This is a genomic window from Gammaproteobacteria bacterium, assembly GCA_013816845.1.
Lineage (GTDB): Bacteria > Pseudomonadota > Gammaproteobacteria > DSM-16500 > DSM-16500 > Aquicella.
This window is the reverse complement of record JACDDU010000002.1, coordinates 229055-286070: the sequence shown is the minus strand read 5'-3', so window position 1 is coordinate 286070 and position 57016 is coordinate 229055. Positions and strand designations below refer to the sequence as shown.

Annotated in this window: 67 protein-coding genes, 4 tRNA genes and 1 pseudogene (2 of these 72 cut by a window edge); 31 read left to right on the top strand and 41 right to left on the bottom strand. The window is 35.8% G+C overall.

The window, feature by feature from the left end; all coding sequences use genetic code 11:
* On the bottom strand, nt 1-661 hold the 5' portion of the coding sequence (locus H0W64_05015; GenBank protein MBA3661061.1) for a hypothetical protein. 554 nt of this gene lie to the left of the window's left edge; 661 of the gene's 1215 nt are visible here — the first part of the coding sequence; the start codon lies at nt 659-661; the stop codon falls past the left edge of the window.
* Nucleotides 662-905: 244 nt separating this feature from the next.
* Between H0W64_05015 and H0W64_05010 the strand changes: the two genes are divergently transcribed.
* On the top strand, nt 906-2534 hold the full coding sequence (locus H0W64_05010; protein MBA3661060.1) for an ankyrin repeat domain-containing protein: 1629 nt from the start codon (nt 906-908) through the stop codon (nt 2532-2534).
* 269 nt (nt 2535-2803) lie between these two features.
* Here H0W64_05010 and H0W64_05005 read toward each other — a convergent pair whose 3' ends face one another.
* Nucleotides 2804-3559 (bottom strand): HAD-IIB family hydrolase, encoded by a 756-nt coding sequence (locus H0W64_05005; protein ID MBA3661059.1) that lies wholly within the window; start codon nt 3557-3559, stop codon nt 2804-2806.
* A gap of 740 nt (nt 3560-4299) precedes the next feature.
* Here H0W64_05005 and H0W64_05000 point away from each other — a divergent pair.
* Nucleotides 4300-5301 (top strand): Rieske 2Fe-2S domain-containing protein, encoded by a 1002-nt coding sequence (locus H0W64_05000; protein ID MBA3661058.1) that lies wholly within the window; start codon nt 4300-4302, stop codon nt 5299-5301.
* Here H0W64_05000 and H0W64_04995 read toward each other — a convergent pair.
* Genes H0W64_04995 through H0W64_04975 form a run of 5 tightly spaced genes read right to left on the bottom strand, consistent with a single transcriptional unit; the run spans nt 5280 to nt 9121 of the window.
* Nucleotides 5280-5786, bottom strand: coding sequence for a hypothetical protein (locus tag H0W64_04995; GenBank protein ID MBA3661057.1), 507 nt, complete (start codon nt 5784-5786; stop codon nt 5280-5282). The genes H0W64_05000 and H0W64_04995 overlap by 22 nt on opposite strands.
* A 34-nt stretch (nt 5787-5820) precedes the next feature.
* Nucleotides 5821-6798 (bottom strand): Rieske 2Fe-2S domain-containing protein, encoded by a 978-nt coding sequence (locus tag H0W64_04990; GenBank protein MBA3661056.1) that lies wholly within the window; start codon nt 6796-6798, stop codon nt 5821-5823.
* 9 nt (nt 6799-6807) lie between these two features.
* A complete protein-coding gene (locus tag H0W64_04985) occupies nt 6808-7623 on the bottom strand; it encodes a hypothetical protein (GenBank protein ID MBA3661055.1) in 816 nt (271 codons plus the stop codon).
* Nucleotides 7620-8414 carry a hypothetical protein gene (locus H0W64_04980; protein ID MBA3661054.1) on the bottom strand — a complete coding sequence of 265 codons (795 nt, stop codon included), beginning with the start codon at nt 8412-8414 and terminating at the stop codon, nt 7620-7622. Before H0W64_04980 ends, H0W64_04985 begins: the two co-directional genes overlap by 4 nt.
* Nucleotides 8411-9121 carry a Rieske (2Fe-2S) protein gene (locus H0W64_04975; GenBank protein ID MBA3661053.1) on the bottom strand — a complete coding sequence of 237 codons (711 nt, stop codon included), beginning with the start codon at nt 9119-9121 and terminating at the stop codon, nt 8411-8413. Before H0W64_04975 ends, H0W64_04980 begins: the two co-directional genes overlap by 4 nt.
* A 1057-nt stretch (nt 9122-10178) precedes the next feature.
* Between H0W64_04975 and H0W64_04970 the strand changes: the two genes are divergently transcribed.
* On the top strand, nt 10179-10409 hold the full coding sequence (locus H0W64_04970) for a hypothetical protein (GenBank protein MBA3661052.1): 231 nt from the start codon (nt 10179-10181) through the stop codon (nt 10407-10409).
* A gap of 246 nt (nt 10410-10655) precedes the next feature.
* The gene (locus H0W64_04965; GenBank protein MBA3661051.1) at nt 10656-11186 is read left to right on the top strand and encodes a hypothetical protein; all 531 of its coding nucleotides are present in this window, start codon (nt 10656-10658) and stop codon (nt 11184-11186) included.
* An 834-nt stretch (nt 11187-12020) separates the two neighbouring features.
* On the opposite strand, the gene H0W64_04960 is transcribed toward H0W64_04965, so the two are convergent.
* Complete coding sequence (locus H0W64_04960) at nt 12021-12449, bottom strand: hypothetical protein (GenBank protein ID MBA3661050.1); 429 nt, start codon at nt 12447-12449, stop codon at nt 12021-12023.
* Between the two features lie 238 nt (nt 12450-12687).
* Here H0W64_04960 and H0W64_04955 point away from each other — a divergent pair, with 238 nt between their 5' ends.
* The gene (locus tag H0W64_04955; protein MBA3661049.1) at nt 12688-13326 is read left to right on the top strand and encodes a LexA family transcriptional regulator; all 639 of its coding nucleotides are present in this window, start codon (nt 12688-12690) and stop codon (nt 13324-13326) included.
* A 5-nt stretch (nt 13327-13331) separates the two neighbouring features.
* Here the strand turns inward: H0W64_04955 and H0W64_04950 are convergent, their stop codons facing one another.
* Genes H0W64_04950 through H0W64_04940 form a run of 3 tightly spaced genes read right to left on the bottom strand, consistent with a single transcriptional unit; the run spans nt 13332 to nt 15853 of the window.
* Nucleotides 13332-14087, bottom strand: coding sequence for a queuosine precursor transporter (locus H0W64_04950; GenBank protein MBA3661048.1), 756 nt, complete (start codon nt 14085-14087; stop codon nt 13332-13334).
* Nucleotides 14087-14590, bottom strand: coding sequence for a hypothetical protein (locus tag H0W64_04945; protein MBA3661047.1), 504 nt, complete (start codon nt 14588-14590; stop codon nt 14087-14089). The genes H0W64_04950 and H0W64_04945 overlap by 1 nt, the downstream gene beginning before the upstream one ends.
* Nucleotides 14591-14605: 15 nt before the next feature.
* Entirely contained in the window at nt 14606-15853 is a 1248-nt protein-coding gene (locus H0W64_04940; protein MBA3661046.1) for a methyltransferase, read from the bottom strand.
* Nucleotides 15854-16289: 436 nt separating this feature from the next.
* Here H0W64_04940 and H0W64_04935 point away from each other — a divergent pair, with 436 nt between their 5' ends.
* The 3 genes from H0W64_04935 (at nt 16290) to H0W64_04925 (ending at nt 17429) form a co-directional block, all read left to right on the top strand.
* The gene (locus H0W64_04935; GenBank protein ID MBA3661045.1) at nt 16290-16574 is read left to right on the top strand and encodes a transposase; all 285 of its coding nucleotides are present in this window, start codon (nt 16290-16292) and stop codon (nt 16572-16574) included.
* Nucleotides 16575-16717: 143 nt separating this feature from the next.
* On the top strand, nt 16718-16912 hold the full coding sequence (locus H0W64_04930; protein MBA3661044.1) for a transposase: 195 nt from the start codon (nt 16718-16720) through the stop codon (nt 16910-16912).
* Entirely contained in the window at nt 16881-17429 is a 549-nt protein-coding gene (locus H0W64_04925; protein MBA3661043.1) for an IS3 family transposase, read from the top strand. The genes H0W64_04930 and H0W64_04925 overlap by 32 nt, the downstream gene beginning before the upstream one ends.
* Before the next feature lie 967 nt (nt 17430-18396).
* Here the strand turns inward: H0W64_04925 and H0W64_04920 are convergent.
* From H0W64_04920 to H0W64_04910, 3 genes are read right to left on the bottom strand one after another with little or no spacing between them, the layout of a single operon-like run.
* Nucleotides 18397-18714 carry a hypothetical protein gene (locus tag H0W64_04920; GenBank protein MBA3661042.1) on the bottom strand — a complete coding sequence of 106 codons (318 nt, stop codon included), beginning with the start codon at nt 18712-18714 and terminating at the stop codon, nt 18397-18399.
* A 39-nt stretch (nt 18715-18753) separates the two neighbouring features.
* Entirely contained in the window at nt 18754-19278 is a 525-nt protein-coding gene (locus H0W64_04915) for a hypothetical protein (protein MBA3661041.1), read from the bottom strand.
* Entirely contained in the window at nt 19275-19547 is a 273-nt protein-coding gene (locus tag H0W64_04910; protein MBA3661040.1) for a hypothetical protein, read from the bottom strand. The genes H0W64_04915 and H0W64_04910 overlap by 4 nt, the downstream gene beginning before the upstream one ends.
* A 215-nt stretch (nt 19548-19762) precedes the next feature.
* Between H0W64_04910 and H0W64_04905 the strand changes: the two genes are divergently transcribed.
* The 3 genes from H0W64_04905 to H0W64_04895 all read left to right on the top strand — a co-directional run bounded on the left by H0W64_04905 (nt 19763) and on the right by H0W64_04895 (nt 21474).
* Nucleotides 19763-20113, top strand: coding sequence for a type II toxin-antitoxin system RelE/ParE family toxin (locus H0W64_04905; GenBank protein ID MBA3661039.1), 351 nt, complete (start codon nt 19763-19765; stop codon nt 20111-20113).
* On the top strand, nt 20106-20462 hold the full coding sequence (locus tag H0W64_04900) for a helix-turn-helix domain-containing protein (GenBank protein MBA3661038.1): 357 nt from the start codon (nt 20106-20108) through the stop codon (nt 20460-20462). The genes H0W64_04905 and H0W64_04900 overlap by 8 nt, the downstream gene beginning before the upstream one ends.
* A gap of 631 nt (nt 20463-21093) precedes the next feature.
* Entirely contained in the window at nt 21094-21474 is a 381-nt protein-coding gene (locus H0W64_04895; GenBank protein MBA3661037.1) for a hypothetical protein, read from the top strand.
* Here H0W64_04895 and H0W64_04890 read toward each other — a convergent pair.
* The 4 genes from H0W64_04890 to H0W64_04875 form a co-directional block, all read right to left on the bottom strand.
* Nucleotides 21463-21792, bottom strand: a complete 330-nt coding sequence (locus tag H0W64_04890) for a hypothetical protein (GenBank protein MBA3661036.1) — start codon at nt 21790-21792, stop codon at nt 21463-21465. The two genes, H0W64_04895 and H0W64_04890, sit on opposite strands and share 12 nt — an antisense overlap.
* A gap of 140 nt (nt 21793-21932) precedes the next feature.
* A complete protein-coding gene (locus tag H0W64_04885; protein MBA3661035.1) occupies nt 21933-22469 on the bottom strand; it encodes a hypothetical protein in 537 nt (178 codons plus the stop codon).
* 359 nt (nt 22470-22828) lie between these two features.
* Complete coding sequence (locus H0W64_04880) at nt 22829-23425, bottom strand: hypothetical protein (protein ID MBA3661034.1); 597 nt, start codon at nt 23423-23425, stop codon at nt 22829-22831.
* Nucleotides 23344-23757, bottom strand: a complete 414-nt coding sequence (locus H0W64_04875; GenBank protein MBA3661033.1) for a hypothetical protein — start codon at nt 23755-23757, stop codon at nt 23344-23346. The genes H0W64_04880 and H0W64_04875 overlap by 82 nt, the downstream gene beginning before the upstream one ends.
* Nucleotides 23758-23800: 43 nt before the next feature.
* Here H0W64_04875 and H0W64_04870 point away from each other — a divergent pair, with 43 nt between their 5' ends.
* Nucleotides 23801-24298: a transposase gene (locus H0W64_04870; GenBank protein ID MBA3661032.1), complete on the top strand. Its 498-nt coding sequence runs from the start codon at nt 23801-23803 to the stop codon at nt 24296-24298.
* Between the two features lie 171 nt (nt 24299-24469).
* Here the strand turns inward: H0W64_04870 and H0W64_04865 are convergent, their stop codons facing one another.
* From H0W64_04865 to H0W64_04850, 4 genes are all read right to left on the bottom strand, one after another.
* Nucleotides 24470-25030, bottom strand: a complete 561-nt coding sequence (locus tag H0W64_04865; GenBank protein MBA3661031.1) for a hypothetical protein — start codon at nt 25028-25030, stop codon at nt 24470-24472.
* Nucleotides 25031-25227: 197 nt separating this feature from the next.
* On the bottom strand, nt 25228-25506 hold the full coding sequence (locus H0W64_04860) for a hypothetical protein (GenBank protein MBA3661030.1): 279 nt from the start codon (nt 25504-25506) through the stop codon (nt 25228-25230).
* 85 nt (nt 25507-25591) lie between these two features.
* Nucleotides 25592-25798: an AlpA family phage regulatory protein gene (locus tag H0W64_04855; protein ID MBA3661029.1), complete on the bottom strand. Its 207-nt coding sequence runs from the start codon at nt 25796-25798 to the stop codon at nt 25592-25594.
* Nucleotides 25799-25912: 114 nt separating this feature from the next.
* Complete coding sequence (locus H0W64_04850; protein ID MBA3661028.1) at nt 25913-26617, bottom strand: hypothetical protein; 705 nt, start codon at nt 26615-26617, stop codon at nt 25913-25915.
* Nucleotides 26618-26948: 331 nt separating this feature from the next.
* Between H0W64_04850 and H0W64_04845 the strand changes: the two genes are divergently transcribed.
* On the top strand, nt 26949-27191 hold the full coding sequence (locus H0W64_04845; GenBank protein ID MBA3661027.1) for a hypothetical protein: 243 nt from the start codon (nt 26949-26951) through the stop codon (nt 27189-27191).
* Nucleotides 27184-27546 carry a type II toxin-antitoxin system HicB family antitoxin gene (locus H0W64_04840; GenBank protein MBA3661026.1) on the top strand — a complete coding sequence of 121 codons (363 nt, stop codon included), beginning with the start codon at nt 27184-27186 and terminating at the stop codon, nt 27544-27546. Before H0W64_04845 ends, H0W64_04840 begins: the two co-directional genes overlap by 8 nt.
* Before the next feature lie 167 nt (nt 27547-27713).
* On the opposite strand, the gene H0W64_04835 is transcribed toward H0W64_04840, so the two are convergent.
* Complete coding sequence (locus tag H0W64_04835) at nt 27714-27938, bottom strand: hypothetical protein (protein MBA3661025.1); 225 nt, start codon at nt 27936-27938, stop codon at nt 27714-27716.
* 168 nt (nt 27939-28106) lie between these two features.
* Here H0W64_04835 and H0W64_04830 point away from each other — a divergent pair, with 168 nt between their 5' ends.
* A complete protein-coding gene (locus tag H0W64_04830; protein MBA3661024.1) occupies nt 28107-28316 on the top strand; it encodes a hypothetical protein in 210 nt (69 codons plus the stop codon).
* A gap of 152 nt (nt 28317-28468) precedes the next feature.
* Here the strand turns inward: H0W64_04830 and H0W64_04825 are convergent, their stop codons facing one another.
* From H0W64_04825 to H0W64_04810, 4 genes are all read right to left on the bottom strand, one after another.
* Complete coding sequence (locus H0W64_04825) at nt 28469-28954, bottom strand: hypothetical protein (GenBank protein MBA3661023.1); 486 nt, start codon at nt 28952-28954, stop codon at nt 28469-28471.
* 136 nt (nt 28955-29090) lie between these two features.
* Nucleotides 29091-30554, bottom strand: coding sequence for a cytochrome P450 (locus H0W64_04820; protein MBA3661022.1), 1464 nt, complete (start codon nt 30552-30554; stop codon nt 29091-29093).
* A 772-nt stretch (nt 30555-31326) separates the two neighbouring features.
* Entirely contained in the window at nt 31327-32013 is a 687-nt protein-coding gene (locus tag H0W64_04815) for an alpha/beta hydrolase (protein ID MBA3661021.1), read from the bottom strand.
* A 32-nt stretch (nt 32014-32045) separates the two neighbouring features.
* Nucleotides 32046-32780 (bottom strand): class I SAM-dependent methyltransferase, encoded by a 735-nt coding sequence (locus H0W64_04810; protein ID MBA3661020.1) that lies wholly within the window; start codon nt 32778-32780, stop codon nt 32046-32048.
* Nucleotides 32781-33523: 743 nt separating this feature from the next.
* Between H0W64_04810 and H0W64_04805 the strand changes: the two genes are divergently transcribed.
* The 4 genes and pseudogenes from H0W64_04805 to H0W64_04790 all read left to right on the top strand — a co-directional run bounded on the left by H0W64_04805 (nt 33524) and on the right by H0W64_04790 (nt 38195).
* Nucleotides 33524-34594: a DUF1016 domain-containing protein gene (locus H0W64_04805; GenBank protein ID MBA3661019.1), complete on the top strand. Its 1071-nt coding sequence runs from the start codon at nt 33524-33526 to the stop codon at nt 34592-34594.
* A 372-nt stretch (nt 34595-34966) separates the two neighbouring features.
* Nucleotides 34967-35399 (top strand): annotated as a pseudogene (locus H0W64_04800) (DUF1016 family protein).
* Nucleotides 35400-35713: 314 nt separating this feature from the next.
* Nucleotides 35714-37054 (top strand): adenylate cyclase, encoded by a 1341-nt coding sequence (locus H0W64_04795; GenBank protein ID MBA3661018.1) that lies wholly within the window; start codon nt 35714-35716, stop codon nt 37052-37054.
* On the top strand, nt 37047-38195 hold the full coding sequence (locus H0W64_04790; GenBank protein ID MBA3661017.1) for a hypothetical protein: 1149 nt from the start codon (nt 37047-37049) through the stop codon (nt 38193-38195). The genes H0W64_04795 and H0W64_04790 overlap by 8 nt, the downstream gene beginning before the upstream one ends.
* A 105-nt stretch (nt 38196-38300) precedes the next feature.
* Here the strand turns inward: H0W64_04790 and H0W64_04785 are convergent, their stop codons facing one another.
* From H0W64_04785 to H0W64_04765, 5 genes are all read right to left on the bottom strand, one after another.
* The gene (locus H0W64_04785; protein ID MBA3661016.1) at nt 38301-39098 is read right to left on the bottom strand and encodes an MBL fold metallo-hydrolase; all 798 of its coding nucleotides are present in this window, start codon (nt 39096-39098) and stop codon (nt 38301-38303) included.
* A gap of 34 nt (nt 39099-39132) precedes the next feature.
* Nucleotides 39133-40137, bottom strand: a complete 1005-nt coding sequence (locus H0W64_04780; protein ID MBA3661015.1) for an NAD-dependent epimerase/dehydratase family protein — start codon at nt 40135-40137, stop codon at nt 39133-39135.
* Nucleotides 40137-41300, bottom strand: coding sequence for a hypothetical protein (locus H0W64_04775; protein MBA3661014.1), 1164 nt, complete (start codon nt 41298-41300; stop codon nt 40137-40139). The genes H0W64_04780 and H0W64_04775 overlap by 1 nt, the downstream gene beginning before the upstream one ends.
* The gene (locus H0W64_04770; protein ID MBA3661013.1) at nt 41290-42282 is read right to left on the bottom strand and encodes a beta-ketoacyl-ACP synthase III; all 993 of its coding nucleotides are present in this window, start codon (nt 42280-42282) and stop codon (nt 41290-41292) included. The genes H0W64_04775 and H0W64_04770 overlap by 11 nt, the downstream gene beginning before the upstream one ends.
* A 120-nt stretch (nt 42283-42402) precedes the next feature.
* Complete coding sequence (locus H0W64_04765) at nt 42403-43014, bottom strand: hypothetical protein (GenBank protein MBA3661012.1); 612 nt, start codon at nt 43012-43014, stop codon at nt 42403-42405.
* 543 nt (nt 43015-43557) lie between these two features.
* On the opposite strand from H0W64_04765, the gene H0W64_04760 reads away from it, so the two are divergent.
* Together H0W64_04760 and H0W64_04755 are read left to right on the top strand one after the other, a co-directional pair.
* Entirely contained in the window at nt 43558-43665 is a 108-nt protein-coding gene (locus H0W64_04760) for a hypothetical protein (protein MBA3661011.1), read from the top strand.
* A 22-nt stretch (nt 43666-43687) separates the two neighbouring features.
* The gene (locus H0W64_04755) at nt 43688-43957 is read left to right on the top strand and encodes a hypothetical protein (GenBank protein MBA3661010.1); all 270 of its coding nucleotides are present in this window, start codon (nt 43688-43690) and stop codon (nt 43955-43957) included.
* Here the strand turns inward: H0W64_04755 and H0W64_04750 are convergent, their stop codons facing one another.
* Nucleotides 43958-44623 carry a hypothetical protein gene (locus H0W64_04750; protein MBA3661009.1) on the bottom strand — a complete coding sequence of 222 codons (666 nt, stop codon included), beginning with the start codon at nt 44621-44623 and terminating at the stop codon, nt 43958-43960.
* Nucleotides 44624-44785: 162 nt separating this feature from the next.
* Here H0W64_04750 and H0W64_04745 point away from each other — a divergent pair, with 162 nt between their 5' ends.
* Both H0W64_04745 and H0W64_04740 read left to right on the top strand, forming a co-directional pair.
* On the top strand, nt 44786-45118 hold the full coding sequence (locus H0W64_04745; protein MBA3661008.1) for a hypothetical protein: 333 nt from the start codon (nt 44786-44788) through the stop codon (nt 45116-45118).
* A gap of 219 nt (nt 45119-45337) precedes the next feature.
* Nucleotides 45338-46465, top strand: a complete 1128-nt coding sequence (locus tag H0W64_04740; GenBank protein MBA3661007.1) for a site-specific integrase — start codon at nt 45338-45340, stop codon at nt 46463-46465.
* A 43-nt stretch (nt 46466-46508) separates the two neighbouring features.
* On the opposite strand, the gene H0W64_04735 is transcribed toward H0W64_04740, so the two are convergent.
* The 4 genes from H0W64_04735 to H0W64_04720 all read right to left on the bottom strand — a co-directional run bounded on the left by H0W64_04735 (nt 46509) and on the right by H0W64_04720 (nt 47020).
* Nucleotides 46509-46581: transfer RNA gene (locus H0W64_04735), tRNA-Lys, on the bottom strand.
* Nucleotides 46582-46728: 147 nt separating this feature from the next.
* Nucleotides 46729-46804 (bottom strand) — tRNA-His (locus H0W64_04730).
* A gap of 32 nt (nt 46805-46836) precedes the next feature.
* A tRNA-Arg gene (locus H0W64_04725) sits at nt 46837-46910 on the bottom strand.
* 36 nt (nt 46911-46946) lie between these two features.
* Nucleotides 46947-47020, bottom strand: a tRNA-Pro gene (locus tag H0W64_04720).
* A 235-nt stretch (nt 47021-47255) separates the two neighbouring features.
* Between H0W64_04720 and folD the strand changes: the two genes are divergently transcribed.
* The 3 genes from folD to H0W64_04705 all read left to right on the top strand — a co-directional run bounded on the left by folD (nt 47256) and on the right by H0W64_04705 (nt 49014).
* Nucleotides 47256-48104 (top strand): bifunctional methylenetetrahydrofolate dehydrogenase/methenyltetrahydrofolate cyclohydrolase FolD, encoded by an 849-nt coding sequence (folD, locus tag H0W64_04715; GenBank protein ID MBA3661006.1) that lies wholly within the window; start codon nt 47256-47258, stop codon nt 48102-48104.
* A gap of 182 nt (nt 48105-48286) precedes the next feature.
* A complete protein-coding gene (locus H0W64_04710; GenBank protein MBA3661005.1) occupies nt 48287-48517 on the top strand; it encodes a hypothetical protein in 231 nt (76 codons plus the stop codon).
* Between the two features lie 104 nt (nt 48518-48621).
* A complete protein-coding gene (locus tag H0W64_04705; protein ID MBA3661004.1) occupies nt 48622-49014 on the top strand; it encodes a hypothetical protein in 393 nt (130 codons plus the stop codon).
* On the opposite strand, the gene rocD is transcribed toward H0W64_04705, so the two are convergent.
* Complete coding sequence (gene rocD / locus H0W64_04700) at nt 49006-50235, bottom strand: ornithine--oxo-acid transaminase (GenBank protein ID MBA3661003.1); 1230 nt, start codon at nt 50233-50235, stop codon at nt 49006-49008. The two genes, H0W64_04705 and rocD, sit on opposite strands and share 9 nt — an antisense overlap.
* A gap of 381 nt (nt 50236-50616) precedes the next feature.
* Between rocD and rlmD the strand changes: the two genes are divergently transcribed.
* The 5 genes from rlmD (at nt 50617) to H0W64_04675 (ending at nt 54904) form a co-directional block, all read left to right on the top strand.
* Nucleotides 50617-51945: a 23S rRNA (uracil(1939)-C(5))-methyltransferase RlmD gene (gene rlmD, locus H0W64_04695; GenBank protein ID MBA3661002.1), complete on the top strand. Its 1329-nt coding sequence runs from the start codon at nt 50617-50619 to the stop codon at nt 51943-51945.
* 10 nt (nt 51946-51955) lie between these two features.
* A complete protein-coding gene (locus tag H0W64_04690; protein MBA3661001.1) occupies nt 51956-52318 on the top strand; it encodes an Hpt domain-containing protein in 363 nt (120 codons plus the stop codon).
* A gap of 101 nt (nt 52319-52419) precedes the next feature.
* Nucleotides 52420-53895 (top strand): MFS transporter, encoded by a 1476-nt coding sequence (locus H0W64_04685; GenBank protein ID MBA3661000.1) that lies wholly within the window; start codon nt 52420-52422, stop codon nt 53893-53895.
* Nucleotides 53896-53913: 18 nt separating this feature from the next.
* Complete coding sequence (locus H0W64_04680) at nt 53914-54060, top strand: hypothetical protein (GenBank protein MBA3660999.1); 147 nt, start codon at nt 53914-53916, stop codon at nt 54058-54060.
* A 52-nt stretch (nt 54061-54112) separates the two neighbouring features.
* Nucleotides 54113-54904: a DUF4239 domain-containing protein gene (locus H0W64_04675; GenBank protein ID MBA3660998.1), complete on the top strand. Its 792-nt coding sequence runs from the start codon at nt 54113-54115 to the stop codon at nt 54902-54904.
* A gap of 24 nt (nt 54905-54928) precedes the next feature.
* On the opposite strand, the gene H0W64_04670 is transcribed toward H0W64_04675, so the two are convergent.
* The 3 genes in view from H0W64_04670 to H0W64_04660 are tightly spaced (at most 23 nt apart) and all read right to left on the bottom strand, a layout consistent with a single transcriptional unit that may run on beyond the window.
* Nucleotides 54929-55516, bottom strand: a complete 588-nt coding sequence (locus H0W64_04670) for a hypothetical protein (protein MBA3660997.1) — start codon at nt 55514-55516, stop codon at nt 54929-54931.
* Nucleotides 55479-56312 (bottom strand): tRNA 2-thiocytidine(32) synthetase TtcA, encoded by an 834-nt coding sequence (ttcA, locus tag H0W64_04665; GenBank protein ID MBA3660996.1) that lies wholly within the window; start codon nt 56310-56312, stop codon nt 55479-55481. Before ttcA ends, H0W64_04670 begins: the two co-directional genes overlap by 38 nt.
* 23 nt (nt 56313-56335) lie before the next feature.
* Nucleotides 56336-57016, bottom strand: partial view of a hypothetical protein gene (locus H0W64_04660; GenBank protein MBA3660995.1) — the final stretch only. It continues 819 nt past the right edge of the window; only the last 681 of its 1500 coding nucleotides appear in the window; the start codon falls outside the window, past its right edge; its stop codon occupies nt 56336-56338.

The window sequence follows — 57016 nt, the reverse complement described above, 5'->3', positions numbered from 1 at the left end:
CTTTCTCGCCATCTTCATCAGTCTTCGATTCACTGATATCTTCAAACACTTTTCTAAGTGCTATAGAATCATTTTTAATTCGTTCTTCTTCTTGCTTTTCATAGCCTTCAGGAAATTGCTCGACGTGCTGTTTAGCTAACGCTTCTTCGCCATTTTTTAACAAATTCATATAACTTTTTAGCATTTCAACCATTTCCTTATATTCGCCTACACTTGTGTCTTTTGCACCGGCGGCGATTTGATAAGCGGTGCCATAAATTTTTCGACCTGCATCATCAACCACAGTTCCTTTTATCAATAGTAAACGAGGATCACCTTTTATAATGGACTCCGCCTCCAATTTTTCACCCCGTACTACATGGGTTAAAAATTGATTTACACATTGCATAAATTGACTTGCAGGTTGTTGTTTAAAAAATAAATTCAGATCATAGCTTACACGAGATATAAAATATTGATCAGCCTCAGAAATGTATTCACCTATTTGCAGAAGAATCTCATCAGGAAGTTTTAGCAAGTAGCCATTTTCAGGTTGAGATACACGCGGTATGAGTTCTTGTTTCGCAGTGTTATTGTTATTGTTATTGTTATTGTTATTGTTATTGTTATTGTTATTGTTATTGTTATTGTTATTGTTCATTTCAACTCTTCTCGATTCCACCTCACACCTCGTTATTGTATTGATTATCTAGCTTGTGCAAAGTATACCAGTCAAGACTTAAGGATAGCTTAAATTTAAGCAATATGAAATGGAATCAATTTCGGATTAATTAACGGAAATATAGGTTAATTCAAGGCTAATGACTTAACCGGATCAGTTTTGAATAACTAATTACAACATAATAAAATGTTAAGTTTTACCTTGTATGATCTTAAAAACTTTCGCTAAAAAAGAGTATAGAATCATGTTGCATAACGAAAATTTTTTGAGCGTCACTCAAGAAGAAGAAATACGTTCAGCGATAATGAAAAATGATGTAGATTACATCACAACTAAAATTGACAAGGAATGGAAAACTGCAAATATATTATTGCGACCCTTTAACTCTTCACTATTAATTATAGCTGCTAATGAAGGCCAGGTTGCCATGGTCGAGGCTTTAATTCAAAATGGGGCCGATGCTAATCACTTTGATCGTATGGGAAGCTATGCCATCGATTACGCATCTTTAAAGGGACATTTAGAAATTGTCAAAATTCTTTTACCTCTCACTGACCCCTCCAACCTGGATTATGCACTAGCTTATGCTTCAAGTCAGAGTCAAAATCAAATTACTAACTTAATTAAACAAAAAGCTTTACCTAACTCTCATTGGATAGTACAAAGGGTCATAGAACTTCGTCCCAATCTAGCAAAAACAAACATCATGAAAGGTATCTGCAACGGTGTAGCCGAGGCTTCAGCATTAATTAGCGATATCGATCGTTTCAACAAAAACTTTGAACTGATGCGCTTAATTTTACCTAAAGATTTTAAAAGAAAAGCTACTGAGGACCACAAGAAATTGATTGATAGCTTACTAGCATTTCAAGATCCCGAATCATACTTACAAAAAAACTTAACGATAGATTTTAAGGGAATAAAAAATCTTATATTGAGAGTATGTGATTCCACTATCAATCAAATTGCACTTGTTCCAAAAATTAGTCCAGACTTTTCGGATGAAGATTTAAAAGAGAAAGGAGGTTCCACCGCTATTGCATTGTTGTCAGGTATATATACGAAGAATGAATTAGTGAGTCGTTATTTACGACCACTTCGGGAATTTTTTGATACACTTTCAGCTAACCAACAACCGGCCTATTTCCATATAAGTCTGGCAGCGGTTACCGCTTCTCACGACAGTCATGCAATTGCTATTCGGTATGACTTCAAATCAAAAGATTGGATATTAGTCGATTTCAACCAATACCCCATCGCAAATCGTATAGGAAAAGATGATGACGAAATGGCAAATAAAATTTTTATACATTTAGTTCAATGTAGCGATGAATCAATTGTAAATCCGAGAATTGCATTTTCTTCTAAGGTGTCCGTTGAGAAAAATTTAGTTGATTTCATAAGCCCTCACATAGTCAAATGGGAAAAAGATATGAATGATCTTCACAACGTGAATGAACGAGCAAATATAGAAAGCAGCACAAAAGAATTCTGGATTAACGTTGCTGTAAGAGGTGGCAATATAGAAACAAGTAGAGCATTGATGAAACATACTACTTTTTTTAATCATCATAAATATCAAGCGAGAGATGCGGCAACAGTTACTGTAAAAGTTGCACTACCATTTATAATTGCCCAACTTTTGCAAGGATCATCTTTAACTGAAACCCTGAGATATTCAATGTGTTTCGTATTAATATTTGTTCTTGCCCTTTCATTACGCGATCGAAATGAAATTCGGTGCGCTGGAAAACTAAGTGAGGCATTTCCTGAAGTTTTAAAAAATAGACAAAATTTTACTGTTAACAATAATCATGGAATTGAATTTCAGGAAGATCAAGAAGACTTGATACGGATGAAAAAATTTGCATAGCGAAAAAACATTTATTAGCTACCGAGTCCCCACGAATTTTTCGCCAATTATATTTATACGAAATTATTTTTATTGTTATAAAGTAACTTTGCTCTTTGGAATTTCACTTTCTTAATCGTGAAAGAATCATATCTATTAACTCATCAATTAGTTAAGGCCCCTTTTTATTTTAATTTTCATAACCAAATCCTAGAAAATTGGGCATAAAGCTCCGCGAGATAAAATGGATTATATCTTGTGGCAAAAAAAAGCCTACAGAGACAAGTCAACTATGCCGCTACATTTAAATCTAATAATTGCATTTTTTCAAAAAAACCTAATCCGTCGATAATCCCTAATAATCCTGGGAATTGACTATGGTAAACATTATTTAGTTTTTTAATAACATCAATAAGTTTTGGCTCAGAGTTACCTACAGCAATGCTTTTTAATCCTGTTTGAAAAAGTGATAAGTCATTTAATGAATCCCCACAAGTAACTGCGAGTTCATTATCTATTCCTAAGTAATCGAGTAGATTTAATAATGTGGAACCTTTATTGACTCCTCGTGGCAAAATATCTAAATACATATCGCACGATAAAATGACATCAAAACCAGCATTCTGGATTTTTTCCAAAGTTTTATGCTGCAAATGATTTTCATCATAATAATAAGCAACTCGGTAAGGCGGGTTTAAAGGTTGTAACTGAAGGCCAATTTCATCACGTAATAGCGCTTTGATTAAGTCATTACCATTATTCCATTTTTGTATGATTGGATTTTGTAAATAATCAACCGTATGAAAATGATCACCATCAACAATATGTGTCCCATGATCGCCAATAATAAAGTGTGGACTTGGTAAATATCCCTCTTTACAAAATTGTTTTACGGTCTCAACAGGCCTGCCAGTAACATAAATTAAGAGAATACGTTCACGTAAACGGAATAATTGGTTATATAAAATGTTTTTTGTCTGATGATCTCCTTCTAATAAAGTACCATCAAGATCGGTGGCTAATATTAACTCATGATTATTATACATATCGTACTTCCTTCATATTTTATTATTGTATTAAATTAAATCAGGAGGTTGGCTATGTTACGATTCCATTATGATTAAACAGCGGAGTCTATCAAAAATTAATTTTTTTAAAAAGACTAGCGTAAAAACCCTAACTATAAATTGTAAATTTCATCTTATCCCATTCAAATTAGGTCTATTTTTCAATAAGGAATTCTATTTCCACTAAATCAACCAAGCTCTCTTTAGTATAGAAATATTTTGTTTGTCAGTTGGTGAAATATTTGTCTCCTTAAGGCACTACAAACATTTGGAGGAAAAAAATAAAGTTATTGACAAAACGCTAATAAATTATTTACAGGATATATTAATGCGTTTCCGCCGTATCAAACATGGAGTAAGCATTAACACTGTAAGTCCTTCGCCAAATACACAGCTTTTGACCATCATGCAAAACATTCAAGGCTTCATTAACTAAAGCAAATTGGTGAAGATGACTTACAACGACCACCTTCGGTGCTACTAAATGAACGGCAAAGTACCTAAGTCTCATCTGTAAGTAAAAACAAATTTTTTATAGTGTATCTTTGCTGAATGACATATAAAAACGTTGAGAACATTTACAAATAATTATTACATTCATTGTTATGAGACAATTTAGTAGTGAGAATATCTAAATAATTTAAATTGATTTTTTCTATCTATTATTTAGATAATGCTAAACTTCAATATTTCTTTAAATATAATATAAAGACAAAATTATGAAACGTTTCAGATTTCCCTTTACCCCCTATCCGGATGGTATTTTTGCCGTATTATTTTCTCATGAGCTTAAGCTTAAACAAGTCTTATCGGTTATATTTATGAACCAAAAGCTTGTACTTTTTAGGACAGAAACAGGCGAAGTAGGAGCAGTTGATGGATTTTGTCCGCATCTCGGTGCTGATTTGGCTTTTGGTTCGGTTAAAAAAGATGCTTTGCAATGCCCCTTCCACGGTATGAGATTTAAAACTGACGGTACTTGTGCGACAAAAAATCGAGACAACGAAATAGGGAAGTATCAACTTAAGCACTGGGGCGTTTTTGAGAAATATGGGTTAATTTTTTTAACTCATAATCCTACGTTGCGAGATTTACATTTGACTTTTCCAGAATGGAACTTCGCCGAATGGGGCAAGCCTATTCAATATCAGTTTAAAATTAAATCTCATCCGCAAGAAATTCTAGAAAATAGCGTCGATCAATTGCATTTTTTCCAAGTACATAAATATCTAAGTGCAAAAACTATTGAACCGATAAATATTTTTGGCCATGAGTTCATTATTAATTATCGACTTGAAAGAAAAGGAGGAATTTTTGGTGAAAAAAAGAAAATTAAGTTGTATTTAAATATTCATGCGTATGGTTTAGGAATGTCACATGCTACTATTTCAATCCCCCAATATAATATGCAATTGAAACAAATTGTGTTTCCGACACCCATTGATGGTGAATTTATTCACATCAGGTCACTAACTAGCGTCAAGATCATAGAGAAGATTGCATTTCTTCCGCGGGGATTGACACCTTATTTTTTACGTAAGCAAATTGCTAATTTCTTAACGCGTCTTGCATCGAGACAATTTTTAAAAGATTTTATACCCGATTTAGAAATATGGGAAAATAAAAAATACGTTGAACGTCCAGAGTATCATTCCCAAGATGGCGAATTTGAAAAATATCGCGCATGGGCTAGGCAATTTTATCGGGATGATATTAAGTAGCGGCCTAAAATAAAAACGCCAGCAAATGGAAAAATTAACCAGAGTGAGTTGGGCATGATGTAAAATAATAATAGGTCGTAACCACTATTATGTCCTATATTTTTAAAACCACTCACGGCCTCTAGTAAAAAGACTAAAATTGTTTTAGTGCCAGTTAATAGCAGTGCACTGAAAGCAAATAGGATGGCACGATTACCTTTGCATCTGTAATTGTAATATAGTGCTATTATCCCAATTGCTATTTCCAACAAACTCATAATTTGTTGTGCGACGAGAAAATCGTTATGAAGATCAGTATAACTAGGATCAATGGTGATGTATTTGGCATAGGGTAGCCATACCCAGGCAAGGCTACCACCGGGCAAAGAGGCCGGTCGTGAAAAAAGAAAGCCGGAATCCCAAAGAATAATCATCATACTGAGAATTAGCCAGACAACAATCCAGCTTGGGAGTTGAAGCGATCTTTGTTGTTTTTGTGTATTCATATTTTTCCAAAAAAATGCATATTTACCCAAAAATTTATACAAATTGTCCGCACCAGGTACGATACGGAATAATCAATTTACGCTCAGCCTCCGTCAAAATTGGATTGTCTATGCGAGTCTGTTGCTCCCAGAATCCATGCCCTTCATGTTTATGCTCCTGACGTAATCGCCAAACACAACCCACAAAAATTAGCCGTCGCATTAATCTCCGCCACATGCTTAGTTTTTCACTGGGCTCTAACAGTCTTACAAATGTCGTATATAAAGTTCGCGTTGCCGTAATGGGCGTACACCAAATTAAATCATGCAATCTTATCTGTAAATTAAAAATATCGATAAATGAATTTGTCAAACCATGGCCATGCAAAGTTGAACTATATCGACTGTTGATTTCCTGCGAAAGCAAACTAAACGGATAAGGTAGCGACTTTTTAAACAAAATAGAATGACGTTTGAATGCATGCGAAATGGATATCATCGGTCCTTTTTGTTCAACCGGCGTTGTTTTGACATCATAGACATGATGCCATTTATATAAATGGCCCACGTCGAAATTATCTTCGTTAATAGTTTCAATCGATACATTGAATTCAAACGTACTGCGCACATAGTTTTTGCTCATTACTGAGAATACTTCGATGGGAATAGACCAATCAGGCTCTTTAAGTTCCGGATCGTACCAAGCAATAACAAAGCCATTCAATTCTTGTAATGGAAAATAACGTAAAACTTTCTTATGGCAAGTCGGAAGTACCTTTTGCCCTGTAGCAACGCAATCACCTTCGCCATTGTAAGTATAATCATGCGAAAAACATTGCAGATTTTCACCCCTCACTTTCCCTAGTTTAGCTAAATTACTTCCTAAATGCGGACAAACGGCAGTGCTCATGTTGAGTACGCCCGACTCAGTTCGCCACAAAATTACTTGTTGATCAAAAATTTTCTTCTCTACAATCTGTCGCGATTTTATTTCAGAAGACTCAGCACAAAAATACCATCCTTTGGGAATCATTGTTTATCCTTAATATTTGAATTGCTGGCACCAATGACGGAATTTCATAATGGGACCGTCGCCTTTTACCAGCAAAGGAGTAAAGTGAAAACATTTATTTTCCCAAATGGGGATATCTTGGCAAAAATCACGAACAATATTTTTATGAATCGCCCAATGTAGAATAGGAAGAAATAAAAATTTTAAAGGAAGTTTGAGGTGATTTGAAATAGCTACGCCTAAACGAATTTTTACATGGCCAGTATGGATAGGAGTAGTTACAACCACCATACGCACCTGCATTTTTAATACCGAAACATTAATATGCGTATGTGCGCATCCTAGACCATGTAAACGTACTTCAAACTCAGCAGATAATGCTTTTCCTCTCGGAATAAATGGATTTTTACGACGAATGCGGTGTCTAACCGTCATGCAATGTTTATCAAAAACTGGCGATTGTTCTAAGGTAATTTGTTTAAAACCATGTACGATGGGAAAATGCGACAGATCTATACTATTTTCGTATACTTCTTGTGGGTGTGTGCGCGCAGTTAGTTGGTAATATCGAAAAGCTGACCAATTTGTTTCATCCAATATAGGCACTTGCCAGCTGGGTGGTATTCCTTGTGGGTGATGCCAGGCATAAATGATTCCATTTCTTTCTACAATGGTATCGGTTTTATTATTGAATTGAACCATGCCCACTTCTGAGCGTGACAAACAGTAGGGGGTATCGGCAAGAACACCGTGCATGACTTGATTTCGTTTCAATTCTTTACTCAAGGCAACAGCAAACCAGCCCATCAATCTATGATTTAAGCTATCAGGCAGCTCTGCATTCATTTGTTAGTTTCTACATAAAATTGCTTAGCCCATTTCCTGATGCGAACAATATTACCTTCATTTTGGCAAAGCAATGGTTTACTGCGATAAATTTTGCTTTCCCAAACGGGAATATCCCGAGTAAATTCAATTTTGACATCTTTAGGAATAACTTTGCGAAGGATAAAATCTTTAAGAAAATTGCCTGTCTTTTTAATCGCAACGCCCATGGTAATATCAACATATTCTTGTTCAATCGGTGTTGTCATGAGCAAGACTTTTAAATCAATGCCGCTTTCAGTTGCTACATTTGCAACCACAATCCCCAGACCATGATAAGTAATATCCATAGAAATGTTACTGACCATACCCATGGTTTTTTTTCTTGAATGCATAACAACATTAAATTGATGATCGCTTATCTTAAAATGACTGAGTGTGGGAACATCCTTGTAAGTATGAACTGTACAAAAATGTGATAAATCTAAGGCGTTTTCTGCAATTTCTTGGGCGTGTACTCGGGCACGCCAGGAAAGATAAAATGGCGCTTGCCATTCCTGACTGTTGAATTCCAGGATCTCAGGAACTTCAAAATAGGGGGCATGATGGTTTTCATCATAAAAACAAAAAAAATTGCTATTCTTTTCCACGGCTGGAAAAGTATATTCAGGATTATGTATATCATAAAAAACTAAGCCATTATTCCTACGATTTAATTTTAATTCTCGATCGAAGGCATATATTTTTTTCTCCTGCATTCCAATTCGATACCAACCTTTTGGAAAGGGTGTGAAGGGGTAACGGTAACTCATGACTCTACTGCAGTATTAAACAAAACTTCAAAACGTCGTTTTGCTTTTTTTCTAATAAAAAATGATCGGAAGATATTAATAAAATTCTTTTCAATTGAAGCTGAAAATGAAACAGAAAATTCATTACTATTGACGGGTGTGGCAGTTACAAAAAGTGAAATGTGGTTGTGTTTTGATTTCACTATAAATATTCCTGAACCAATAGGTTTAAAGCTAAAAAGTGTTTTTGCTTTTTCTATTATTTTTTGCAATTCATGATTTTTCATACGTGTTGTTAAAAAATCTTTAATAGAAAATTTTTTAAGACTCAATAAATCGATATCTCTTGATTCTAGTTTTGCCTTAGCATTAACATCCTCGCGATCCAGATAAACAAAGACAAGTGAATTCATTTCTTGCACTGGGTAACTTTGCAGCTTAGCCCGTTTAGGAATTTTTTTACAATACGATATTTCTACGCATTGACCCGTGGCATTGTACTTCCAACCGTGAAAAGGACAAACGAGTAAGTCATTGACTATTTTACCCCCAACACCAAGATGAGCTCCTAAATGTGGACAATATGCATCAAACACGTTGATTGAATTTTTTGAGTCTCGATAACAGACAAATGAAGTGTCAAAGTAGTTAAATGTATATACTTTGTTTTTTTTAATTTGTGCTGATGCAGTGAAATAGTACCACCCTTGAAGAAAATTTTTATTCATTTTCAAAATCCATTGATTGATTGCTAAAAATTTGGGTAAATTATAAAGTTATTGCGTGCAAAAAACAATAATACTTCGTGTCATCTCAAGTATGAAAAATGTATTTACTGAATGTAATGAAATCAGAGTAAAATTTTTAGCGTGACTCGGAAGATACATTAGGCTAGGTTAAAAAAATAGGAAGCATGAAGTCGTTCTAAAAGTGAAAATTTTGAATTATATTGATGCTCTGTTAGCCTTACAGATCAATTGATTACCACTAAGCCAACACATTACTAGATATCAGCCAAACAGATAAGCAAAAAAAAACCCTTCGAGCAACCGTAACCTGGGTGAGCGCAGGGAAACTAGGATAACCCATAACAACTAAACCCACTATCAAACCTATCCTCCTTATAGCTCACGTGCCCAATCGCAAGATAGCATTTCCTTTTTTACATAACGATGAAATGAAAATACCGCCAATCAACGACATTCTTAACCAAAGCATGTTTAACATAGGGTGTAACGAACATAATTTATATATATTTTTCTAAACCAGCATCATCCTCAATTGTGTACTCCCAAAATCTCCGCTGCCATAAGTTATATTCACCACGATAATCTATTAAAAATTTAACTCTCTTTAACAATAATGGTGCTGGTTAATAATCTCTTGATACGTAGTCATCTTACAAAAATAATTATCATCTTCCAGTGGAAGCTCCCAGATGCTTGATTGCTTTCGCTTAATGTAGCAGTAAAAAAATATGATCCGACTTTGATGCGGTTTCTACGGAAATAGACCATGGGGATTTTCGGGTTTAAGATTTTTATAATAAAAGAGTTTCCTGGGTTACGCGCTTTGCGCTCCACCAGGCTACGGCTGCCCACCCAGGCTACGACTCACACGGTTTGCTACCAAGCCATAAGGGCGTTCGGTGGCTCACGGAATAAATAAACTATGAGGACTCCTGTTGGATCCATCTTGACCATAATATATCTTTAATGTATAGTGTTGGCACAATTCTTTTTCTAATCCTGGCTTATAATAATATTTAAAAAAATTAGCCTAATTTTGCAATTCGCAACATTTTATCATTTTGAAGAAGCAATCACAGGTCCACTTGAGCAAGCCGAGAAGAAAAACCATGTTGTAAAGCCCCATGCTTTTGCCAAACTTCTTCAAGACATTGAAAAAGGAAATCCAAATGCGCAATCTGCGCTTGGACAAGAATATTTACATGACGGTCGAGTCAAACATAGTGATCAAGATGTACTACAAGGGTTAACAAAACTGCTGAGCTAGGCAACATCGTAGCACAAAAAGCATTGCAAATTTTTAAACAATTGCGAGATCAAAATGGAAGTAATCATATTTTATTCTGTAATTTTATTGATGATATCAATTACTGCAGTTGTAATAACCATCCCGATAATTACAGCATATTATTCTCTGCGCCCTATTTATCTTAAAATAATTTTTATATTCTATCTTTTGTTCACTATATTCATTGCAAGTCATATATCTTATTGGACATATATGGCTGTAACAATGAACTCTTCAGCTGAAATACCGGTATCAAATACCCAGGGGAATGGAATTGAATTACATTTTGTTGCCAACCAACCCGGTAACTACGCCATTAAGCTTCATGTTATGGATGGAAACGTGTTAAAGGAAATTAATGATTGCACTTTTGGCAGGATGAGCGACAGTAGAAATAAACAAGCTGTGAAATATTGCGAAGAAAATTATGGCAAAAAAAATATAACAATTTCAATTAACGGTGTTAAGAAAACTTCGAATGGATTATTTGGAATTATTTTCTTCGCTGGATCAAACCAAGCCGTTCTAAATTCATTTGATGCTCATCAAGATAAAACATACTATATTAAAGTTACTTTTGATAAAAAGATGCAGAAACTATTAAATGCTGGTTCGTCTATTACCATCCAACCATCTGGCCTCGATGCAGCTACTTTACTCTACGCATCCATTTGCATTTATCTACCCTTCATTTTACCAGCAATCTTTATGTTATTTTATATCAGAAAGAAATTAAAAAACTCACTAAATAAATAAGACTATGGGTCTAGCAAGGTATGATGAGCGCAGTGCCCAACTGGAAAGTTGTTATGGGATGTAAAGATGGCATTCTACGTATGTTAAAAGTTTGGTAAAGCAAGCGTACCTTAGGTGTAGCGCAGCGAAACCCAACCTTGGCGGCCATTTGCAGGCAGCGTAACCCATTAACACCCAAACCCATTATTCGCCCTTATTCTCTTCAGGATCCCACTTGCCATTTACGAGACAGCATTCCTTTTTTTACCTATCAATGAAATGAAGAATTACGCCAATCAACGGTTTCCTTAACTAGCCCAAGGTTAACAGGATTGTAATGAATATTATTTATAGTTTTCTAATATAATGATAGGATTTCCTGGGTTACCCGCTTTGCGCTCCACCCAGGCTACGAGTTGTTATCATGTTTAGTAAGCTAGCTGTCAGTGAAATTGTTGCATTATGTTGGGATCAAATGGATTGAAAGAATTGAGTATTAGAAATTAGCTTATATCGTTTAAATTAATTATTTAAGCTTGGATGCTAAGGAACTTTAACGGCACAGTTATGTTTGAAATGATTTTCTTAGTTTTTGTTTTTTTAAGAGGTAACTTGGTGAAACTATTCATTGTAAATAGAAAAGACTTTTACAACTGAATGGGATGCATCGATTTTAATAGGAGCTGTCCCGATCCAAGCATAACCTTCTCTCCCTTATTAATAATCTTCTACTGAATGGCTTGTGGTTTATTTGCTACAAAGAAAAATTTGCAAACTGAAACTACAGCAAGAAATATATTTCTTGCTGTAGAGAAGAGAACAACAGCGATACTGTAATTCAAAGCTTCATTAATTTTAAGGTAGGTATTCAGCAATAATTTTTTTCATAATTTCTTGATATAGATTTGGTCTGACTGATTTATGTAAATTAATAATTTTTCTAGATAACGGCAATGATGGTTCGATGTTTGTTCCAGAAACTACATCACAAATTACTTCTTCTGGTGACTGGGTGTAGTAAGCAACTCCTTCCAAAGAATATTCTCCGGATAATAAAATATCACTAATAACAAAACGTAAAAAATTAGCATCAAGCATCGTATTCTCCATTTCTTCATTAAATTTCATTAAACAAAAATAATTTTTGTATTCCGCTTTAAGGATTTTTTTGATTTCATCACAAACCAGCGTGAAAAGGCCTGCTTCGGCAATGAATTTTTCTTCTCTTGAAAGTTTAGCTTTGTAAGTCCCTATTGAATTACATAAAAGTGGAATTGCTGACATGATGATTCTACTAGCTCCTATTTCATTCCGATAAAATATTACTTTCCATTTTTTTTACAATTGCATTTTACCCAAATTTCATTTGGATTAAGTCATGCACATGCTATTATTGGTAAAAATTATTCTTAAGAGATAGAATGAATAACTAAATATGAATAATTTTATTCAATTAGACCCTTGCGAGGATCGCTTGTCAAGTTACAAATGAATATTATTATTAATAATTACTAGGAAAGATATGAGTAAGCAAACGCTTAGCGAAAATTTAAAATATCTTATAAAGCTTCATAATGGGGTTTCTATCCTTGAGCTAGCAAAACGTACGCAAATACCCCAGCCGACGTTGCATCATATTTTAAATGGGGAAACCAAGAAACCCCGAAACCATGCTTTGGAAGCGCTTGCTAATTTTTTTTCAATATCCGTTGATCAACTTATCGGTATTACGCCCTTACCAATTATTCCCAATGCACTCAAAAATAGTCTGAAAATTTCCACAGTGCCAATTATTGAGTGGGAAATGATAAAACATTGGCCGCAAAAAAATATGCATTCACACCACTATAAAGAAATTATTTTGGATAAAAAAGTGGATCGGAATTCTTTTGCGATAATAATGAAAGACTCTCAAATGGAACCTATGTTTCCTGAAAAATCGGTATTATTGTTCGATCCAAGCAAAACACCGAGAGATCGAGATTATGCAATTGTTTGCTTAGCTAAAAATAATCTCATTATTCTGAACAGACTATTTATAGATGGTTCAATATACTACATAAAACAAGATCAAGAAGACGGAAACGCGCAACTTACCAAGCTAAAACAGGACCAGGACAAAGTGATTGCCATACTTTTTGAAGTAAGATTACAATTTTGACATTTTTATTTTGTAGAAGAAAAGCTAAATTGTTTATTGGGTAAGGATATCTGTTTTTCATCCAGCCTAAATATAAATGGATTGAAATTTGTATTGATATCGTAGTGATCAACCTCTTCAACTTTCTTAAGATATTTCACCAGTAACCATGCGGGAAAAACAAGAATCAGTGCGCCACACATTTTCCATAAATACCCGGATATCATCATCCATACCAAATTACTAGAAGATATCTTTCCATAGTAATTTAAAATATCTACAATGATTGTAAGAGTTGCTTGTCCAAGCCCTGCTGATACCAGACTTCTTCCTATAAAAAACTTACCACGCCAAGCTATCTTCCATTTTGCTAAAAGGTAGACATTTACAAATTCACCCACCATCAATCCTACTAGACTTGACACCACATATCTTAGCGTGGGATCAAAAACGAGCCAGTATGCTTCTTGATGTTTGAAATACTCTGGTGAAGAAAGGTGAGATATTCCCGTAACTACTAGAGCAAAAATAATTTCTGCTAGAACACCTGTCCAAATAAATAAACGAGGATATGAATATCCATACACCTCCCCTACTATTTCACAAATGCTAAAAGTAAACCCAAATACGAAAATCCCGCCAGGCACTAACAAATTACCTATTAACGCCAGCTTCCCCGCTAAACAAACAGTAGCTAACAAAAATGTTAAATAAATCCCTAAGAAAAGAAATGGGTATTTATATTGCGATTGATTCGACAAAGTACCAATTGTATTTGACATTATTTAATACAATTTATTGTTGATTTAATCTTGAATTCTTTAACCGTATCTCGTATACCAGCTAAATATCCAATTCGGCTTGCATCAACAGGACTAAATTTTGCAAGTAATGCTTTGTCTTTAGATATTTCTGAGGGTGTTTTTTTAATAATATTTTTGTCACTTTTTGATTTTATTCCTAAAATATACTCATCAACTTCATCTTGCAACTGTTGTACTACGACAGAATAATCCGGCTTCATTCTTTCAATTGTAGCCATGTATGTTAAAGTTCTTATAGTTTTTTTATCAAAACATTGTATCAGCATATTATCTGTAACAATATCACTTATATTTTTTTCAATCACATGTCTGGTTGAAAGCTGAATTACTGCTCTAATATATCCACTTTTTTTACATTCATAAATATCAACTATTTTAGCTTGCTCTTTTACTGCTACATCATTAATAAATTCTTTTAACATTGACCCCAGCCTATCCATTAAGCTAACTTTCATTGTCATAATTATCCGTCCAAATTAAAATCGATGTTTTGCTCGACGTGCTTCAACACCTACGCTTTCTTTTCCATCCAACAACAAATCATCAGGAAATTGGCCTTTTCGATCAATATATGAAGAATTAACAATATCAAAACTATTTCTTTTAAGCGCCATCTCAATAACATCTTTACTAATCCAGTGGACAAATTTTGGAAGAAGGGCTACTCGTCCACTACTTTCAAAACTACTTGCATCAGTAATTTCGCCAGGCCACTCAATTTCAGCCGAAACTCTTTTTTCATACTCAGGAATAAAAGTTTTCCAATTTTTTAAATACGGAGTTTCACAAATGATATAAACCCTGCCACTAGGTTTTAATAGTGGCTCTATTAGTGATAATGCCTGATCTATCTTTTTACCAGGAAAAAAATGTAACACTCGACAAATCAAAATTGCGTCAAATGAATCGTTAGGCAGTCCGGCCAATTCTTCTGGGAAGGAACCCGGGAGAAGTATTAAATTTTCTTCATCGCCCGTCACAGAACTTGCGCTTTTTTTTATTCCTTGTAAATATCTATTTCTGATTACTGCAAGGTTTTTTGCTTCAATGTCATTACAAAATACTTTAACTACCGATGAGGTCACCTGTAAAGAAGCAGCTCCAAATGCAGCACCAATTTCGAGTACACTACCTCCTTTCTTTTTCAATGATTTTGCGTGTTTGATAAATTGCTGAGAATAGGAGTCACACGGAGTAGTAGTAAATCCACCAGATGAATTATGAGTTTTAAGAAATTTGCCGGTCTCTTCTTTTAGTTCTGGCATAAGAACTGCATTCATTTTATGTTCATCAATAACTACATCGTTACTTTTATCAATAGCTGATTTCAATGTTGCAGTAACATGCCAAGGCATTGGGCTACTTAATTCTATTCCCAGGCCAATTGAATCATGCACTTTTATAAAATGATCTTTAGTTTGTTCGATTTGTGACATATAAGAAAGTAGAAATGCTATCGTAGGTGTACCAAAATGAAGTACCCAGCGCTGCATTTTAATAGTTAGGAGATCTTTTTTTAATTCGGACTCTGATGGAAGAAACTGGTAAAAGCCCTCAAAAAGAATAGTCATTCTAGTCATTTTTAAGGAACTTTCACTTTTGTTATCATTAAAGATAATTGATAGATTATTTGCGAAGTTTTGAATTGCGTCTTGGGATATATTATTTTCAAATTTTCTGCTTATTACCGAAATAATCGAATTATAAAATTGTTCGAATTTCATACTGATCCTTAGCAAATACCACCCTTTTATTTTTGGGAATTGTATATCTCGTAATAACGGTTTTCAATAAAGTTATTCATTCTTTAGCTTTTTTAAGTGTAATTTTGAAAAAATAAAAGCTTTAGAAGCTCAATAATCGGCCAAAAAGATGTGCCAATAACAAATGATTGGCCCGTACGGTGCAAGACTAACACAATAAATTTCTTAATTTTAACTGCCTTGCCCTCCTTATTTAAGTAAAGTAACGTCCTATAAATTCTAAAGTATTGAATTCATTTTTCTTATTTATTAGACATAAATATTTATCCGATAAAATTTCTTATGTTGTAAGAAAATTTATATATTCCTGAGTATGAGTGGGTACGTAGATTTGAACTGACCCCGATTCAGTAGACACCAAATTTGATAGAATCAACCATCAAAAGAGGTGTAACCAATGAGTAAGTACGACAAAGAATTCAAAGATGAAGCAATACGATTAGCATTATCATCCGCACAACCAATAGCCAAGACAGCTCAAGATTTGGGAATAAAAGAATCAGCACTTTACAGTTGGATTAGTGAAGAAAAAAATAAAAATCAAACCATTACTGATGAAAGCGGTAATCAAACCAATCTCATTGCAGAGTTAAACCGTTTGCGTAAGGAAAATGTCCGCCTCAAGGAGGAGCGGGAAATATTAAAAAAGGCGACGGCATTCTTTGCAAAAGAAGCGAAATAAAATTCCGCTTTATTGACGAGAATAAAAAAATATTTCGTATTCAAACGATGTGCAGGGTGCTGTCGGTGTCTCGTGCAGGGTTTTATGCATAGTGCAAGAGGCCAGAATCGCAACGTAAATGCAACGATAAACGCTTTCTAACCATCATTAAGGATAGATTTAAAAAGAGCCGTAAAACCTACGGTTATCGTCGTATACACGATGATTTTGTCGATTTAAATGAACTCTGTGACAAACATCGCATCGCGCGAATAATGAATGAAAATAATATTCGCCCAAAAACAAAAAGGAAATTCAAAGTGACAACTGATTCAAAGCACAATAAACCTATTAGGTAATCATCTTAATCGACAATTTAATGCTGATAAGCCAAATCAGCGATGGACTACAGATATTACCTATATTCCGACTGTTGAAGGCTGGCTTTATCTTTCGGTGGTGATGGACTTATATTCTCGCAAAATTATAGGTTGGTCGATGTCTGATAGAATGAAAGAATCACTGGTAATTGATGCGCTCAAAATGGCTTTATTTAGGCGTAAAATTAACTCCGATGCATTACTTCACTCGGATCGTGGCAGTCAGTACGCATCGGATAATTTCCAGCAAATGCTGCGTCATAATCGTATTAAATGCAGCATGAGCCGCAAGGGCGACTGCTGGGATAATGCCGCAATGGAAAGTTTCTTTCATACATTAAAAACAGAATGCGTTTATCATGAAAAATATTTAACTCGTGATGAAGCAAAGAAATCTATTTTTGATTACATCGAAGTATTTTATAATCGGCAACGCAAGCATTCATTTATTGGATATAAATCGCCCGAACAATATGAGCTTGCAAGTGGACTTTAGAAATTAGTGTCTACTAAACTCGGGGCAGATCACCCTTCTTGATTTTTATTGGATACGATCCTTACGTCAAAATTTTCTAATACAAAAGAAATAAGCTCGTTAAAACTCTTCCAATCGTCAAACCACAATGGCTGCATTTGCAGTTTGGTATTTCTATTTCTGCAATAAGAAGTATTGCTTTTCATAAAAATCTAAATTACTGATTGCGAAACCGTTTCTCTATGTCTTTAGCATTTCACGAACAAGCGGCTCAGCTTCTTTATTTCTTGCTAAGAAATAGTTGCCATAGCCATCATCGTGTACCAATTCATATTGGATACCGCGACTTTCCAATATCCATTTCCTAGCACCAGGACCGTCATTTTTTTTTTAAAATTTTTGTATCGTAATATTTTTCCATAAAATGAATTAATTTATCGAAACCGTCCCAATCAGGTACATCCAAATGGTGGCGGAAAGACGGCCATTTTCATCTTGATCAAATAAAATATAATTTTTCAAACTATTCCTTATTTGTTATCACTGAATCGACCATTATTTTTAAATCGGGATAGTATTATCGCTAACCTCTTTTTCTTCATCTTCTTAACGTAAACGCATTTCTATATCTTTTGTGATTTCTCGTATTAATGGTTCACTCTCCTCAGTTCGAGCAATAAAATAATTACCGTAACCATCATCATGGATTAGTTCATACTGCATTCCATTAGTTTCAAAAATCCAACGCCTCGCATCAGGGCCGTCAATCCTTCGGATTATTTTTGCATCATAGATTTCAACTAAAAATTCTACTATATGATCAAAGCCCTCCCAAGATTCAATATCTAATATTAAGGCTTTTAATCCACGCTTTTTCCTTGGAGTACAGGATATAATTTTTCATATTGTGTTTCTTATTTACATTGAAGTCCTTTTTATAAGTCTACCAGTTTAATTACGTAGATCTATTTTAAGTTAAACGAATTAATTATTTATTCCAGCAAATAAATTGTTGATTTTGCGAAGACGACATTGCTTGAGTTAAAATATCAAAATTGAAATTAGGAAAATGTTGAAATAATTTTTCAGCTTTATCTGAAGCGACTTTACTCTGTGGAATTATAATCTTATCTGTATTCGTTTGCAAAATTAAAAAGACATCTTCCTCAAAAGGGCCGCGATCATTTGTTTCAATTACAAATTGCTGAAATTCGCTCCATGCATAAGTTTTACCAGTAGATTTGTTATCTACAACTTCTAATTTAGAATCATATATATTAATATCTAACGCGATGATATTATTCATCAAACCTATCTCCTATCTAATCTTATCAATTTATATTTATTATCTTATCCATTTCTTAGGCCATTTGTTAAAACGGAATTGTTCTTCGCCATTAATTAATAATGTATACAAAAACATTTTAACTGGTTTATTAATTCTAACTTGAAAATTTTTATTTTCATAAATAGTTTCATAACGATATTCTTCATCAACACCCAAGTCATCCCAAACAAGATGATATTGGAAGTAATCAGGATTATTACTTCCAATTGGCTCAGGTTGTATATCTTTCAATCTTTCTTTTAAATCTTCGCCAATTTTAATAATTAATGGATCACTATCTACTCCAAGCGAACGCAATGAATTCCCAAACCAATCATCGAAAATCAATTGATATCTAACACCATCAGTTTCTAACGTACATTTTCTATTAAAAAGCCCATCATAACTATCGACAATCTGGGCTGAATAATAAATTTTCAAAAAACTAATTAATTTATCAAATCCTTCCCAATCAGGTATTGGGTCAATATCGACTTCTATGGGTTGATTTTTATTTTTTAGAATTGTGACTTCTCTTTTCATAATTTTGGCCCATGATTTATACGAGTTAGCTCTAATGCCGCATCCACCTCCTTCCTAGTTCTTTGTGCGCTTTCTATAACATACTCCCATGTATTATCACCGACGAAATTTCGGTTATAAGCCTTTTGGATTAAGCTTCTTAAGCTTTTAGGGGGTTCATTCATATCTAACCATTCGGCAGCTGTTTGGTCCTTCATTAAAAGTCTTGCAGCCTCTTTCAGTTCATTCCGAATTTGATACGCAGCTAAACCTTTATCTTTTATGGTCATATTATCCTTAATATTATCAGGAATTTTGTCCAACTGATTAATATACCAAATCCTTGCGACTACGATATCAAGGTAAGAAACTTAAGCAGTTAATTAATAATGAAAATATTGCAAATATTATTGAGTTTCATGCGAAAAAAGCATAACTTAACTATACCCCAATGGGGTTGACAATATACCCCGCTGAGGTATACTTATGAAAAGGATGATTGATCATGTACCAAACGGTTGCCGAAATGCCAGAATATATCAAACAAGCAAGCAACTCTATGGATGAAGCTTCAAGAGAAAGCTTTATTAATTACATTGCACAAAACCCTCTTGATGGCGACTTGATACCTGAAACTGGTGGCGCACGTAAAATACGATGGACAAGCAATCAATATCAAGGAAAGCGCGGAGGCGCCAGAATTATTTATTACTATTATAACCAGCATATGCCCATTTTTTTATTTACTGCATATGCTAAAAACGAAAGAGCTAACTTAACAAAAGAAGAAAAAAAGATGCTAAAGACGATAATAAAATCTATCGTAAAAATATACGGAGGAACACATCATGAGTAAAATTGGCGAAAGCTTATTAAGGGGCGCTCAAGAAGCTTTAGAATATGCTAAAGGCAATAAAAAACTATCTAAGACTCATCGAATAAACATACCTGAGAAAATAGATGTGAGTGCCATTCGCGAAGAATTAGATATGTCACAAGATGTATTTGCAGCAAATTTTGGCCTTAAAAAAAGAACCGTTGAAAAATGGGAACAAAGCCAACGCAAACCAACAGATGCAGCAAGAGCGTATTTAACTGTTATTGCTCGTGATCCCCAAGCTGTTAGAGCGGCTCTAAGTAGAAGCTCAGCTTCAGTGCATTCCCGCGCTTCGACTAAAAGAACTCATCATAAGGCGAAAACATAATGATCAAGATAGGCAAAGAAGTAATTAGCACATTAAAAGAAGCAAAAAGAACAGGATTAGTGATTCTGCCTACTTTTCTTAATCTAAGAAAAAGCTACAAAAAAAATTATACCTTTCACAAAACAAGCTTTCCTCTAGTAAAAATAAAGATAATTGATTAATGGTAGTGGATGTAAGCCAAAATGAATTTCAATAATGGAAGTGCACACAAATTGAAAGATTAAAAAAATAAAGCGATCTGAAACTATTTAACGAACACAAACACCACCATCTATCGAACCACTACTTTTTAAGCAAGTTGATCCTGGACCACAATCAGTATTGAAGGAGCAAGTATTACCACTTGTGCCGTTAGGATCAGTTGGAGAATAAACTGGTTGCTGGTCATTACTATTCCTGGACTTATTCCACCAGCACACACACCATACATACTGCCTGAAGACTTAAGGCACTTACTCCCAGGGTTACAATCAGTATCAAACTCGCAACCCCAGCATGTATTTAAGCTCATGATTATTAGCAAGAAAAAAGATAATTTTTTCATATTATATCTCTGTCATTTATTATTATATCATTAAGTATCTATCTCATTTATTAATTCTAATTTTTGGATTTTAATGGAAGTTAGCATATGACTAATGAAGAACAAGAATCAACTTTTCATGATGAACTTGAAGGCATCTACAATACGACATTTAATATTTGCAAAACAGATAAGTTGCTTTATCACTACACTAATTATAAAAGTTTACTTGGAATATTATCATCAAAACAAATTTGGTTAACTGATTATCGATATTTAAACGATAGTTCAGAAATTCAATATTCTTATCAAGAAATCGCGCCCATCGTTTTCAACAATCTAAACCTTCTAACTATTATGCCACCAGAAGTTATGACCGGACTAAGCACGTTTTTAATAAACCACTTTTATAGGCATTATAATTTTTACGTATTTTCAATGTGTGCTCGCGATCATAATGGTTTAAACGAATTGACATCATTTAGTTAATGGACAAGTTAGTTTCTGTTCTTCAGTATCTAATTCAAGTTTTATCCAAAACCCTCTTACATCCTTAGTATAAGATTCATCTTCGACTTTCATTTTGGTAATTTCTGGCACTTGTAGGAAAGATGAAAATAGTTTAGTACCAAGAAACCTTGTATGCTGGCATGCGTATTTATAAATTGCATTCACTAATTCAGGATTTTTTGCGTTACAATCTTGATAATATTTCTCCGTCAAATTCCAGGCTTTCGCAGTTCTGCTTTTTTGATTTTTTTCAGCATGCATTTTTATTTCGTTAATTAGCTCAACTGCTGAAAGCATCTCCTTGCCTGCTAAAAAATTAGATTTAAATCCTACAGCATTACGTTGAGCAGAAATGCTTTATATATTTTCTTAAATGCACCAGCTTTAAGCACTTCTTAATCATCTTTTCTATCTTGCATCAAAAATTCCAATTGACATTAAACCTTACTGTTTATAATTTGCTTGTCATGGTACATATCTGCATAATATGATTTCACTGATTCTCGCATTGCATCTGATAATGGATATGTATATATAAATCTAGCATTCCAATTTTCAGCCAATCTATCGACTACGCCCTTTCGCAAATTATAAGGATCAAATTTATCGCCAAAAGCCCAAAGATGCAGGATTAAAATTGTATTGGCAAGCTTTCCAGAAGTTTTTGGCAGATAAGAAATAGCATTGCTTAAACTCAGCCAACGGCCGTAAGCATCCGCACCATTTAAATGAACGAGCTTTTGAGCAAGATCATGATTGGTGTGCCAACTAAACAATTTATCAACATATCCTGTTTTTTTAGGATATCTCTCAAGATAAGCTTGTCCTATGAGATGTATATGCTCATTCGTAAGAAGTTCAGGATTTTGCAAAATGCAATAGAATTTTTTTAATAAATCCTCTGTGAGCAACCCATATGGTAGGGCTTCACGCATCCATTCCAAAGTTTTTTTATCCATTTCTTGTTCCAACACATAATACTCCATTATATTCATGAATAGGGAGATTGTATTAATAATTCGTTAAATTGCAATAAAAAAGATATTATATTAAATTCACAATGGCCGGCATTTGCTTCAAACCACCGTATCTTCCGCCCCTTCCGGCATTAGTATCAAAAGCAGCGAATCGTTATACCAGCTTATTACAGGTAATATTAGACCCAGTGCGAGCCATGGCCATGTCAACTTAAATTCTATGGATCCAGTAAAAGTTGTTAATGCAAAGCCAATGAGAAACATAATACTAAAAATTTTGCATGGCACCTTAACAATTGGTCGGCATGAGTATAAAAAATGAAAAAGAATTATTTTAATTAAATGCATGCTACTTCCTATGTAAATTTTACTTTTATTTTATCATATTCAAATTGTTTTACCTTACTCACATAAAAAGCTTCACCTGTTTTTAGTTGCTGTTTAATCTCATCTGGATGCACGATAAATTGTTTATTGACGCGCACGCTACCCATGCTATCCTCTTTATCTTTCAAATTAAGCTGAGCAGTGAGTGTGAATTTATCTTGTGTACCCACCCAATTGGCAACATCTTCTGCGCTTAAATCATTAATAACTAATTTACCCAATACTTTTGAAAAGCTAGGAAAGCGTAAAGCAGGTAGTGCAAAATATACAACGCCATTATTTTCTATGCCTCGCACTAGTTCTTGTAAATCGATATAATTTAGACAAGCTACTACCTTTTTTAAATCAATATCTACATTCTTTTTTAATAATACCTTGAATGTGGTTTGTAAATAATCCTCAGCGATAGAACGATAATAATCACTAGACCATTCGTGTTTTAAGCTAATAATTTTATCTTTTAACTCGGTAAAGCCACCTTCGGTCAAAGGGTCGTAATGGTTATACTTTCCACAGTTGAATCCATAAAATTGACGGTTATTTGCTCTGCTAACGCCATAATCCAATCGATATTTGCAGAATCTGGTTTTGCATCGACAATAAGTGGATAGCCTTTTTGGATAGCACGTTTATAAAATCGACGGAGGGTAATAGTTTTTCCAGATCCTGTGGTGCCTAGAATCAGTGCAACTTGATTTAAATATTCATCAAATATAACTAATGCTCTACCTGTATACTTTGACACACCTATTACGGTGCCGTTAGCGCTATCGGTTGCAGAATTTAAAAAGGATGAAATCTTTTCATCCGACAACTCTTGTTTTTCCTGCCCTAAAATACCCTCTTGTAATTCTTTTAATTTCTCAGCATGAACACGCTTTGGAATCAAATCAATCACGCCCAATAATCCGCTGATAAATAATGGCAAAGACAAGTTATACGTGATGAGGTTATTAGAAAAAACGAGCAAGGCATTTGTATACCGCCCTGCAATTACATTAAATATTCTTATTTTATTCGCAAGAAACCTGCCCTATAAAGACATGAAAGCTGTTGCGACTAATTTAAAATCAATTTATCGAGCAGTCAACGTTGAGCAAGCTGAAAATGCTTTATTAGAATTTGGGGAAAAATGGGATAAAAAATATCCTGCAATTTCCCGCTCTTGGAATAAGCATGGGCACAACATGATTACTTTGTTTTCTTTTCCAGAGGAAATTCGCAAAATAATTTATACCACCAATGCTATTGAATCATTAAATAGTGTTATTCGAAAATCAATTAACAATCGTAAAATTTTTCCGAGTGACCAATCGGCTATGAAAGTGATATATTTAGCCATCCAAAAAGCATCGCGCAAATGGACCATGGCTTTGCACGATTGGAGAGCTGCTATGAATAGATTTGCTATTGAGTTCGAAGGCAGATTACCAGAGTAACAAAATGGCAGTTACACAAAATTAATTACAGTCTCTAATTTTTTTGAAGAACTACATATTAGGGGCCGAGTAGATTACCAACATTAGTTAATCATACCCTGACTGCACTCCTCTACTGTCAGGGTATATGAAATAGATTACTCAACCTTAGTTGAGATTATTTTCAAATGTTTACTCCACTCTTTTTAATAAACATTTGTCAACGTTTTCATCTTTATTTCCATGAGGATACTTCTTCTCTGAAGTGATAATTAAATTATTGTTGTTTACTGTGAATGTGCTATTAAACACCTCTGACTCAAGCCTCGTTTCTTTGTTGGAATCGTCATTTACCACTCCAGTGCCTTCAAGCCTAATTGTATTGTCATTTATCCTGGTCAATCTACTGGTAGTGGTTACATAATGGTCTTTTCTTGCCAAACTTTTAGATTCTGTAACATCAAAATAAAAAGTTTGAGTGAAACCTGTAAGTAGCAACTCTTTTATAGAAAAATCAAAATATTCATCCTCGATTCTAATTTTTTCTTCATCTTTTCTACCATCATGATTACATGTACCTACCCATGTTCCGGAAAATTTGGATTGCTGATTTTGAATGTGTTTTTTGGAAGCCGATGATGATTCTACCACCTGATCTATCATAAAGATGTTTGCTATATGTAAAGGAGTAGCAAAGCTGCCGCCAGCAACAAAAGTTCCAATTACTATCATTGCCAAAGAATTTTTCAACATATAAAATACGTCCTTATCAAAAAAAGTTTTTTAATTTCTGCATTAGCTTAAATTAAGACTAGTATATTATTTGAAAAGTTGAGCATTTGCCATATAAAACCGGTGTCATGTTTGACATATTGACTTAATAAGAATAAAAAGTTCAACATGTCAAACATGACACCGGTTCTTAAACCCTACTTTGATGGTGTACTAAGTTAGGGAAGACTTGAAATTTTTTCAATCTCTATTAGGTCTAATGCGCCAGTATCAAATAGAAGAATAGAACATTCTTTAACAGGCCAAAAATAAGCTGACATGTCTAGATTTAACGGAACACACAAAACAACTTGTGTACTCTCAAATGCTTTAGCTTTTTGCCAAGCGTTTAGTCCAGCAAATACAAAAATATCATTCCGCGGTTGCACCCCCATTGAATAAAGAAAAGCAGCTTCCTTACCATAATGGTGGCAATGGTTTAGGAAATTTAATATCATTATCAAACTTATTTGTTTTGAGATATCCCTCGGATTTATGACCCGCCAGTCGTATTCGAGGGGCAGCGTAAAGTTCTCCGTGCATTTACTCTCCCTCCGCATTTGGTATTGAGCGAACCCAAGCTAATACTTCAGAAAGTAACCATCCACATGCCGAAGATGATAAACGTCTTCTTTGAGGAAACTTCTTGGCTTTTTCTAATCGCCAAATAGTTGTATCACTAAGCCCAGTGATTTTTCTCACTTCTGGCTTACGTACACAATTGTCGGCATCGTTCTGCCTTTCCTTGATCCTTCTTGCAATCGTTTGAACCAAGGAAAATTATATAGGTGAAAAATAGAGGGTAATTGGAGTGGGAGGATTTGCTTTATTTCATTAAATCAACAAGGGGAAAAAGTGAAACGATTAGTGAAGCAGTGAAACCCAATTCACTCCTTCACTTTGACTTTCAGATAACTTTTTTCTTTTCCTGATTTCACTATTGATATCTGCCAGCTTCACGATCCGTTTCAGTGAATCTATTGAAATGTCTGATTTACCTTTTTCTTGGGTGAACCAATCATTATGAATTTGCGAAAGGTTTAAATTTGGATTTACCATTTTCATTTTAACCGCATCATTAAATAAGCGCTGATCACAATCAGCGGGCTTTTTGTAACGCTCTTCGTTTGCTTCTTCTTCGGTTAACTCATCTTGAGGTAGAGGTGCTTGTTCTTCCGCTTTTTTAACGGGCATCGTCAGCAAAGGCATTAAATGTTTATTCTCACACCCAACGCTTTGCTCAATCAACGATAAATTTTTTTCATCAGCTCTTAAATCGGAATAGCCTACATTTTGCCTGCGACCAAAACTTACTATTTCCCTTCTTGCTACAAGCCAATCGTTGCCAGCTATTAATCGCGATGACGGCGCTTCAATCTCAACTTCTGCTTTCTTGCTAAAACCTTTATCACGAATAGCAGAAAGATCGCCTCTAGATAAAACACGTTCAATGTCTTTATCGCGATCTATAAATGTTAATTGGAATTTGCCGTTGATTGCTTCTTCGATGATTGAAGTGATTGTTTCATCACGGTATAGGCTGCTTAAAAACTTTGCATCATTACTCATGTTTCCTCCTAGCAGACCCCTTGGAGGAACCTCCAGAGGAACCTTTGATATTTTTTGATGCGGATTTTACACTCAGCGGACTATCTAATTTTTACTTATCTTTCAATAACATGGGCCGTGTTGGGATCGAACCAACCACCCGCTGATTAAGAGACAGCAACCTAATCGTTAATTTATTGATTTATAACAATTTAATTATGCAGTTCGTCCGTTACGAATGCATAATACTGCACAATGATGCATAGTTCAGTCGCGCAAAAGTCGCGCAAGGATTTTTTGGAAAAGAATAGCTTTAGAATTTAAGAGTGGTTCCATATATGGTATCATTAAAATGAGTAAAATTGATAAACAACTTTTAAAAATGCGGCGTAATCCCCGTGATTGGAAAATCGAGGACATTAAACCAATTGCTGATCGATTTGGAATTGAATATCGGCAACCCGGAACAAGTCATGAAACATTTAGAACTAGTTCAGGAGAAAAGTTAACTATACCAGCACATAAACCAATAAAACCTATTTATATCAGATTATTTGTCATGCTAATTGATGGGTTAGGAGTTAAAAATGAGTAAGCTAAAATATCCTGTTACCATACGGCCGCTGACTAAAGAAGAAGGTGGCGGCTATTTAGCTGAATTTCCTGACTTGCCCGGATGCATTGCTGATGGAGAAACAGTAGAAGAAGCTTTGCATCAGGCGGAAGATGCTCAAAAGGCTTGGCTTGCTATGGCAAAAGAACATGGTGATGCTATTCCTGAACCAAGTATAGCTGCTAATTACAGCGGTCAGTGGCGTATTCGTTTGCCAAAAAGCTTACATGCTGCTCTTGCATTACGTGCAAAACTTGAAGGGGTAAGTTTAAATACTTTAGCAGCGACACTGTTAGCTCGTGGCATTGGTCAGAAAGGAAAAGCGAAGCGGCATTAAAATTTCCAGGATCTCAACTCCAAAACGAACTTGATGCATCTCTAAGCAAATAGTTTAATTTTACATTCTAACCATCAATGTCTTGTTATCTATCACATGTCGATTGACAACAACGGCTTTTAGTAAGACCCATTCAAAACCAATTTAAACTTGAGTAAAATTTGCTATTAGTTATTTTTTGGTCTTTTACTCGACGGAGAAGATATTTCTTTATCGTCATCAGCAGGTCCATCTAGAGTTTCGGTAGTAACAACAGGGCCACCATCTGGATTAAAGAAGGAGTTTTTTGCTGGTGAGGAACTTGGTGAATAATTATTTTTTTCTTCTTTATTGTCCTTATTGCTATTATTGTTGTTATTATTTTGATTATTAAATCTAAATATTTTTTTCATATTAAGATTATATTGATTATGGTCACACATGCCATTCGTAGTTTCAGATAATGACTTGATTTCCTCTTCTGAAAAATCGGCTATTCTAACTTTGTTTTTTAGATATTGATCTTTACTTAGGCGAGAATTTTCGTTGGGGTTCTTAAACCGACCGATTCTATTGAGGAAATGGCTGAAGAGGCCAACTCGCTTGGTATAACTCGTGATTTATTCGATAAAATTCTAATTGAAGCAGAAGCCGTGAAGCCAGCTTATGCTGAATATCAGGAATTAAAGAAACTTCAAAATCTTGTAGCTAGGGAATTAGACATTCGTGATTGGGAAAGATCCGAAAAAAACAGAGCAGAGTTTATGACAAAATTTAATAATAAGCGTTAGCTTTCCAGACGCTGCACGTGGATTGTTTTGTATGTATAATATGTTTACTGATCAGTGCTTGAATATTTTATTAGATTGATTTAATTATACATACCCCATCTTTCCTCACCTAAGACATTTTAAAATTAAAAAATAGTTACAAAACTATAAAACTATTTTTTATGATGGCGAATTACTGTAACCGGCCCTGTAAAAAAGTTTGTCGTTGAGGGATTGTATAATACGCTTTGGTATTTATAGGCGATATCAGGCTGGTAATTATGGAAACTCATAAAATGGTTTCTATTGTTCTGGAATTGATAAAATGGATGGCTGCCTAACTTTAAACGCATATCATTAGTTTCACTATGTTTCCATTCATTCAGCAAATTGTTTAAATTATGGGTGGTTTTAGCATAAATCCGCTCTAACTCCTTAGATTTATATTTTTTCTTAGCGTTACTGTTAATGTCATCCAGCGACTTGTTTATATACATGTGTAACTGAGATTCGTCCAAAAGATACGTAAACAACTTTTCCACCTCTCTTCCTCCAGGGCAAGTACCGGTAAGATAACTATGAATAATTTCATACCTCCTGTTTTCAACCTCCCTACAAAAAGCTGATTTTTCCTTCGATAAATTCCGAGTATAAGACATAAAAGTAAACTCCAAATAAAAAGTATTGTATCCCTACGCAAAATCAAAAAAAAGCATATTTTGCCCTGAGTAAGGGTACGGTTGGGGCAGACTAAAGCTGGTAGCTAAGGTTGAATTAACTCCGGCTTCAGAGACACTACATCCCCCGTTTGGGTTTTAATTTGATTAAAGCGGGCGTTGCGCGCAGGGTAAGGAATCCACTTTGGTCAGTTTTATCCTTAGGATAAAGAGTTTCAATGTCAAATTTTTTCACTATGCACGGAATTAAAGTTCTCAATTCAGTAAGTGCAAGATATTGTCCGGGACAAACATGTGTACCGGCGCCGAAAGGAAGCCAGGGTAGTTGAGAGGGTAAATGATCAAATCGATGAGGGTTGAATTCTTGCGGATTTACAAATAAATCCGGATCAAGTGCTAACACTTGCGTTAAGCAAACAATTGAATAACCTTTTAGCATTTTCATTTGTTTGATAAGCTTCCCGGCTTTATCGCGGATTTCTAAATTGGTATCACAACGAAATTGGCGTCCCTCAATAAAAGCCGGTGGATGTAAACGCAATGCTTCAGTAACGAGCTTATGTAAAAAAACATCTCCGCCGTCTGGTTGTCTTAATGCAGTGACAAAATGTTGATGCTTCGGCTTGCCTAATTCCCATAGCAAGTAATTAATAGAACCTGCTGTTGTTTCAGTTCCAGCAAAATAATTAAAGAATAAGCTGATACGAATTTGGAAATCGTTCCATCCTAGTACTTTTAATTTAGAAATATAAGATGACGGATGTTCCGAGTTAATATTGTCATCAATGACATTTCTTATGATGGATATAGCTTGTTGAAGTTCAAGTTTTTCAGCTTCGGTAGCGGGACGCCGTGAAATAATGCGCGACATGCGTTTGCTAATAGCATTTAAAGCATTTGCAAATAACTTGTAATTTTGTCGGTTGGTTTCGTAACCAGTTATAAATTTTGAAATAACTGTAATTGCAAATTCAAATGCCAATTCTTCAGCATTGCAATTTTCTTTTTCAGCGTTAGACATTACATCAAGAATATTATTTGCAATGCTATTAAGTTGTGGTATGTAATCTTTGACACTGGCCGCTCCTAAACTATTAAGCAGTGGCGCACGCATCGATTTTATTTTTTCCGCATCAGCGCTAATGACTATCATGTCAGCAACACTGTCTACACCATATTTTTTGACATCCTCAGGGAAAATGTCGGTCAGAATCCCTTCAACAAATAAGCGTTTGTTTTCATGATCGTAAAATAATCCTTCTTTGTCTTTGCGAGGATTTTGTAAGACTGTACGTATAACGTTTGCATCTGCAGTGAGATAAACAGTTCCTATCGGCATGGGGCATTTAGTAACAAAACTGCCTGGTTTCCAAGCACGAGCGAAAGTTTTGCTTAAATCATTTTGTGTGCCAATGCTCCAAGCATGATACAAACTTTTCAAACTAATTCTTACAAATAATTCTCTAATAGTTGTAAATAATTTTTCGAAAAAACTTGCAGGTGAGGCTTCTGTGAATGTGATTGAATACATTTCATTTGTACGCGCGCGCGCTGGACAATGGGGGCTAAGTGTAGAATCCATGTTGCCTCATCCTTAAGCTCATGTGTTTTTTCGGTAAGTTGGATGATAACGTAGTACTATCACCCATTCAATTACAACAGAATGGAAGGATAGACATTTTTGTCGCCGAAGGGTGAGCAGAGCCCGAGCGCCATAATGGTGTTGCCTCTAACAAAATACTTTTAGCTCGTAACGCTGGACCCTGGCAAAAAACATTATTATCAAGTACATTTTCCCAACAGAAGATTTGATATAAATTAATAGGAGGTTGGTATGGAAGCAAGGAACTTTACGACTCAAGATGTTGTAAAAGCTATGAAGGATATAAAAAAGTTAAGCTTTTAAAAGATGATGAAACGTTGGCAAAGTTTTCCGTCCTTATTTACAATCCTGAAGCATTAACCAGCGAGCATATTAAAATACTAGGTGAAGCATACTTAAAAGAGTATCCAAAAAACAGAAATTGTGTTTCGGCTTTTTTTGCGCCACATACAAATCATTGGTGTGCGAAAGAACCACAGTTTTCCGCAGGCCTGCGGAAAACTCACTAATAAAGCTGTCAAGCAAAACGTTTATGATAGAATCAAATAAATAAACAAGTATGCAGCCTCTAGTGATTGCTACAATTTTATTTATTGGCCTTCCTGTTTAAACAAACTTCCTTTGGATTTTCTTGGACTGTTTTTTCTATAACAGAGGTAAGCGGGCTACCAGAATTTTTCATTACAGTTATAAATGTTGATAAAGCTTTGCCACATATTTCATCTAAAGTTTTTGCTATTCGGATAAGTTATTAAATAGTTAACCACAAATCTACTAGAGCAGTAATAGCTTGAGGTTGCTCTAAAGGAGAATTATGACCACAGTCATGAAGAAGAGCTAATTTAGCAATTGGGATATTTTGCTTTATAAATTGGCTTTCTTTTAATGAAAAAAAACTATCTTCTTTACTATGAATAATTAATGTAGAAGCGCTAATATTGCTTAACAAACTAACTGTTTCACAACTCTTTAGAATAGCTTGATATTGATTTACATATGACTGGGGTTCCGCACTTAGTAACATTTGTTTTAATAAAGTAAGTTTGTTATCTCTATCTTGTGCGAGGTTGGTAGTGGAGAAAGTATCTTCTACAAATTTTTTGAAAATCCCAGTCTCAATTTTATAAAGTACATCTTGAATAAATGCAATAAACGATTGACTACATCGGGACCAAGTATTTATTAAAATTAATTTTTTAACGCGTTTTGGATAAGTAGAAGCAATAATTTGAGCGAGCCAACCTCCAAATGAATGTCCGCATAAATAGAATTGATCTGGTAGTGGATCTAGTATGGTTTCTATTAATACATCTCTATCATTGGATTGATTAGCTACAACGATTCGAATATCAAACTCATTTTCCAAGTGCCTTTTTTGGTGCTGCCAGATCATTTCATTTGCACCAACGCCAGGAATTAATACTAAAGTATTTTTCACGCAACAACCTTATTAGGAGGTCTACAAAGACCTTAGATTACGCCAATCTTTAAATAAATTGGCCAGGTTACTAATTTTAAATTCGATGGATCTTCCCAGGCTGCAAATAGCTCTCCTTCTCTTTCATCAACTAAATTAACTCCAAATCTTTTCTCATACTCTAGTAATCCAGGCCATGTTTTTATGTACCCTATTAGTTGGTGCAAATTCCAATCCACTTGCATACTAAAATCAGGACTCGAAATAAGCTGAAATGGAAATGGTAGGGTTTTGTAATGATCATATAAATATTGACGTTCCGCGGAAGGATTTTGTGCACTACTCATTTGCAAATAGATTTTTTTTATAACTTCATCCACTTTAGGTTCAATGACAGCTTGATTATATCCCCAGGCTGCAATAATTCCGTCAGGCTGCAAGATCCTTTTTACCTCTCGATAAAAGTCATTTAGCGGGAACCAATGAATTGCTTGCGCAATACAAATAAGCCTTGTGGTGTTTGATCGAATAGGCAATTGATCGGCGGATGATTGAACATAAGAAACATTTTTTAAGTGGGATGCTTTCAATAGCAATTCAAAAGAAAGATCAGTAGCAATAACAGTTTTAAAATATTGAGATAAGCCTAGTGAATTTTGTCCGCTACCTGCCCCGCAATCCACAACCAAGCCATTCCCTGCACACTTTTGAAGATAAGCATAAAGCTCTTTCGGATAATTAGGTCGATAATCTGTATATTGCGTCGAATTATAGGAAAATTTATTCATTCATTAAGATTCTTTTTCGGGTGTAGAGATTAACTTCAAGCGTACAGCATCCTTCCATGTTTGTTCTTGGCCTGCAAGGTAACCTAGATAATAAGCGTCTTCGGAAACCAACTGGTCAATTAGATTCTGATCTGCAAAATTATTTAGAGTAACTACAATATATTCATTTGATTCTTTGTGTCTCAATCGTACAGTTTTATTACGATTTTTTTGTTTTGTCCGAATAATTTCATAATTCTTTTTGATTTTTTCTTCACGTAAAATTGCTTCATATCGATCACAAGTAGCAAGATAGGTAATTGTGTTGTAGATGATAATTTTCTAATGGGCTTTGCGCCAGCTGATATTTAAGATCTTGATATGTGGTTGCTAAAGAATTTTACAAAACGCTAAATTCGCTTTTTGACTTACTTTGAAGCCGTGTACGCACGGCTTTTTATTGACCCCCATTTATTCACCTATATAGATTTTTTAGCAGGCACGTACATTGAAATTGCACTCCAGATGCACTCCAGGATTTTATGAGGGGTCTTTGAAACGGACATTTTTCGCTGTAAGTGTTTGATTTTATTAGTTGGGCCGTGTTGGGATCGAACCAACGACCCGCTGATTAAGAGACAGCAGCATAATCGTTAATCTATTGATTTATAATAATTTTATTATGCAGTGCGTCCGTTACGAATGCATAATACTGTACTATGATGCATAAGTGAATCACGCAAAAGTCACGCAAGGATGGATTCATGAACAAACAACTTGAGAAAAAAAATGACTCGCTACAGCTTGATCAAAACTATAAACATTTTTTAACAAACATCAAAAACCGCCTAAAAATTGCCCAAACTCGTGCTGCTATTGCGGCAAATAGTGAGCTAATTAAATTCTATTGGGAATTGGGCTGTGAATTAATAGACAAACAAAAAGCTCATAATTGGGGTGATCGATTTTTAGCACAATTCTCTCACGACATACGCCAAACTTTCCCCGAGATGCGAGGATTTTCTAAACGCAATCTTGAGCATATCCGCCGTTTTGCGACCCTATATCCTAAGATCGAATTTGCGAAACAAGCTGTTTCGCAATTACCATGGGGGCACATTGTCCGCTTGATGCAGATGGTAGAGCCTGAAAAGATCAGAGAGTGGTACGCCGTACAAGTCATTAAAAATGGCTGGTCTCGCTCAGTTTTAGAAATGCAGATTCAAAGCAACCTATATCAACGGCAAGGGATTGCTAATAACAAAATAAGTAATTTTCACGATCATTTACCACCCGAGCAATCTAATTTAGCTAATGAAATATTGAAAGACCCTTATAATTTCGATTTCTTAACTATCCAAGGCAAAGCTCATGAACGCTCAATTGAAGATGCACTCATTACGCATGTGAGAGATTTCCTACTTGAATTAGGACAAGGTTTTGCATTTGTTGGCTCTCAAGTACCCTTGACGTTTGATAATCAAGAATTTTTCATTGACTTACTTTTCTATCATCTAAACTTGCGCTCATTTGTCGTGATTGAACTCAAAGCTGGCAAGTTCAAACCAGAGCACACAGGACAGCTTGGTTTTTATCTTGCAGTAGTTGATGATCAAATGAAAAAAGAGTGTGATCAGCCAACAATCGGCATACTGTTATGCAAATCGAAGCATAAAGTTGTAGCTGAGTATGCTTTACGCAACATTAAAGCGCCCATTGGAGTTTCAGAATATACTTTATCGAAAGCATTACCCAAAGAACTTAAAACGAGATTGCCAAGCATTGCGGAAATTGAAGCTGAATTGAACGAGAAGATTGAAACAGAAAAATTATAAGATTTTTACCGAACAATTTAACGATATTTGTAATTAAAGGGTATATATAGATCAATTGTAAACGTTATTTCTAATATTAGTAACGTTAAGACCTTATATTTTGCTGTAAGCTCGACATGGTACAGCTTACCATTGCGGGATAGAGATCGCAGGCTTAACTCAAGAATACAAATTGATGATTGACTGTTATTATTATTAATTGCTTTAGTTATTTCATGAGGATTATTGGTTTTAAAGTCATGATACAATATTTACAATAGGGTCAAGAAGCCCCATTACCGTAAGCATTTGCTAAAACAAATTCCCCTTGCAAATTAGTTAAAGAGCGTAAACTGCGCCGGGTCTGTACTTGAAGCTGAAATTGAAAATCGCATGGTTAACAAAATCAAAACGGTCATGATTGGTCTAGGATACGGATTTTCCTTTATTGGCAATCAATATCGTATTGTTGCCGAAGGAAGAGAAGTATTTATTGATTTATTATTTTTTAATAGACGTTTACAAGACCTCGTGGCAATGGAAATTAAAAAAGGTAAATTTCAACCAGAGTATGCCGGAAAAAATGAATTTTTATTTAAATTTATTAGATGATTTTGTACTTGAACCGCATGAAAATCCCTCTATAGGTATAATTTTATGTTCTGAAAGAGATCGTTTCGATGTTGAATATACATTACACGGTATTAATAAGCCCATGGGCGTTTCTGAATTCCGTTTATCAAAGCAGTTGCCGAAAGAACTTTCAAATAAGTTACCCTCTGCAAAAGAATTAGAAGATGAGATATTAAAGGAACTTGGAGCTTAATTTAAGCCGGCGTTATTATTTGACTGAGTCTATCGCTTTGGTATTAGATTTTATAGACGCGTCCGCAGCGTTTCCTAATGGGGTTCATGATGATGATATATTGACGCACTCACGCAGTGTGACCAGGAGTGGGTTTAGAGAGAGCTTTTGGTTGTATAACCACATGTATTTTATTAAATAATGATGAATAATGCCGCATATATAGTATTTTTATCTCTAATATCAAGCGCTTAAAGAGTGTATAAAAAATCACAATATGATACAATTGCTCAAGTTTTAATCTTGCATATCTATAAATAAGCTTAACAAAACAAATGCGAATTTTATTAGAAATAATTAAATGGTATTTACTTACCCGCTACAAAAATTATTATTTTAATAGCAGGGAAAAACTTATCAATTGGCAAAACAAAAAAGCACAAGCAATAGCTCGTTTCGCAATAAAAAACTCAACTTTTTATAAAGAATTTTATGCAGGATTTTCTTTAACTGATTGGAAGAAATTACCTCTCTTAGATAAAAATATTTTGATGCAAAATTTTAGCGCTTTAAACACCGCAGGAATAGATTTTAATATTGCAGACGAAATTGCAATAAAAGCAGAAAAATCCAGAAACTTTAGTCCCACTCTTGGAAAATACACCGTTGGCCTTTCTTCTGGAACTTCAGGAAATAGAGGATTGTTCTTAGTGAGTGAAAACGAGCGATTAGCATGGGCAGGGGTAATTCTTGCTAAAATGTTACCTCAGACCTTGTTTTCAAAACAACATATTGCTTTTTTCTTAAGAGCCAATAGCAACATTTATACGACATTAAATAGCCGATTCATTCAATTTGATTTTTATGATTTGTTAGATAGTGTGGAATTACAAATAACGAAATTAAATCAATTTCAACCCAGCATCTTAGTTGCACCTCCTTCAATGTTAAGAATCTTAGCAGTTGCACAATCTACAAATAAATTAGCAATAAAGCCTATTCGGATTATTTCCGTCGCTGAAGTGTTAGAACCGATTGACAAGGTGTATATCGAAAAACAGTTTAAACAAACTGTACATCAAATTTATCAAGCAACCGAAGGCTTTTTAGCCGTTACTTGTAAGCAAGGCACCTTACATCTTAACGAAGATATCCTTCTTGTAGAAAAAGAATATATTGATGCAGAGAAAAGAAAATTTATCCCAGTCATTACTGACTTTTATCGCACCACACAACCCATCATTCGTTATCGACTCAATGATGTCCTTACTGAGCGTAAAGAAGCCTGTGCTTGTGGTTCACTTTATACAGCGCTAGAACAAGTTGATGGAAGGTGTGATGATCTTTTTTTTATGAAAACTATTAAGGACGGAAAATTAGAACCTATTTTTCCTGATTTTATTCGACGTGCATTGGTAACTAGCTCTCCTAATATCCTTGAATATACCGTTATTCAAAAAAACCCATCTGTATTAGAAATTAACTTACGCTGCAATAACAGCACATCGGATAAAATAAAATCCGAAATAAAAAATAATTTAACAACCCTTTGTCAGCAGCTAAATGTTATTTGTCCAGAGCTACATTTTGGAGAGTTTTCTTTACCTGAAAAAGGCAGGAAATTACGCCGAATAATAAGAAAATTCAATATCGATGAAGGCAGTATTTATGACTAGTCAAGTGACTTTTTTTGATGTTGAAACAATAGACGAGATAACATGGCCATCTGATATATCCACCTCAGAAAAAGATTATTTACTTACTGTACTAAAAAACCAACCTTTTTCTATTATTAAGAATGCAACAGCAGTTTTTTGCTTGCTTAAAATAAATAATCAGATTATTCCACTTACGATATGCGATTTTATACCTAAAAATACTTATCTTGTATCGGCATATACACAATACATCAGTTACACGATTGAGGAATTATCTGTTATAAAAAATCTATTTATCAGAAAAATAGCCGCCTTAGTTTTAAATGCGTTAGGTAAAATTTTGAATGCCGGTAAAATTGATAAATGTATCCATGTTAATAACTGGTTATTCCCTACTAATATTTATTCAACCCTTTCAAACGAACAGGTTAGAAGCATCACACAATTTTTAATAAGAAAATTTCCTCAGCACGCTATTCTCTTTCGCACTTTGAACTTTATTACTGATCTATCCACCATAAACAATTTACAAAAAAATAAGTATTTTTTGATTGGAAGCCGTCGAATTCATATGCTTTCAAAAGAAAAACTAAAAGAATTTCAGCAGCGAAAACCTACTGATTTACGTAGAGATGAAAAAATTTTACGTGATTCAGGGTATGACGTTGGGGAGGACAACTTAACTCAACAAGATATTTTCAGAATGAAAGAGCTATATGATTCCTTGTATCTTGATAAATATTCGTATTTGAACCCTCAATATTCAACAGAGTTTATCGGTTTTTTAACAAACAACTTGATGTTTAATATAAGAACGATTAAAAAGGCTAATCAAATAGATGCGTTCATTGGCTGCCTAACACGCAATAATATTACCTACGCACCACTATTTGGATACGATACAAACCAACCTGCAAAACTAGGTTTATATCGCATGTTATCGGCGATTAAAATTAACATTGCAATAGAAAATGATACAATCCTGCACTCGAGCGCTGGTGCTGGGGGATTTAAGCGTCATCGTGGTCATGTTTCAGCACCTGAGTATCATGCTGTCTATACAAAGCATTTGCCTATAGGGAGAAGAAGGGCATGGACGCTTTTAAAATGGATAGTTAATCATATTGGTATGCCATTAATTAAACGATATGACAAATAATTTTATTAAAAATAGAAATATTCTTAATAATAAAACTTGGAAATATGAAATCGAATTTGCAAACTCATTTCATCTTTATTAATTTACAAGACTATTTAGAATTTGTTATAGATGTCCTTTATTTATTTCATTCCAAACTTGCTGACAATGAGAAGGAATAATTTTTACATGGGGTGCGTTTTTATTTAAGTCATGAATATTTTTCAGAGTCTTAATATATTCTTTTTTGCCTGACATTGCTAAAAAAGAAATAGTGTGTGGAAGCACAAGATTCGAATAAGACTGACTCGTCCAGCAAGCATCTCCAATCAGAAAAACTCTTTCATTTGCTGTTATTTTCAAAAATAGTCCTATTTGTCCGTGCGCATGACCGGGCAAATCAACAGCGACCATATTATCATCACTAAAAACTTGATAACCTATTTTAAAAGGCGAATATTCTTCAGGTAGCGAAATAGAGGGCTTACTGTTTAGCAAATAGGAGCGTTGCACAAAACTGTCTGGAACAAGACCAGATAAAAAACCTGCTTTGAGTGCGGAAAAACGATTTAAGTTTTTTACAGCGTCATAAGATTCTTGTAGATAGATAAATCTGGCATTTGGAAAATCATGCAAAGAACCGATATGATCTGCATGAAAATGGGAAATAATAATATAATTTATTTCTTCTGGCATGACTCCAAATTCTTTTATCTGATATGCCGCATCAGATTTTTTATCATGCTCGACGTGAATTAACCATCGATATATACACATTGGAAATTTATTTGTTAATTCATAGAATCTATTTGAATGGCCTGTATCGAATAAAATATTGCCGTGCTGTGGATGTTGGATCAGCGCAAACATAGCGGGAAATTTAGAACAACGCCATGGCGCTGTTCTAACAGCTAACTTTTCCAAGCTAAAGCAAAAACCTGTATTGAACAATTTAAAATTAATCGCCATGGTGCCTACTCACTTTCGTTAATGAAGCCACATATCGATCTAACCCTTCTTCAATACTAACTTGTGGTTTATAACCCAATATATTTTTTGCTGCCGTTATATTTAAAGTTTGATCTTTTGCTAATAATCCTAATGTGTATCGAGTAAATGGCGGCTCTTTGTTTGAATAAAATAATTGGTAAAAATGTTCGAGCATACCTGCAACAAGATTCGCTATCTGATAATTTACAAATTTGGTTTTTAATTTAATACCAAGCCTCATGAACAACTTTTCGAGCAATTCAATAATATACATCGGCTCATCATTGGTAATATTAAATTTCTTACCAATAGCTTCATTTGGTGCATTCATACATAAAATTAACGCTTCCACTACATTATCAACATAAGTCATATCAACAAGCACCTTACCCTTTTTAAATAAAGGTAAAGACATGGACGCATGCGCTTTAATTAATCTAGGTAGAATAGCCGTATCACCTGGTCCAAATAATCCTCTTGGCCGAATAGTCATAACAGACAATCCTTGTTGATAAGCCAAATCTATTTCATTTTCAGCTAGCAGTTTTGTTTTGGCATAAGCATTAACTGATTTTAGCGGTAAAACATCTCTCTCAGAAATATTACATTTATCCGTAAAATCAAAATAAATACTTGGTGTTGATACATGAATTAAACGATTAATGTTATGCGCCATACACCCTTGCACTACATTTTGGGTACCTATTACATTCGCTGAGTAAAAATCCTGATATTTTCCCCACGGTGAAGATAATGCGCCACAGTGGAAAACATAATTTTGATTTTCACAGGCATTTATAATTTGATTATTATTTGTCAGATCACTTTTTAACACACGGAAAATACTTCCTTCGAGTTGCCTACATATTTCAAGATTTCTTCCTAAAACAGTAACCTCATACCCCATCTTTTGAAGACGGAAACTGAGCGCTTTGCCTAAAAAACCTGTTGCACCTGTTACTAGCACTTTCATTAGTCACCATTCCATTCAATATCGTGAGTGGTTGCTTCAATGAGACTGATATTTTGTTTTCGACTAATCTTAAAAAAATTGATTACAGCAAAAAGCTGCATAACGAAGGGTAGTGGATCACCCCAACGGAAAATAACGTCTTTTCCAACTAGAAAGCATTTAATCCAAGCTGAAAATTTTTTGAATGATCTAAGGTTAGGTAATATATAGACCAGCATCGCTAAGCTTAACATTGGCTGTCGCTTTGTATCTGCGCTTCTACCTATTGGAGAATTCAAAAGAAATACATTGGGAATATTTAAACTATCAGAAAATAAATGAATTCCACTTGTAGATCGAGGGTTACACTCAATAGGCCATAAACTCCTATCGTTTGCTTCGATAATATCAAATGCAATTTGACCCGTATAATTTAAGCTTTTTACAAATTGGGTAATCCAATTAAACAATACTGCATTTTCAATACGTTTAAAGCTGATGCCAGCACCATTTTCCCCTGCGGAATAATTATTTTCATAAAATACATTTGCTAGTATTTTCCCTTCATGGCAAATGCTATAAGTACAAATCAATTTTCCTGATATATAAGCTTGGGCCACCCAAGGCCTCTTTTCTGAAATATCAAGTTTTATATTTTCAGATGCGAATATAAATTTTGTTTGAGAAGCAAATCTTGAGTATGCAGGTTTTAAGACATGAGGATATGTTATTTGTTTAGCATTAATAAGTTCATTGTATTCAACCATGGATTTAACTAACATTGTTTCAGGTGTAGATATTTCTGTATTTTCTATTAACTTGTTAAAACTAAATTTATTATGCAGTAAATCTAGGTTATTAATTTTATCTACCATAACTTTGGTTAATCGACTCAACGCTTCCAGTTCACTAGAAATATAAAATATTTCTTCGCAAGTTGGGATAAGCAAATCAATATTATATTTTTGTATTAAAGACGATAGCTCATTTATGTATGCAGATTTATAATGAGCAGGACTTGGAACCAAAAAACTTTTTTTTACTGAATTAGAATAACGACACAAATGATAGTTTATAGTTTCAGCCACATAAACTTCATGCCCATAGTGCTTAAACCTTCTTGCTAAATCGAGAGTCACTGGGGCACGGCCACCCGTTAAAAGTATCTTACTTTTAGTATTCAATGATCATCCCTCCCACTGTCAATCCAGCAGCCGTACCGACTAATAATATTTTATCGCCGCGTACAATCTGCTTCTGTGTGATTGCATCATGCAATGCTAATGGGATAGAAGCAGCAACAGTGTTACCGTATTTTTTTACGGTAATAAGTAATTTTTCTTCAGGGATATCTAAATGTTTTGCAATTAACCTAAGGGCGGAGACACTCGCCTGGTGCGGTATAACTAGCTTTATATCATTCATTGACATATTAGCTGCTTCAAATAATTGCTGCACAAAATCAGGCAATATTTTTATTGATAACTTATAAACGTTACGTCCATGCATACGAAATAAATGTGGTCTACCATCTTCATCCAAGTAATGACGAGGATGAAATCGTGTTCCTCCACCTGGAATTTCAGTAAAATGCGCACCTTCACTATACGTTTCCATGTTTGCTGTAATAATTTTTGAACTTTCATGATCATTTGATTTACTAATAATTGCTGCGGCAGCACCATCACCAAATAAGGTGCAACTTTCTTTATCTTTCCAATCCAAACCGACTGAAGAAATTTCACTGGCAACAATCAACACATTTCGATAACGCCCTTGTTGAATTGCGTAAGAAAGTAAATCTAATCCTGTTAAAAAACTTAAACACGTTGAATTGACATCAAAGGATGGAATCCCTCTTGCAAGAACTCCGAATTGTTCTGAAATTAAGGCAGCTGTTGCGGGCATCGCTTGTTCGTGAGTACCGCTACTACAAATAATACAGTCAATATCTTGAATGGTGAGATTAGCATTCGTCAGCGCCTCTTTCGCCGCCGCAGCGCCCATCATTGATGCCGTTTCTTCTTCAATAAAATGACGAGTTTCGACGCCCGACACGCGCAACGTAGTGCCAATGGGAAAGCCAACTTTTTCATCTAATTGATCTGCCGTAATTAATATCTTTGGTAAGTACTTCCCTGTACCCAAAATGCGTACAGGAAGCATTGAGGATTCGTCACCTTAGCTGATTAAAATAAAGACATACTTTATCAAAAAAGCTTGGAAATGCCCATCGATAATACAAAATTATTGTTTTTCAGAGAGTTACATAAAATTTATAGCCGATTATAGACAAAAACTGCCTGCTATTCCTATTAAAATAAATCCGGTTAGGCGTTGTAGCACAGCTATCTGCCTTTGAGTTGGGGTCAGCTTTAATTTCTTAACCAAAACGGAAAAAACGAGCCACCAACTTATAATACCGAGTAAAGTACTCGCTAATAAAAATTGTTTTGCTACAAAGTCTGCGGAAACAATGGATGATGCTCCCAATAACATAAAGAAAGCTAAATACCCGATGATTCGACCAGGCGCTGAGATGGCGACAGTAAAAACAGTCAAGAACGCGCTTAGATGACTTACCAATTTATTATTGTGAATTTTTTGTGGCATACTCGGTGAGGAAATTAAAAATTTAATTCCCAAAAGAAAAAGCACTCCCGCAGCGATGAACTTATAATGACTAATTTCAGTCTTTAAGATATCGGCACCTAAACTCACCGCGCCAGTTGCAATAATTATCCAAACAATCTGCGCAACTGTATGACCTATACCAGCAATAAAACCGCTCATAACGCCATGACGCAACGAAAATTGCATTGCAGTGAGAACGCTTGAAAAAGCGCAAAACGTATAAAAAAACCCTGTGATAAAACCAATAAAGAAAATGTGAGTCATGAGCTGAAATTTACATCGTTTTGTAAAGAAGACATCCTACACTACTGTCGTCCTACCACACTATCTAAAGGAACGTTAGAGGAGTGTTTACTCGAATTTAGCTTTTAAAATGGATTCAAAAAAGATTCAGCGGATTGAATATTATTACTTACTATCAAATCTTACCATATGGTGGGCCACTCCCGCCATCCATGGCGCTCGGGCAAAGCCCGCCTCTGGGCGGCCAAAGGGCAATCCTGCCATTTTGTCGAACTTCACTTCATATAAGTTGGCCTTTTAAAAGCTTCGAAAATAAAAAACTACCGATGGCAAGGGATGCTTATAGCTTTTTTGCAATGCGCCCCTTAATGCATAATTTTCATGAGATAGCTCTATGTGAACTAGCCCCAACTTCACGGACATCTCACTAAGAGAGTAAAATTCTCTTAGTGAGCTTAATATATTTTTAAAATAGATCAATTCCACATTTATGATTCAAGGGTGTCCATGAAATTAATAGGAGATTAAATTGGCACTCTACATAAATGGGAGGATAGAGATTTATTGGTTTGGAATAATCCTACAACAATGCACTGCGCGACCTCTATTGATTCCTCAGAAGAACGTATACTGTATCGCGTTCTTAACGAGGGTGAGCTACCTGTTTCATAACTATAGCTTGGGAAATTAATTCATGAAAACAACTAAAGCAGAGCATTTTCCTTGGCTTAAAGGTAGAGAAAATCCCAATGTAAATCCAAGGTATAAAATTGTTGCTAGATCTATGTCTCTTGCGGGCGATTCAATTGTCATGTTGCACGAAGCAGGGACTGACTTTGTAATTAATTATTACATTCGTGATTTGGTGATACAAAATGAAATCATGGATCAGATGGATAAAAAAGAAGCGGATTTATTACGCTGGGTTATACAATCTGAACTAACTGATCCATTGAAAAATTAGTTAGGAATAATTCATAAAAATTTGTTTGGCAGTGCCACAAAACACAATCTGTGGATTTATTTCATCAATTAACAAATTATCGTAATCAGGATTATGTGGTTTTAAGTATCGATTTGGACCATCAACTAATAATTGAGCACAGCCCACATCATTAGTTTTCTCCCAACGGAAGATGACTATGTTTCTATGTTTGGGTGGCTGATCAGGATCAATGATAATTGTAGCGCCAGGTTCATAACGAGGCATCATGGAATCATCTTTCACAATCAGAGCAAAAGAGCGAGGACCTGTTTCAACGTTAGTCCAGGTCCATTCATCTGCGCTTTTAGCGTCGAAATTTTCAAAATGACCTGCTTGTTGCCAATCAATTAAAGGAATTTTCTTCCAGCGAGAATCTTTTTCCCCTGGCACCGGTTCGATATTAATATGACCTGTACCATAGGTTAACCATTCGACATTCACTCTTAAACGCTCTGCTATTACTGCAATTCTCATTGTATCCGGCAAAGAAATTCCTTCCAGCCACTTATTAGCAGCTTTTTGAGATACACCAAACATTTTGCCTAAAGTAACTTGCCGCCCTTTTCCTTTAGGCGGTATGCCATATAGATCAAGTGCGTGATCGAGTCTCTTAGCAAATGCAATTCTATCGTCTAATTTCGTCAAAATAATCTCACATAACAATTGACTTTTAGAACCATTGGTTCTATCTTGTCGATCATATTGTACCGATGGTCATTATACAAGTTATTCAAGAGTTGCCAACTAGTAGAAGAACCTAGGTTTATAATTTGGAAAAAATTAATCTATAGATACGGAAGATAACAAATGATTAGTCGCACGCATTTTTCTAAATCTCCGAAAGAAGAACAACCATTTACTGAAATATTTAAATTTTTAACAAATATACAATCTATCAATCCATCGTCAAATGATTTGCAAGACCGAATCCCCATAAAAAATGAAATTGAAAATGCTTTAAATGTTTTATTAATAGGGTTGCAGGACATTGCTTATATTATGTCTATAACGAAACAAGATAAGCCTGAATTAACCACCCACATTGATAATGTTGACTTTTTTAACAATACTATGATCAACCTCATCCATGCATTAAATGATCTACGTCTTTTCTTAGAATATAAAACCCAAATTAATTAGTTAGAAAGGATGTAACGTTATGGAACCTCGTCTTATTAGACTAAGAGATGCACCAGCTTATCTTGGCATGGATAGAAATAGATTTAACGAAGAAGTAAGACCAACCTTAATTGAAATCCCAATTGGAAATAATGGTGTTGCCTTTGATCGACTTGATTTAGATGCGTGGGTGAACGATCATAAGGATCGTAACGGACGTCCTGCGCAAAGGAGTAGCGTATGGGACGAAGAAAAATGCCTGGCCTTGTTAAAAAGGGCAAAACATGGCACATCGATAAAAAGATCAACGGAGTACGAATTTGCGAAAGCACAGGAACTGATCGACTCGAGGAAGCAGAAAAATATCTAACCTTAAAATTAGAAACAATTCGGCAAGCAAAAATTTTTGGAGTCAGACCAAGACGCGTTTTCAGGCAAGCAGCAACAAAATTTTTGGTAGAAAATCAACATAAAAAAAGCATTAAATCTGATAAGGAACATTTAGTTTTACTTGACTCTTTTATTGGGGAAATGCCTTTAGAAGCAATTCACATGGGTTCATTACAACATTTCATTGAGACGAGACGAAAAACAGGGGTAAAAAATCGAACCATTAATTTTGGGTTACAAATTGTGCGCCACATTTTAAATCTTGCGTCAAGCGAATGGATGGATGAATTTGGTTTAACATGGATAGTGTCTGCACCAAAAATTAAGTTATTACCTGAAAACGATGCACGTAAACCATATCCTTTAGATTGGGAAGAGCAAAATATATTATTTTCTTATTTACCCAAACATCTGCGAGATATGGCGTTATTTGCTGTGAACACAGGTTGTCGAGATAAGGAAATATGTAGGTTGAAATGGGAGTGGGAATTAACAGTACCTATTGTTGAAATTCAATCCGTATTTATTATTCCAGGTTCTTTAACAAAAAATGGTGAGGATCGATTAATAGTGCTTAATCGCACCGCACGTTTGGTTTTAGAACGACAGCGTAACAATGGTTCTTGTTTTGTTTTCACCTATAGACAAAAACCGATTACTAGAATGATGAATAGTGCGTGGAAACGTGCGCGCAAAAACTCCAATCTTTCAAATGTTCGCGTACATGATCTAAAACACACATTTGGTAGGCGATTGCGTTCTACAGGAGTGAGCTTTGAGGATAGGCAGGATTTGTTGGGTCATAAGTCCTCAAGAATAACGACTCATTATTCAACTGCTGAATTACTTAATTTATGGGAAGCAGCAAATAGAGTGTGTGATTATTATCGCAAGCCAACTCTCACACTATTACGCACTCCTAGCATTAGCAGTCACGCAAAAATCCCGAAGTCAGTTTTGATTACTAAAGGGAGCTAAAAAATGTGTTGTGTAAGCTATTGTTTTATTAAAACTTATTAGTTGGGCCGTGTTGGGATCGAACCAACGACCCGCTGATTAAGAGTCAGCTGCTCTACCAACTGAGCTAACGGCCCGGAGATGTGGTGCTTAATGGATCAGTTGCTGGTGGAGAAGATTATCGGTAGGTCCGTGGGTAACTCGTACACTCCTGTGTAAGCAAGTCAGCACGCACCTAGCCGAATTTTTATTTAGCAACTTGGTTCTTAGCTTCAAAGCTAATATGGGGTGAGCGATGGGGATCGAACCCACGACAACCGGAATCACAATCCGGGGCTCTACCGACTGAGCTACGCCCACCATATTCTGTGAATCTGCTACTCGTATTTCTTCGCGCCCGGCAGGACTCGAACCTGCCACCCTCGGCTTAGAAGGCCGATGCTCTATCCTACTGAGCTACGGGCGCTCAAATTAGCATCAAAGACTTTGCCCGTTTTTAAATTCGGGGTAGAGGGATTCGAACCCCCGACATCCTGCTCCCAAAGCAGGCGCGCTACCAGACTGCGCTATACCCCGTTAATTGCTCGTGAAAAGAGAGAGCGGATGATACTCAGCATGAGGCAGATCGTCAATGATTCTGTTGGCTTATTTTATAACCGCGATTCTTAAACGCAAGGAAAATGATTAATTAAAACAATAATAGACGCGATGCTATACGTTTTGACACGGACCTGCTGCAAGGCGATGCTATTTCTTTAAACCTGCAGAGCTCCTATGTTAAATTTGGTCTTTCGATAAAATTGAGTGAGTCATGACTGCACAAAATATTGATGGAAAAAAACTTGCGCAGTCATTGCGGACTAAAGTTGCAAACATTGTAGAAGCGAAACGACAAGCAGGTCACGCCCCGCCTGGTCTTGCGGTTATACTTGTGGGGGATGATCCTGCTTCGATGATTTATGTACGCAATAAGCGGATGGCATGTGAAGAAGTAGGCATTCAATCTTTTTATCATCACCTCTCCCCTGCGATTGAAGAAATACAATTAATCGAATTGATTGAAAGTTTAAACCATGATCCAAACGTGCATGGCATTTTATTGCAATCCCCTCTTCCGCCCCACATTGATGCAGATAAATTATTTGAACTCATTAATCCGCTCAAAGATGTTGATGGGTTTCATCCTTACAATGTCGGTCGCTTAACGCAACGTCGACCCTTATTGCGTCCCTGCACCCCCTACGGTGTCATGTTATTGCTAGATGAAATTAATCAACCGTACAAAGGTAAGCACGCAGTGATTGTCGGCGCATCTAATATCGTGGGTCGACCGATGGCACTTGAACTGCTTATTGCAGGCTCAACCGTCACGATTTGTCACCGATTTACGACCGACTTGAAATATTTTGTTGAGCAAGCTGACATCTTAGTTTCGGCGGTAGGTAAAATTAATTTGATAAAAGGCGAATGGATTAAAATCGGGTCTACAGTCATTGACGTGGGCCAGAATCGCCTGCCCAACGGCAATATCGTAGGAGATGTTGAATTTGATGTGGCCCGAGAGCGAGCTCGTTTTATAACGCCCGTACCCGGTGGCGTGGGGCCCATGACGGTTGCTGTTTTACTTTATAACACGCTGATTGCTGCTCATTACATTTGAAGATTCAGAGCCAAAAACTTCTAATGCGCCATGGGGTTTATCAGCATTGCTCGCCTGATTATGAGGGCCTTATAATAGCTCATTAATTTAACATCTTTTAATTGATTAAAATTTAAGTTATTTTGATCAAGCATAATACTAACGTTGATTGAATGGATTAATCATGCCTAGGAGGGGTTATAGTGTCACGGAACGCAAAACATTTTGCTGATCGATTGAATCACTGCTTAGATGAAACGGGTGCACCAGCCAATGTCCGAGAACGGACCGTCATTTTAAGCAAAATGCTTGATATCCCTAAGCATCAAGCATGGACGATGCTCGAGGGCAATCTCCTCCCTAACGAAGAACTTCTTACCACCATTGCAACAGAATTTGAAGTTGATCCTCTTTGGCTTTCAGGTAATAAATAAGGCGGACTTATGTCAGGCTATGTACTTCCAGTGGGGGATACAATTAAAGAGGCCTGGCATCAAACACGGGGTGCAAAAGCCACATTTTGGGGGCCCTCTTCATTATGTTCTTGGTTGTCGCGATCGCTGGAGTACTCCAAGGACTTGTCACCAAACACAACCAGGTTTTATCTTCGATTATTGGGTTGGGTTTGCAAATCGTAAGTTTTCTTTTTCAGATGGGTGCGCTTTATCTTGGCATTCGTCGTGCACAGGATTTGCCGATTAAGTCTTCCATGGTTTTTTATCCCTTTAAGTGGAACCTGTTTCTTAACTTAGTTGGCAACTATTGCTTACAAGTCCTTATTTTTTTACCCATCATCATTTTAATATTCGTCTTATTTATTCTTGGGGATCTAGCCCACACTGTTTTTTCCCAGATTTTGTTGCTCCTTCTTATGCTCCTGTATGGCGTCATTTACAAAAAATTGCTTCCCAATGTAACTCCTTTAGCTTGATTGTAACTTTGGCAAGCTTGCTGCATCAATTTGTGCAAATACTTTTTTTAGCGCGACAATAGCATGGTCAATTTCACTTTCAGTAATAATAAGCGGTGGCGCAAAACGAATAACTGTCTGATGTGTTTCCTTCGTTAGAATGCCTTCTTCTAACAACTTTAAACAAATATCATGAGCTGAGATTCCTTCGTGAATTTCTAACCCAATTAACAATCCTTTACCACGAATAGCTTTAATCAAGGGGGACTTAATTGTTTTTAATTTTTTAATGAAGTAATCACCTAGAATAGCGGCACGATCAATCAATTGTTCCTCGATTAACACATCAATGGCTGCGTGGGCTACTGCTGCTGCTAACGGATTGCCACCAAAGGTGCTGCCATGATCACCGGGTGTAAATACATCCATTACTTCTTTACGCGTTAAAAATAATGAGACTGGAAGTAAGCCACCCCCTAATGCTTTACCTAAAACAATTGCATCAGGCTTAACGCCGTCATGATCACACGCAAGTAATTTACCCGTGCGACCTAATCCGGTTTGGATTTCATCAACAATCATCAGCACATTGTTTTTTCGACAAATCGCTTCACATGCCTTTAAATAACCTGCTGGGGGTATTACAATTCCACCCTCACCTTGAATCGGTTCTACAAGAAATGCTGCCGTGTTGGGCGTTATAGCCGCTTCTAATGCTTTGGCATCACCATAGGGAATAGTTTTGAAGCCTGTCGGGAAAGAACCAAAACCAGATCGATACTGAGGTTCAGAAGACATACCGACAATACTGATGGTGCGTCCATGAAAATTACCTGAACAGGAAATAATTTCCGCTGCATTTTCAGGAACTTTTTTAATAGTATAAGCCCACTTGCGTGCGGCCTTGAGTGCCGTCTCAACAGCTTCAGCACCAGTATTCATGGGAAGGGCTTTGGCGTAACCTGTGACTTCGCACGCGCGCTTTAAAAACGGGCCGAGTTGATCGGTGTAGAAAGCACGAGAGACAATATTCAAACGCGTGGCTTGTTCTTGCAAAACGCGCACTAATTTAGGATGACAGTGTCCATGGCTTACTGCTGAATAAGCACTCATCATGTCAAGATAAGCCTTACCATGATCATCCCACACGTAAACACCTTCGCCGCGGACTAGAACAACCGGTAAAGGATGATAATTACGAGCGCCATATGTTTCTTCACAGGTAATATACGGATCAGCCATAGCACAACTCTCAAGGATAAAAAGATTACGTTACCGAAAAAGCGAGGGAAAGTACAAGGTGGAAAAGAAAAACAATTTATTAGTGCCTTCGAGAAGATCGTTGCAAAAACCCCTTTTCCAAGTTTATGGAGATCTCATCGATGCTTTAGGCCTACTCCCAATACTAAGACCGAAAGTTGGGGCACACCACATCAAAATCATATCTCCTGATTTCATCACTGAAAGGTTTTGAACTAATCCTATCGAAAGCACAAATAAATTGTCTTTCCTCTCATCTATAAGTATAGAATCTTTCAAATTTTGTACAAGTTTGTGTTTTATATTTATTGCCGCTATAGTGGCAGGCTTTATTCGACTTAAAGCCTGCCATTTGCCAACCCTATGATAAAAAAAGTAAAAATTGACCAAGAACCAGAACGGACCTTAAGTGTGACTGGGTTTAGCCATGATGGACGTGGCATCGGAGAGTGTCTCAACAAAAAAACATTTATCTTTGGCGCACTGCCTGATGAAACAGTCGTTTGCAAACTTACTAAAAAACGATCCAATTATCTTGAAGCGAAAACCATTCGGGTGGTTGAAGCGGCTAAAGAACGAGTTGAACCCATTTGCCAGCATTTTGGTTTGTGCGGTGGCTGCGTCTTACAACATATGGATACACCAACCCAACTTTCTTTAAAACAAAACACGCTATTACAACATTTGAAACACTTTGGCCAGGTGGAACCCGCAGAAGTGCTTCCGCCGTTACACGCAACCGATGAAGGATATCGTCATAAAGCGCGGTTGGGCGTGCGGTTTGTTTATAAAAAAAATAAATTGCTCATTGGTTTTCGTGAAAAAGAAAGTCGCTATCTTGCAGATATTGAAGAATGTGCTGTGTTGCATCCCCGTATTGGAAAAAATTTAGTAGCCATGTCGCAGTGTATCGATGCACTTGAGACTAAAGAAAGCATTGCTCAAATTGAAGTAGCTATGGGAGATAAAGACATTGCATTAGTAATTCGGCATTTAGCCCCTCTGACTCCTGCGGATAAAGAAAAGTTAATTGAGTTTTCTAAGATGCATCATTATCAAATTTTGCTGCAACCCAATCCCCCAGCACAACTTGAGCAACTTTGGCCGATTCAACCTGAACCACGTTTAAGTTTTTCGCTGCCTGCTTATCAACTAACCTATCAATTTCACCCGCTTGACTTTACCCAAGTCAATTTGCCTTTAAATCGGCTCATGGTTGATCAAGCCATTCACTTGCTGGACATTGTGTCGACTGATCGTGTTCTTGATTTATATTGTGGAATTGGAAACTTTACTTTACCCATTGCCCGTTACGCCCAAGAAGTTGTTGGTATTGAAGGTAGTGAAGAAATGGTGTTGCGCGGCGAAGGAAATGCAACCTTAAATCACATCAGTAACGTGAAATTTTATGCAGCTAATTTGATGAATGAATTAACAAATGCGGTATGGCTTAAGCGCTATGACAAAGTGCTTCTTGATCCACCCCGAACGGGTGCTAAAGAACTATTACCATATTTTCACCTTTTCGCGCCCAAAAGAATTGTGTATGTTTCATGTAACACAGCCACTTTAGCACGCGATGCGCAAATTCTTGTTCACGAATTAGGCTATACATTGCAACAGGCAGGAATCATGAACATGTTTCCTCATACTGCACATATCGAGGCGATGGCGGTTTTTACAAAAAAGTAGGAGAAACGCCATGGATATAACTCATCTTCCCATTATTGACTGGGACTTAGGGAAGAAGCTTGCCGGAAACAAAATGGACCTGGCGTGTGACATTCTCGATTTTTTTATGAAAGACATAGCCAATGATGTCAAAGTTATTAAACTCCTTTTTACCCAGGGCCAATATGATCATCTCTTAAGGCAAGCTCATAAGCTGCATAGCGCCTTATGCTATTGCGGCTTACCTCGTTTAAAAATGATAGTTGCGAGCCTTGAGGCTCAGCTTAAAGCCAAGATTACTACGCAATTAGCCCCGCTGATCGAGCAACTCGAGACGGAAGTGACCGTCCTATTCAACTATTACGCGCGCACTCCAAGTGCTGCGAAGCTTTGAAATACCGAACCATTTCTTAATAATAGGTCGTTAAGCTAAGGGAGATTTACATGCAATCGGTGCGTATTAAGAAAAACTTTAAACAAAAATACCAAGATGTGATGCCGCAGGGCGCTGGTGCATTATTTCTTATTCAAATCTTTTCAACCTTTGGTTTTAGTGTGCTTTATTCCACTTTAATATTGTATGCCACACAAGGTCTGCATATGAGTGACAAGCTGGCAACGAGTATTACGGGGTCATTTGTCGCACTCAATTATTTTTTACACTTGCTGGGTGGATATATTGGCGGTCGTTTCCTAAGCTATAGAGGATTATTTGCAGTAGGGATGGCTCTGCAAATTATCGGGTGTCTACTCATTTCAGTTCCTGAAAGTCATTATCTATTGTGGGGATTAGCGGCATTCTTAGGGGGAAGTGGCCTCAATATCACTTGCATTAATTGCATGGTGACACAACTGTTTGAACCGGATGATAAACGCCGTGAAGCTGCTTTTTTGTGGAATTATAGCGGGATGAACATTGGATTTTTTGTAGGCTTTTCCTTAGGGGGTTATTTTCATTTACTCCAGGCATATCAAGAGCTTTTTTTATTGAGTGCGGGTGGTAATTTAATTGCACTCATTATCACTTTTTTTAATTGGAAAACTTTAAAAGATCGTCAAACTTCTTTTAGTGATGCAGCTAAAAATAAGCAACGTAAAGCTATGTTAATCGGTGTTACTTCGATAGTTGTACTTTTTTTCTCATTGCGAATTTTATTAGAGCATACAGCACTTTGTAATCAATTAATTATTCTTATAAGCATTGCCATGTTCATTCTATTAATTGGACTTGCAACAAAACAAAAAGGTTTAGCCGCGCAAAGTAAAATGTGGGGATACATCATTCTTGCCTTGGCTGCTTTAATCTTTTGGACGTTATACCAATTAGCTCCGATGGGTTTAAATTTGTTTGTAGAAAGGAATGTTGACCGGCATTTTTTTAATTTCATTATCGCGCCCCAGTGGATACAAAATATTAATACTCTGGTTATTATTTTTGGTGGACCTTTATTAAGTATTCTTTTTTCTCATTTACGCGACCGCGGCATCACGATTAGCATTCCTTTACAGTTTTCCCTTGCGCTCGGTCTAATTGGATTATCACTTTGTGTTCTTCCGATAGGAATTCATTTTGCCAATGCGCAAGGATTTGTTAACTTTAATTGGGTTTTATTAGCCTTTATTTTGATGAGTATGGGCGAATTATTTATTGCCCCAATTGGCTATGCGATGGTGGGTCAGCTGGCACCGTTACACTTACAGGGTTTAATGATGGGAATTTGGATGATGGTCATTGGTTTCGCTGCCATATTTTCCCATTACTTTTCTAAAATGGCGCTTGGTACAATTGCCTCTACTGATCCATTGCTAACTAATCCAAGTTACAGTCATACTTTCAATTTGCTTGGATGGAGTGCGATTGGCGCAGGATTGTTATTATTTATTGCAACACCGGTCTTAACGCGTTTAACGCAAGAACGCAAAAAGACACATGTAACAACCTCCCTGTGGAAAGAAAACTTAGCGAACTAGACTAAAAGGATTGTCAATATGAATACACTAGAATTAAAGCAAAAACTGCAAGAAGTAGCTCGTATTTTACAGAATGCACAAAATCGTCCTGAAGAAGAAGACATGATTAAAGCTAGACAAATTTTAAATGAAGTATTAACGACTTTCGAAGGCGTCAGTTCTTAGGATAAGCTGGAATAGACGGCTCAATTTATTATCTATCATGGATGGACGGACTATGTTGCAGGGTATATACCAATTATCAGATTTAAATATATTTATTGGTTTAGCTTTTATTTTTATCATCATGTCTGTCCCCGTCATTTTTATTGTGCGCAGGTATGTTCCCATTGAATTACGGTATCGCGATAATCCGGTCATTGGCAATATCAGCGCTCTAATTAGTATTATTTACGGTGTGCTTGTGGGTTTAATGGCACTTTATCTTATTAACAATATTAGTTATACCGCAGATGCAGTGCAACGCGAAGCCAATGCAGTAGCCGACATTTACCGCGACACACGCTTACTCAAAGACCCCCAACGCAGCCAAATTCAAACCACTTTAAAAAATTATTTGGAGCGCGTGATTAATGTTGAATGGACGACGATGAAAAATGGGTTAGCCTTAGATGCAGTCGGTCGAACTACGATTGAAAGCATCACCGACGAGCTTGTGACTTATCCTGCTCATAGTACTGCGGAATCACTGTTACTCCACGACATGCTAGACGGCGTTAAAACACTATATGACGCACGTGAGCAACGGATTCACATGAGTCACGCACAATTAAATAGTCAAATTTGGCTCGTTATTTTAATTGGTACATTTTTAATTATCATTATTAATTATATTTATGGCATCAATTTTTATTTACACATTTTAACCGTCAGTGCGGTTGCATTAATGGCAGCCTCAGTTATCTTTTTACTTTTGACGCTAGACCGTCCCTTTCAAGGCGAATTCGGAATCCAGCCGAGTGCTTTTCAATCTGTGTTAAGCTTTATCGAAATTTATGAGAAAAATTGAATGGGCACCCCTGCGCAGTAAGGGTTAATGCGTAAGGCAAGGGCTACTATTCGATTGTGATACCTCGGTGCTGAAAAAAAAGTTTTTATCATGTACTTCTTGTGCTGCAAAAGATTTTTTATTGAAAAAATCTTGAATTATTAATTTTAGCTTTTCATTAAAAGGATATTGTTGATGAATAACTTGCATGACTAAAAGTTTATTATCGCGGGACAAATTAATTTTTAATGTACCATCTTTTCGGACCTGCATTGTCGCTGGTTCAACAGCATGGGAGATCAAAAAGTCTTGAAATTCCGCAGCGTCTTGAACGCTTTTAAATTTTAAGCGCACGCGTTCTGTTGATACAGCTTGACTAGAATGATGTCGATGAAAATTGCAGGTAAAGAAATTAAAAATATTTTTCTTTAGGATCAAATTATGAACTACTTGATTTTTCTTTTGATGTATTTGAAGTTCTAAAGCTCCCGCTAACGTGTCCTTACTTCTTAACATTAAAATAAAATGTTCTGCCTTAATATCTTCTTGCTTCTTTTTACTAAGCAAATGATCAATATTATGCGTTGTCTCTGTTTCAGATGTTAGACCATACATTTCCCAATAACTGCTCATTGACACTTTCCTCGTTTTCATCTCTTTGTTTTTCAAGGTTATTAAAATCCCAAAAATTTTTATCCATTAACTGACTTGGTTTGATGCTGGTAAGTGCATGAAGTATATTACTCGGAACCTTGGGGTTTTCTAAAGCAAGTTGATCAATTAAAACTTTAATTTTTTTACGCATTAAATTTTCTTGTGAACCACAAAGATTACAGGGAATAATAGGAAAGCCCATTTTTTCAGCAAAAGCGGCAATATCTTTTTCTTGGCAAAATGCTAACGGCCTTATAACAATATGCTTTTTATTATCACTTAATAATTTTGGGGGCATGGAACGAATTTCACCATTATATAGAATTGACATGAGCAAAGTTCTAATCAAATCATCTCGATGGTGTCCCAATGCAATTTTATTATAACCTTCTGCTTCTGCATAACGATAAATAATCCCCCTCCGTAAGCGTGAACATAAAGAACAGTAGGTTTGACCTTCGGGAATTTTTTCTTTTACAATCGAATAAGTATCTTTGTGTAAAATGACGTGTTTGATGGCGTGATTTTTTAACCATGCTCTTAAGTCATCATCTTTCCAGCCCGGTTGAGCTTGGTCGAGGGTGAAAGCAAATAGTTCAAAATTAATTTTTGCGCGTTGTTGCAGTAACTGTAAAATTCTAACGAGCGTAAATGAATCTTTTCCGCCAGACAAACCTACCATCACACGATCACCGTGCTGAATCATGTTAAAATCGGCAATGGCTTTACCGGTATAATGTAATAATTTTTTTTCTAGCTCTGCTAACGAGGCCATGGATTATTCCGCCTAATAATATATTAACTAAATGTCATTCCGCTATAATTTTTTTTCAATTCTTGAACAAAGTTTTCTGTAGAGGTCGGTTTATCACTACGTTGATTAAAAAATGTATTTCGATGTTCGGAAATAATTTTTTTATTGGAAATTTCCGTATGATTTTTCTCGGCAAAAGAAGCGGATTGAAGCCAATCATTAATGACTTTATCAAATTCTTGTGGCGTACCTGCTGCTGCATTTATTTTATGAACTAATTGTTGCAACACCACTTGCTTATAGGTAGCACTTTGCTTACATAAAAATGGGTTAAATGTAGTTAAATTAATTTGAGTCATTTGCTGATAAATATTCAATAAACATTTTAAACGAAGCAATTGTTTTTGCTCGATCAAAATGTGCATTTGCCGGTTATAAATTAATTGATGCAAGCCAACATTTGATCTAATTAAATCAAGGAATGCTTGGGAGCGAAGAGTGAAAATACCTTCTTTTGGGGCTGATTTAAATAACGAATGCAATTGCTCCACAGAATAATTTAACTTGTCACGCAGCATGCTAAATGCACTATCCATTTGATCTTTTTGATAACCTTCAATTCGACTCAGAATCGCTAATTCATCAATATTATCTTTACCACAATAATCATCAAATTCTTTTTCTCTCTTTCTTAACGCATATTCCCGATCTTGATATAACTTAAC

Excerpts from the sequence above, each read along its gene's own strand:
- H0W64_04765 (MBA3661012.1), bottom strand. The coding sequence starts at position 43,014 with ATGACTCACATTTTCTTTATTGGTTTTATCACAGGGTTTTTTTATACG.
- H0W64_04980 (MBA3661054.1), bottom strand. The coding sequence starts at position 8,414 with ATGAGTTACCGTTACCCCTTCACACCCTTTCCAAAAGGTTGGTATCGA.
- H0W64_04940 (MBA3661046.1), bottom strand. The coding sequence starts at position 15,853 with ATGAAATTCGAACAATTTTATAATTCGATTATTTCGGTAATAAGCAGA.
- H0W64_04745 (MBA3661008.1), top strand. The coding sequence starts at position 44,786 with ATGATTAGTCGCACGCATTTTTCTAAATCTCCGAAAGAAGAACAACCA.
- H0W64_04895 (MBA3661037.1), top strand. The coding sequence starts at position 21,094 with ATGACTAATGAAGAACAAGAATCAACTTTTCATGATGAACTTGAAGGC.
- H0W64_04680 (MBA3660999.1), top strand. The coding sequence starts at position 53,914 with ATGAATACACTAGAATTAAAGCAAAAACTGCAAGAAGTAGCTCGTATT.
- H0W64_05000 (MBA3661058.1), top strand. The coding sequence starts at position 4,300 with ATGAAACGTTTCAGATTTCCCTTTACCCCCTATCCGGATGGTATTTTT.
- H0W64_04840 (MBA3661026.1), top strand. The coding sequence starts at position 27,184 with ATGAGTAAGCTAAAATATCCTGTTACCATACGGCCGCTGACTAAAGAA.
- H0W64_05005 (MBA3661059.1), bottom strand. The coding sequence starts at position 3,559 with ATGTATAATAATCATGAGTTAATATTAGCCACCGATCTTGATGGTACT.
- H0W64_04825 (MBA3661023.1), bottom strand. The coding sequence starts at position 28,954 with ATGTCTTATACTCGGAATTTATCGAAGGAAAAATCAGCTTTTTGTAGG.
- H0W64_04935 (MBA3661045.1), top strand. The coding sequence starts at position 16,290 with ATGAGTAAGTACGACAAAGAATTCAAAGATGAAGCAATACGATTAGCA.
- rocD (MBA3661003.1), bottom strand. The coding sequence starts at position 50,235 with ATGGCTGATCCGTATATTACCTGTGAAGAAACATATGGCGCTCGTAAT.
- H0W64_04955 (MBA3661049.1), top strand. The coding sequence starts at position 12,688 with ATGAGTAAGCAAACGCTTAGCGAAAATTTAAAATATCTTATAAAGCTT.
- H0W64_04830 (MBA3661024.1), top strand. The coding sequence starts at position 28,107 with ATGGCTGAAGAGGCCAACTCGCTTGGTATAACTCGTGATTTATTCGAT.
- H0W64_04960 (MBA3661050.1), bottom strand. The coding sequence starts at position 12,449 with ATGTCAGCAATTCCACTTTTATGTAATTCAATAGGGACTTACAAAGCT.
- H0W64_04685 (MBA3661000.1), top strand. The coding sequence starts at position 52,420 with ATGCCGCAGGGCGCTGGTGCATTATTTCTTATTCAAATCTTTTCAACC.
- H0W64_04780 (MBA3661015.1), bottom strand. The coding sequence starts at position 40,137 with ATGAAAGTGCTAGTAACAGGTGCAACAGGTTTTTTAGGCAAAGCGCTC.
- ttcA (MBA3660996.1), bottom strand. The coding sequence starts at position 56,312 with ATGGCCTCGTTAGCAGAGCTAGAAAAAAAATTATTACATTATACCGGT.
- H0W64_04820 (MBA3661022.1), bottom strand. The coding sequence starts at position 30,554 with ATGGATTCTACACTTAGCCCCCATTGTCCAGCGCGCGCGCGTACAAAT.
- folD (MBA3661006.1), top strand. The coding sequence starts at position 47,256 with ATGACTGCACAAAATATTGATGGAAAAAAACTTGCGCAGTCATTGCGG.
- H0W64_04890 (MBA3661036.1), bottom strand. The coding sequence starts at position 21,792 with ATGCTTTCAGCAGTTGAGCTAATTAACGAAATAAAAATGCATGCTGAA.
- H0W64_04805 (MBA3661019.1), top strand. The coding sequence starts at position 33,524 with ATGAACAAACAACTTGAGAAAAAAAATGACTCGCTACAGCTTGATCAA.
- H0W64_04975 (MBA3661053.1), bottom strand. The coding sequence starts at position 9,121 with ATGAATAAAAATTTTCTTCAAGGGTGGTACTATTTCACTGCATCAGCA.
- H0W64_04790 (MBA3661017.1), top strand. The coding sequence starts at position 37,047 with ATGACTAGTCAAGTGACTTTTTTTGATGTTGAAACAATAGACGAGATA.
- H0W64_04950 (MBA3661048.1), bottom strand. The coding sequence starts at position 14,087 with ATGTCAAATACAATTGGTACTTTGTCGAATCAATCGCAATATAAATAC.
- H0W64_04860 (MBA3661030.1), bottom strand. The coding sequence starts at position 25,506 with ATGATATTAAATTTCCTAAACCATTGCCACCATTATGGTAAGGAAGCT.
- H0W64_04990 (MBA3661056.1), bottom strand. The coding sequence starts at position 6,798 with ATGATTCCCAAAGGATGGTATTTTTGTGCTGAGTCTTCTGAAATAAAA.
- H0W64_04835 (MBA3661025.1), bottom strand. The coding sequence starts at position 27,938 with ATGAAAAAAATATTTAGATTTAATAATCAAAATAATAACAACAATAAT.
- H0W64_04865 (MBA3661031.1), bottom strand. The coding sequence starts at position 25,030 with ATGTTGAAAAATTCTTTGGCAATGATAGTAATTGGAACTTTTGTTGCT.
- H0W64_04755 (MBA3661010.1), top strand. The coding sequence starts at position 43,688 with ATGAAAACAACTAAAGCAGAGCATTTTCCTTGGCTTAAAGGTAGAGAA.
- H0W64_05010 (MBA3661060.1), top strand. The coding sequence starts at position 906 with ATGTTGCATAACGAAAATTTTTTGAGCGTCACTCAAGAAGAAGAAATA.
- H0W64_04910 (MBA3661040.1), bottom strand. The coding sequence starts at position 19,547 with ATGACCATAAAAGATAAAGGTTTAGCTGCGTATCAAATTCGGAATGAA.
- H0W64_04740 (MBA3661007.1), top strand. The coding sequence starts at position 45,338 with ATGGGACGAAGAAAAATGCCTGGCCTTGTTAAAAAGGGCAAAACATGG.
- H0W64_04795 (MBA3661018.1), top strand. The coding sequence starts at position 35,714 with ATGCGAATTTTATTAGAAATAATTAAATGGTATTTACTTACCCGCTAC.
- H0W64_04690 (MBA3661001.1), top strand. The coding sequence starts at position 51,956 with ATGGATATAACTCATCTTCCCATTATTGACTGGGACTTAGGGAAGAAG.
- H0W64_04945 (MBA3661047.1), bottom strand. The coding sequence starts at position 14,590 with ATGACAATGAAAGTTAGCTTAATGGATAGGCTGGGGTCAATGTTAAAA.
- H0W64_04905 (MBA3661039.1), top strand. The coding sequence starts at position 19,763 with ATGTACCAAACGGTTGCCGAAATGCCAGAATATATCAAACAAGCAAGC.
- H0W64_04675 (MBA3660998.1), top strand. The coding sequence starts at position 54,113 with ATGTTGCAGGGTATATACCAATTATCAGATTTAAATATATTTATTGGT.
- H0W64_04920 (MBA3661042.1), bottom strand. The coding sequence starts at position 18,714 with ATGAATAATATCATCGCGTTAGATATTAATATATATGATTCTAAATTA.
- H0W64_04985 (MBA3661055.1), bottom strand. The coding sequence starts at position 7,623 with ATGAATGCAGAGCTGCCTGATAGCTTAAATCATAGATTGATGGGCTGG.
- H0W64_04995 (MBA3661057.1), bottom strand. The coding sequence starts at position 5,786 with ATGAATACACAAAAACAACAAAGATCGCTTCAACTCCCAAGCTGGATT.
- H0W64_04705 (MBA3661004.1), top strand. The coding sequence starts at position 48,622 with ATGTTCTTGGTTGTCGCGATCGCTGGAGTACTCCAAGGACTTGTCACC.
- H0W64_04850 (MBA3661028.1), bottom strand. The coding sequence starts at position 26,617 with ATGAGTAATGATGCAAAGTTTTTAAGCAGCCTATACCGTGATGAAACA.
- rlmD (MBA3661002.1), top strand. The coding sequence starts at position 50,617 with ATGATAAAAAAAGTAAAAATTGACCAAGAACCAGAACGGACCTTAAGT.
- H0W64_04670 (MBA3660997.1), bottom strand. The coding sequence starts at position 55,516 with ATGAGCAGTTATTGGGAAATGTATGGTCTAACATCTGAAACAGAGACA.
- H0W64_04810 (MBA3661020.1), bottom strand. The coding sequence starts at position 32,780 with ATGAATAAATTTTCCTATAATTCGACGCAATATACAGATTATCGACCT.
- H0W64_04845 (MBA3661027.1), top strand. The coding sequence starts at position 26,949 with ATGAGTAAAATTGATAAACAACTTTTAAAAATGCGGCGTAATCCCCGT.
- H0W64_04915 (MBA3661041.1), bottom strand. The coding sequence starts at position 19,278 with ATGAAAAGAGAAGTCACAATTCTAAAAAATAAAAATCAACCCATAGAA.
- H0W64_04900 (MBA3661038.1), top strand. The coding sequence starts at position 20,106 with ATGAGTAAAATTGGCGAAAGCTTATTAAGGGGCGCTCAAGAAGCTTTA.
- H0W64_04965 (MBA3661051.1), top strand. The coding sequence starts at position 10,656 with ATGAACTCTTCAGCTGAAATACCGGTATCAAATACCCAGGGGAATGGA.
- H0W64_04770 (MBA3661013.1), bottom strand. The coding sequence starts at position 42,282 with ATGCTTCCTGTACGCATTTTGGGTACAGGGAAGTACTTACCAAAGATA.